The 55,777-nt window shown below is 61.0% G+C and carries 54 protein-coding genes, 1 tRNA gene and 2 pseudogenes (2 of these 57 running past the window's edge); 33 read left to right on the top strand and 24 right to left on the bottom strand.

The features are described 5' to 3' along the window. The 8 genes from rseP to gloA all read left to right on the top strand — a co-directional run. On the top strand, window positions 1-894 hold the 3' portion of the coding sequence (gene rseP, locus HKD27_RS01595) for an RIP metalloprotease RseP (RefSeq protein ID WP_194688154.1). Its footprint begins 207 nt before the window's first position; 894 of the gene's 1,101 nt are visible here — the last part of the coding sequence; its start codon lies beyond the left edge, outside the window; it ends in the stop codon at window positions 892-894. Window positions 895-1,026: 132 nt separating this feature from the next. Continuing rightward, complete coding sequence (gene bamA, locus HKD27_RS01600) at window positions 1,027-3,495, top strand: outer membrane protein assembly factor BamA (RefSeq protein WP_062495887.1); 2,469 nt, start codon at window positions 1,027-1,029, stop codon at window positions 3,493-3,495. A gap of 52 nt (window positions 3,496-3,547) precedes the next feature. Continuing rightward, window positions 3,548-4,462 (top strand): OmpH family outer membrane protein, encoded by a 915-nt coding sequence (locus HKD27_RS01605; protein WP_194688153.1) that lies wholly within the window; start codon window positions 3,548-3,550, stop codon window positions 4,460-4,462. A 20-nt stretch (window positions 4,463-4,482) separates the two neighbouring features. Next, entirely contained in the window at window positions 4,483-5,532 is a 1,050-nt protein-coding gene (gene lpxD / locus HKD27_RS01610) for a UDP-3-O-(3-hydroxymyristoyl)glucosamine N-acyltransferase (protein ID WP_194688366.1), read from the top strand. Window positions 5,533-5,644: 112 nt separating this feature from the next. Next, a complete protein-coding gene (gene fabZ / locus HKD27_RS01615; protein ID WP_011253341.1) occupies window positions 5,645-6,154 on the top strand; it encodes a 3-hydroxyacyl-ACP dehydratase FabZ in 510 nt (169 codons plus the stop codon). 5 nt (window positions 6,155-6,159) lie between these two features. Then, window positions 6,160-7,017: an acyl-ACP--UDP-N-acetylglucosamine O-acyltransferase gene (gene lpxA, locus HKD27_RS01620; RefSeq protein WP_011253342.1), complete on the top strand. Its 858-nt coding sequence runs from the start codon at window positions 6,160-6,162 to the stop codon at window positions 7,015-7,017. Between the two features lie 2 nt (window positions 7,018-7,019). Then, complete coding sequence (locus HKD27_RS01625; protein ID WP_194264140.1) at window positions 7,020-7,862, top strand: UDP-2,3-diacylglucosamine diphosphatase LpxI domain-containing protein; 843 nt, start codon at window positions 7,020-7,022, stop codon at window positions 7,860-7,862. Further along, window positions 7,862-8,251 carry a lactoylglutathione lyase gene (gloA, locus tag HKD27_RS01630; protein WP_011253344.1) on the top strand — a complete coding sequence of 130 codons (390 nt, stop codon included), beginning with the start codon at window positions 7,862-7,864 and terminating at the stop codon, window positions 8,249-8,251. Before HKD27_RS01625 ends, gloA begins: the two co-directional genes overlap by 1 nt. Here the strand turns inward: gloA and HKD27_RS01635 are convergent. Then, window positions 8,235-8,450, bottom strand: coding sequence for a hypothetical protein (locus tag HKD27_RS01635; RefSeq protein WP_228518246.1), 216 nt, complete (start codon window positions 8,448-8,450; stop codon window positions 8,235-8,237). The two genes, gloA and HKD27_RS01635, sit on opposite strands and share 17 nt — an antisense overlap. 146 nt (window positions 8,451-8,596) lie before the next feature. Here HKD27_RS01635 and rpmH point away from each other — a divergent pair, with 146 nt between their 5' ends. The 6 genes from rpmH (at window position 8,597) to argB (ending at window position 12,872) form a co-directional block, all read left to right on the top strand. After that, window positions 8,597-8,731: a 50S ribosomal protein L34 gene (rpmH, locus tag HKD27_RS01640; protein WP_011253345.1), complete on the top strand. Its 135-nt coding sequence runs from the start codon at window positions 8,597-8,599 to the stop codon at window positions 8,729-8,731. A gap of 49 nt (window positions 8,732-8,780) precedes the next feature. Then, window positions 8,781-9,155 (top strand): ribonuclease P protein component, encoded by a 375-nt coding sequence (gene rnpA / locus HKD27_RS01645; protein ID WP_041112084.1) that lies wholly within the window; start codon window positions 8,781-8,783, stop codon window positions 9,153-9,155. Next, window positions 9,152-9,403: a membrane protein insertion efficiency factor YidD gene (yidD, locus tag HKD27_RS01650; RefSeq protein ID WP_194688151.1), complete on the top strand. Its 252-nt coding sequence runs from the start codon at window positions 9,152-9,154 to the stop codon at window positions 9,401-9,403. Before rnpA ends, yidD begins: the two co-directional genes overlap by 4 nt. A gap of 90 nt (window positions 9,404-9,493) precedes the next feature. Next, complete coding sequence (gene yidC / locus HKD27_RS01655) at window positions 9,494-11,221, top strand: membrane protein insertase YidC (RefSeq protein WP_194688150.1); 1,728 nt, start codon at window positions 9,494-9,496, stop codon at window positions 11,219-11,221. Between the two features lie 11 nt (window positions 11,222-11,232). Further along, the gene (yihA, locus tag HKD27_RS01660) at window positions 11,233-11,916 is read left to right on the top strand and encodes a ribosome biogenesis GTP-binding protein YihA/YsxC (RefSeq protein WP_194688149.1); all 684 of its coding nucleotides are present in this window, start codon (window positions 11,233-11,235) and stop codon (window positions 11,914-11,916) included. Further along, window positions 11,913-12,872, top strand: a complete 960-nt coding sequence (argB, locus tag HKD27_RS01665) for an acetylglutamate kinase (RefSeq protein ID WP_228518245.1) — start codon at window positions 11,913-11,915, stop codon at window positions 12,870-12,872. The genes yihA and argB overlap by 4 nt, the downstream gene beginning before the upstream one ends. 27 nt (window positions 12,873-12,899) lie before the next feature. On the opposite strand, the gene HKD27_RS01670 is transcribed toward argB, so the two are convergent. Beyond that, window positions 12,900-14,315, bottom strand: coding sequence for a diguanylate cyclase domain-containing protein (locus HKD27_RS01670; RefSeq protein ID WP_194688148.1), 1,416 nt, complete (start codon window positions 14,313-14,315; stop codon window positions 12,900-12,902). Between the two features lie 192 nt (window positions 14,316-14,507). On the opposite strand from HKD27_RS01670, the gene dapD reads away from it, so the two are divergent. The 3 genes from dapD to HKD27_RS01685 are packed head-to-tail and all read left to right on the top strand — an operon-like array spanning window position 14,508 to window position 17,108. Continuing rightward, window positions 14,508-15,338 carry a 2,3,4,5-tetrahydropyridine-2,6-dicarboxylate N-succinyltransferase gene (gene dapD, locus HKD27_RS01675; protein WP_011253351.1) on the top strand — a complete coding sequence of 277 codons (831 nt, stop codon included), beginning with the start codon at window positions 14,508-14,510 and terminating at the stop codon, window positions 15,336-15,338. 4 nt (window positions 15,339-15,342) lie between these two features. Continuing rightward, on the top strand, window positions 15,343-16,488 hold the full coding sequence (gene dapE, locus HKD27_RS01680; RefSeq protein ID WP_194688147.1) for a succinyl-diaminopimelate desuccinylase: 1,146 nt from the start codon (window positions 15,343-15,345) through the stop codon (window positions 16,486-16,488). Further along, window positions 16,485-17,108: a hypothetical protein gene (locus HKD27_RS01685; protein WP_194688146.1), complete on the top strand. Its 624-nt coding sequence runs from the start codon at window positions 16,485-16,487 to the stop codon at window positions 17,106-17,108. The genes dapE and HKD27_RS01685 overlap by 4 nt, the downstream gene beginning before the upstream one ends. Here HKD27_RS01685 and truA read toward each other — a convergent pair. The 3 genes from truA to def are packed head-to-tail and all read right to left on the bottom strand — an operon-like array spanning window position 17,105 to window position 19,401. After that, entirely contained in the window at window positions 17,105-17,875 is a 771-nt protein-coding gene (truA, locus tag HKD27_RS01690; protein WP_370544215.1) for a tRNA pseudouridine(38-40) synthase TruA, read from the bottom strand. The genes HKD27_RS01685 and truA overlap by 4 nt on opposite strands. A 49-nt stretch (window positions 17,876-17,924) precedes the next feature. Continuing rightward, window positions 17,925-18,839, bottom strand: coding sequence for a methionyl-tRNA formyltransferase (gene fmt / locus HKD27_RS01695; protein WP_062495911.1), 915 nt, complete (start codon window positions 18,837-18,839; stop codon window positions 17,925-17,927). 7 nt (window positions 18,840-18,846) lie between these two features. Next, complete coding sequence (gene def, locus HKD27_RS01700; protein ID WP_062456437.1) at window positions 18,847-19,401, bottom strand: peptide deformylase; 555 nt, start codon at window positions 19,399-19,401, stop codon at window positions 18,847-18,849. A 191-nt stretch (window positions 19,402-19,592) separates the two neighbouring features. On the opposite strand from def, the gene HKD27_RS01705 reads away from it, so the two are divergent. The 3 genes from HKD27_RS01705 to HKD27_RS01715 all read left to right on the top strand — a co-directional run bounded on the left by HKD27_RS01705 (window position 19,593) and on the right by HKD27_RS01715 (window position 20,836). Continuing rightward, complete coding sequence (locus HKD27_RS01705; RefSeq protein WP_041112093.1) at window positions 19,593-20,105, top strand: Hsp20 family protein; 513 nt, start codon at window positions 19,593-19,595, stop codon at window positions 20,103-20,105. 92 nt (window positions 20,106-20,197) lie between these two features. Next, a complete protein-coding gene (locus tag HKD27_RS01710; protein WP_194688144.1) occupies window positions 20,198-20,449 on the top strand; it encodes a DUF1150 family protein in 252 nt (83 codons plus the stop codon). Window positions 20,450-20,473: 24 nt separating this feature from the next. Beyond that, window positions 20,474-20,836 carry a RidA family protein gene (locus HKD27_RS01715; RefSeq protein WP_194688143.1) on the top strand — a complete coding sequence of 121 codons (363 nt, stop codon included), beginning with the start codon at window positions 20,474-20,476 and terminating at the stop codon, window positions 20,834-20,836. A 134-nt stretch (window positions 20,837-20,970) separates the two neighbouring features. On the opposite strand, the gene HKD27_RS01720 is transcribed toward HKD27_RS01715, so the two are convergent. Genes HKD27_RS01720 through pdxA form a run of 3 tightly spaced genes read right to left on the bottom strand, consistent with a single transcriptional unit; the run spans window position 20,971 to window position 23,030 of the window. After that, on the bottom strand, window positions 20,971-21,333 hold the full coding sequence (locus HKD27_RS01720) for a cupin domain-containing protein (RefSeq protein ID WP_194688142.1): 363 nt from the start codon (window positions 21,331-21,333) through the stop codon (window positions 20,971-20,973). Between the two features lie 12 nt (window positions 21,334-21,345). Beyond that, the gene (locus HKD27_RS01725; protein WP_194688141.1) at window positions 21,346-22,026 is read right to left on the bottom strand and encodes a 4-hydroxythreonine-4-phosphate dehydrogenase; all 681 of its coding nucleotides are present in this window, start codon (window positions 22,024-22,026) and stop codon (window positions 21,346-21,348) included. Further along, window positions 22,023-23,030 carry a 4-hydroxythreonine-4-phosphate dehydrogenase PdxA gene (gene pdxA, locus HKD27_RS01730; RefSeq protein WP_228518244.1) on the bottom strand — a complete coding sequence of 336 codons (1,008 nt, stop codon included), beginning with the start codon at window positions 23,028-23,030 and terminating at the stop codon, window positions 22,023-22,025. Before pdxA ends, HKD27_RS01725 begins: the two co-directional genes overlap by 4 nt. Window positions 23,031-23,105: 75 nt before the next feature. Between pdxA and HKD27_RS01735 the strand changes: the two genes are divergently transcribed. The 3 genes and pseudogenes from HKD27_RS01735 (at window position 23,106) to HKD27_RS01745 (ending at window position 25,178) form a co-directional block, all read left to right on the top strand. Next, window positions 23,106-23,969, top strand: coding sequence for a LysR substrate-binding domain-containing protein (locus tag HKD27_RS01735; RefSeq protein ID WP_194688140.1), 864 nt, complete (start codon window positions 23,106-23,108; stop codon window positions 23,967-23,969). Window positions 23,970-24,097: 128 nt separating this feature from the next. Further along, a pseudogene (locus tag HKD27_RS01740) lies at window positions 24,098-24,798 on the top strand (glutathione S-transferase N-terminal domain-containing protein). Window positions 24,799-24,923: 125 nt separating this feature from the next. Continuing rightward, window positions 24,924-25,178, top strand: a complete 255-nt coding sequence (locus tag HKD27_RS01745) for a hypothetical protein (RefSeq protein ID WP_194688139.1) — start codon at window positions 24,924-24,926, stop codon at window positions 25,176-25,178. A 181-nt stretch (window positions 25,179-25,359) separates the two neighbouring features. Here the strand turns inward: HKD27_RS01745 and HKD27_RS01750 are convergent, their stop codons facing one another. Further along, window positions 25,360-26,475, bottom strand: coding sequence for a metallophosphoesterase (locus tag HKD27_RS01750; RefSeq protein ID WP_197436591.1), 1,116 nt, complete (start codon window positions 26,473-26,475; stop codon window positions 25,360-25,362). Between the two features lie 111 nt (window positions 26,476-26,586). Beyond that, a complete protein-coding gene (locus HKD27_RS01755; RefSeq protein ID WP_194688137.1) occupies window positions 26,587-27,567 on the bottom strand; it encodes an SDR family NAD(P)-dependent oxidoreductase in 981 nt (326 codons plus the stop codon). A 121-nt stretch (window positions 27,568-27,688) separates the two neighbouring features. On the opposite strand from HKD27_RS01755, the gene HKD27_RS01760 reads away from it, so the two are divergent. From HKD27_RS01760 to HKD27_RS01770, 3 genes are all read left to right on the top strand, one after another. Further along, window positions 27,689-28,270, top strand: coding sequence for a TetR/AcrR family transcriptional regulator (locus tag HKD27_RS01760; RefSeq protein ID WP_194688136.1), 582 nt, complete (start codon window positions 27,689-27,691; stop codon window positions 28,268-28,270). Between the two features lie 199 nt (window positions 28,271-28,469). Then, on the top strand, window positions 28,470-29,369 hold the full coding sequence (locus HKD27_RS01765) for a LysR family transcriptional regulator (protein WP_194688135.1): 900 nt from the start codon (window positions 28,470-28,472) through the stop codon (window positions 29,367-29,369). Between the two features lie 102 nt (window positions 29,370-29,471). Beyond that, window positions 29,472-30,233 (top strand): SDR family NAD(P)-dependent oxidoreductase, encoded by a 762-nt coding sequence (locus HKD27_RS01770; protein ID WP_194688134.1) that lies wholly within the window; start codon window positions 29,472-29,474, stop codon window positions 30,231-30,233. A gap of 104 nt (window positions 30,234-30,337) precedes the next feature. On the opposite strand, the gene HKD27_RS16325 is transcribed toward HKD27_RS01770, so the two are convergent. Further along, entirely contained in the window at window positions 30,338-30,511 is a 174-nt protein-coding gene (locus HKD27_RS16325) for a WYL domain-containing protein (protein WP_231748079.1), read from the bottom strand. Beyond that, window positions 30,505-30,999: a YafY family protein gene (locus tag HKD27_RS01775; protein ID WP_228518242.1), complete on the bottom strand. Its 495-nt coding sequence runs from the start codon at window positions 30,997-30,999 to the stop codon at window positions 30,505-30,507. Before HKD27_RS01775 ends, HKD27_RS16325 begins: the two co-directional genes overlap by 7 nt. A gap of 68 nt (window positions 31,000-31,067) precedes the next feature. Here HKD27_RS01775 and HKD27_RS01780 point away from each other — a divergent pair, with 68 nt between their 5' ends. After that, entirely contained in the window at window positions 31,068-31,466 is a 399-nt protein-coding gene (locus HKD27_RS01780) for a VOC family protein (RefSeq protein ID WP_194688133.1), read from the top strand. A 132-nt stretch (window positions 31,467-31,598) separates the two neighbouring features. Further along, window positions 31,599-32,267 (top strand): annotated as a pseudogene (locus HKD27_RS01785) (IS5 family transposase); the annotation flags it as partial. 170 nt (window positions 32,268-32,437) lie between these two features. On the opposite strand, the gene HKD27_RS01790 reads toward HKD27_RS01785, so the two are convergent. The 9 genes from HKD27_RS01790 to HKD27_RS01830 form a co-directional block, all read right to left on the bottom strand. Further along, the gene (locus HKD27_RS01790; protein WP_194264693.1) at window positions 32,438-32,596 is read right to left on the bottom strand and encodes a hypothetical protein; all 159 of its coding nucleotides are present in this window, start codon (window positions 32,594-32,596) and stop codon (window positions 32,438-32,440) included. 4 nt (window positions 32,597-32,600) lie between these two features. After that, on the bottom strand, window positions 32,601-32,843 hold the full coding sequence (locus tag HKD27_RS01795; RefSeq protein WP_011253361.1) for a hypothetical protein: 243 nt from the start codon (window positions 32,841-32,843) through the stop codon (window positions 32,601-32,603). Between the two features lie 144 nt (window positions 32,844-32,987). Continuing rightward, window positions 32,988-34,304: an RNA polymerase factor sigma-54 gene (gene rpoN / locus HKD27_RS01800; RefSeq protein ID WP_194688132.1), complete on the bottom strand. Its 1,317-nt coding sequence runs from the start codon at window positions 34,302-34,304 to the stop codon at window positions 32,988-32,990. 9 nt (window positions 34,305-34,313) lie between these two features. Beyond that, window positions 34,314-35,069: an LPS export ABC transporter ATP-binding protein gene (gene lptB, locus HKD27_RS01805; RefSeq protein WP_011253363.1), complete on the bottom strand. Its 756-nt coding sequence runs from the start codon at window positions 35,067-35,069 to the stop codon at window positions 34,314-34,316. Next, window positions 35,066-36,025, bottom strand: coding sequence for an LptA/OstA family protein (locus tag HKD27_RS01810; protein WP_194688131.1), 960 nt, complete (start codon window positions 36,023-36,025; stop codon window positions 35,066-35,068). The genes lptB and HKD27_RS01810 overlap by 4 nt, the downstream gene beginning before the upstream one ends. Further along, window positions 36,022-36,843, bottom strand: coding sequence for an LPS export ABC transporter periplasmic protein LptC (gene lptC, locus HKD27_RS01815; RefSeq protein WP_228518241.1), 822 nt, complete (start codon window positions 36,841-36,843; stop codon window positions 36,022-36,024). The genes HKD27_RS01810 and lptC overlap by 4 nt, the downstream gene beginning before the upstream one ends. Further along, on the bottom strand, window positions 36,840-37,838 hold the full coding sequence (locus HKD27_RS01820; RefSeq protein WP_194688363.1) for an SIS domain-containing protein: 999 nt from the start codon (window positions 37,836-37,838) through the stop codon (window positions 36,840-36,842). Before HKD27_RS01820 ends, lptC begins: the two co-directional genes overlap by 4 nt. Window positions 37,839-37,857: 19 nt before the next feature. Then, window positions 37,858-38,502, bottom strand: coding sequence for a ribonuclease D (locus tag HKD27_RS01825; protein ID WP_011253367.1), 645 nt, complete (start codon window positions 38,500-38,502; stop codon window positions 37,858-37,860). A gap of 63 nt (window positions 38,503-38,565) precedes the next feature. Then, a tRNA-Leu gene (locus tag HKD27_RS01830) sits at window positions 38,566-38,652 on the bottom strand. A 109-nt stretch (window positions 38,653-38,761) separates the two neighbouring features. Here HKD27_RS01830 and HKD27_RS01835 point away from each other — a divergent pair. The 3 genes from HKD27_RS01835 (at window position 38,762) to gltB (ending at window position 46,459) form a co-directional block, all read left to right on the top strand. After that, a complete protein-coding gene (locus HKD27_RS01835) occupies window positions 38,762-39,784 on the top strand; it encodes a complex I NDUFA9 subunit family protein (RefSeq protein WP_228518240.1) in 1,023 nt (340 codons plus the stop codon). 718 nt (window positions 39,785-40,502) lie between these two features. Further along, complete coding sequence (locus HKD27_RS01840) at window positions 40,503-41,942, top strand: NAD(P)-dependent oxidoreductase (protein ID WP_194688130.1); 1,440 nt, start codon at window positions 40,503-40,505, stop codon at window positions 41,940-41,942. After that, on the top strand, window positions 41,939-46,459 hold the full coding sequence (gene gltB, locus HKD27_RS01845) for a glutamate synthase large subunit (protein ID WP_194688129.1): 4,521 nt from the start codon (window positions 41,939-41,941) through the stop codon (window positions 46,457-46,459). The genes HKD27_RS01840 and gltB overlap by 4 nt, the downstream gene beginning before the upstream one ends. Before the next feature lie 463 nt (window positions 46,460-46,922). On the opposite strand, the gene HKD27_RS01850 is transcribed toward gltB, so the two are convergent. Then, window positions 46,923-48,062: an acyltransferase gene (locus tag HKD27_RS01850; protein ID WP_194688128.1), complete on the bottom strand. Its 1,140-nt coding sequence runs from the start codon at window positions 48,060-48,062 to the stop codon at window positions 46,923-46,925. Between the two features lie 111 nt (window positions 48,063-48,173). Here HKD27_RS01850 and HKD27_RS01855 point away from each other — a divergent pair, with 111 nt between their 5' ends. Then, a complete protein-coding gene (locus tag HKD27_RS01855) occupies window positions 48,174-49,982 on the top strand; it encodes a M3 family oligoendopeptidase (RefSeq protein WP_194688127.1) in 1,809 nt (602 codons plus the stop codon). An 8-nt stretch (window positions 49,983-49,990) separates the two neighbouring features. Next, window positions 49,991-51,352 (top strand): AarF/ABC1/UbiB kinase family protein, encoded by a 1,362-nt coding sequence (locus tag HKD27_RS01860; protein ID WP_194688126.1) that lies wholly within the window; start codon window positions 49,991-49,993, stop codon window positions 51,350-51,352. A 96-nt stretch (window positions 51,353-51,448) separates the two neighbouring features. Here the strand turns inward: HKD27_RS01860 and HKD27_RS01865 are convergent, their stop codons facing one another. Together HKD27_RS01865 and HKD27_RS01870 are read right to left on the bottom strand one after the other, a co-directional pair. Then, a complete protein-coding gene (locus HKD27_RS01865) occupies window positions 51,449-53,878 on the bottom strand; it encodes a TonB-dependent receptor (RefSeq protein ID WP_194688125.1) in 2,430 nt (809 codons plus the stop codon). Between the two features lie 344 nt (window positions 53,879-54,222). Further along, window positions 54,223-55,777, bottom strand: the 3' portion of a protein-coding gene (locus HKD27_RS01870; protein WP_194688124.1) for a glucose/quinate/shikimate family membrane-bound PQQ-dependent dehydrogenase. It continues 812 nt past the right edge of the window; 1,555 of the gene's 2,367 nt are visible here — the last part of the coding sequence; the start codon falls outside the window, past its right edge — the gene reads right to left on this strand; the stop codon is at window positions 54,223-54,225.

Genomic DNA, 55,777 nt, shown 5'->3' on the forward strand with positions numbered 1-55,777 from the left:
GTCAAGCCGCACGGCTTTGAAGGTCCGGAAGATGCAACCGACGAACAGAAAGCCGCCTGGATTCCGGGCCGGACTTTCCATGACAAGCCCGTAGGCTCCCGGGCCATCGTCATCCTCATGGGTCCGGTCTTCAATTTCATCTTCGCGATCCTGGCCTTCACGGTGCTGTTCGCGGTGGTGGGCAAGCCCGAGATCCACGGGGATATCTCGCAGGTCACGGCCGGAAGTCCTGCGGAGCGTGCGGGTGTAAAGCCCGGTGACGTGATTACCCGGATTGGCAATACGCATATCCTTGGTGCCGAGGATGTCATGGCGACCGTCGCGTCCCATCCCGGCCAGCAGACGGTTCTGGGTATCCATCGTGGCACGGAAGATCTCAGTCTGCCGGTCACGCTCGACACCCTGAAGAATGGTGGCCACGACATGGGCAGCCTCGGCGTGGCGTTTGCCATCTCGAGGGGACGTCCCGTTTCCCTGCCGTCGGCCTTCATCATGGGGATGCAGGAGACCTGGGACAAATCGGTCATGACGCTTCAGGGCGTCTGGCAGATCCTCAGCGGGCAACGGAGTGCGAAGGAGCTGGGGGGGACGATTCGCATCGCGCAGCTCTCCGGCCAGGTCGCCAGCTACGGTCTGGCCAGCATCATTTCCTTCATGGCGCTGCTTTCGATCAATCTTGGGCTGATCAATCTTTTCCCAATTCCCGTGCTCGATGGGGGGCGTCTCGTGTTCTATGTCTGCGAGGCGATCCGCGGCCGCCCGGTTTCACGCAGGGTGCAGGAAGTGAGCATGCAGGTCGGAATGGCTCTGATCGGCGCTCTTTTCCTCTTTTCAACGGTCAACGATCTGACCAACATCGGACTGTTCCACTGGCTCTTTCACGCAGTAAGCTAAATATTCTGAAAAGACTTGTGATACAGTTGAACACGTCAGGGCATCTTGCGCGGGACAGGGGTTATCGGATACCTCCGCCAATGGCGTAACGTGTCAGGCGCCTGCAAAAAATATGTTACAAGGAAAGCCGGTTTGTCAGGATCACGGTCAAGAGGTTCCCGGTCTTCGAACAAGCGTCTGGTGCTTCTCGCATCAGCCTGTCTGCTGCCCGTCGTCCTCGGAACGGCTCAAGCGCGTTCCGTTCGTCATCAGGCCCCGGCATCAGCCCCCGGTGGAAACATCATTCAGGCCATCTCGGTAAAGGGAAACACCCGTATCGAGACGAGCACGGTGCTGTCCTACATGGTCGCCCAGCCAGGTGACACGTTTAATCAGGATGACCTCGACCGCTCGCTGAAGACGCTTTACGCCACGGGTCTGTTCAAGGACGTGACGCTGCACCGTGATGGCAACACGCTTCTGGTTGACCTGGTCGAGAACCCGATCGTCAACCGTATCGTGTTCGAGGGTAACCATGCGCTGAAGGACGAGGATCTCCGCAAGGAAATCAGCCTGCGTCCCCGTGCCGTGTTCTCGTCGCAGACGACTGCCGCCGACCGCCAGAAGATCCTGAACCAGTATGCCGGCAAGGCCCGCTTCGGCGCGACCGTCACGCCCCAGATCGTCAAGCTGTCCCACAACCGTGTGGACGTGGTCTTCAACATCAATGAAGCCCAGCAGACGCTCATCAAGAAAATCGTTTTCGTCGGCAACCATGCCTTCAGCGAAGCACGCCTCTCCCAGGTCATCTCGTCCAAGGAGACGATCTGGTACCGTTTCTTCTCGTCCTCGGATGAATACAACCCCGAGCGCGTGAAGTACGATGCAGAGCTGCTGCGTCGCTTTTACCTGCATAACGGCTTCGTCGATTTCCATATGGTGGATGCCACGGGTGAGCTGGCTCCTGATCACAAGTCGTTCTACATCACCTTCACCGTGCATGAGGGCGACCGCTACCGTCTGGGCAAGATGGATGTGCGCTCCAGCGTGCGTCATGTGACGCCCGAGATGCTGCGCCCGCATGTCGAGCTGTTCCCGCATCAGATCTATGACGGCACGGCGATCCAGAACAACACGAAGAACATGCAGGAATGGTTGCAGGCCACCGGTCACCCGTTCGCCATGGTCCGTTCGGAAATCGCCCGAAATCCGGAAAAGCACGTTGTTGACCTGCTGTTCGATGTGACAGAGGGGCCGCATGTCTATGTTGAGCGTATCGACATCAACGGCAATACCATCACCCATGATGATGTGATCCGTCGGAACCTGCCGATGGCCGAAGGGGACCCGTACACACCGTTCGATCGCAAGTATTCCAAGCTTGGTCTTCAGGATCTCGGATATTTCAGTTCGGTCTCCGTCGATCAGACACAGGGATCTGCACCTGACCGTGTGAACGTGTCCGCGAACGTGGTCGAAAAGCCGACCGGCGAGTTCTCCCTGGGTGGCGGTTATTCGACGGACGTCGGTATTCTCGGTAACGCCGCGATCAAGCAGCATAACCTGCTCGGAACGGGTGTGGATGCCGGTATTTCCGGAACGGTCGCTTACTATGAAAAGCAGGCCGACATCTCCATTACCGATCCGTACTTCCTGAATCGTAACCTTGTGGCCGGTGCGGATTTCTACTTCATCCAGAACAACTACCAGACGTATCAGAGCTATAAGGAATCCCAGTACGGCATGAGCCTGCGTCTGGGTTATGCCTATAACCGATACCTGTCGCAGTCCTGGAACTATACGCTCGTTGACCGTCAGGTCGGCAACTTCTACGACGCTGCTGCCGTCGCCGAAGATCCGAGCCTGATCCAGTACGTTCCGTCGATTTACGTCCAGCAGTCGGCCGGCTGGTCGCTGCTCTCGCAGATCAGCACGTCTGTGACCTATGACCGTCGTGATCAGAGAACCAAGCCGCACTCGGGTTACATGTTCAAGGTCGGTGGTGATTTTGCTGGTCTTGGTGGTAACTCGAAATATGCCCGCGTAAAGGCGGACGGCGCCTATTATGTGCCGCTTGATGACCTGACCGGAAACCATGACTGGACGTTCCAGTTCAAAGGCGGCGTCGGTTACATGGGTGACTGGAGCTCGAGCGGAAACCGCAACATCATCGATAACTTCTATCTTGGTGGTGAAAACCTGCGAGGCTTCCTCCAGGGTGGTGTCGGTCCGCGTTCAGGCCATCTCAAGATCAACGGTGTCTATATCCCGGCCCAGGGCCAGGAAGATCTGCTCGGTGGCCGCTTCATGTACACGGCCTCCGCACAGCTCAACTTCCCGCTGCCCATGGGTGATGATCTCGGAATCTCGGGCCGTGGCTTCATTGATGCCGGCAGTCTCGCAGGCTTGCGCGTCAAGCATCTCTATACGAACCGCACGAATGACGGCGACAACTACACCCCCATCACCGGTGACAACCTGATCCCGCGTGTTTCCGGCGGTCTCGGCGTGTCCTGGAAGAGCCCGTTCGGCCTCGTCAACATCGATGGCGCCGTGCCGATCCGCAAGGAACATGGTGACCGTCTCTATCCGCTGCGTTTCGGTTTTGGCCAGCAGTTCTGAACTGTTCGAGACCTTGCCGTCCTGTTTTTCAACCCCTTGCCAAGAGGTGGTCATGACCCTCAATTCCCTGATGCGCACGGTTTCGGCCGGCGCGCTTCTGGCAGCGACGATTCTCGTCTCCGCTCCGGGCGCCCATGCCCAGGCTTCCGGCGGCAATGGTGGCTGGTTCGTTCCCAAGGCTGCTCATCCTGACGCCCCTCCGCCGCGCCCTGTCCAGCGCCGCGTTCCGGAAGCCGCGCCGGATGAGGAAGAAGACTCCGCACCGGCTGAACAGCAGCAGGCTCCGCCGATCCTGCCGCTGCCGCCGATCCCGGCTCCCCCGAGCATCGCAAGGGCCTCTCCGCCGCCGGCTGCCGTCATTGGCGTGATCAATGTCCAGGCCGTCATGCAGATTTCCAGCGCCTGGCAGGAAATCCAGCAGGTTCTGGGCGCTCGCCGTGACCGTCTGGCACAGGCTGTGCAGCGTGAGGAAGCCGCCTGGCGTGGCGAGCAGCAGAAGCTTCAGGCCCAGGCCCGCAGCCTGACGTCCGACCAGATCCAGCTGCGCGAACGTCACCTGCAGGAACGTCGTGCCAAGGATCAGCACGATTTCGGCAATCAGGCCCGCATCATCCAGGAAGCGGCACAGGTTGCCATGCATCAGATCGAGCGTGAGCTGGAAGAGCCGAACGGCATCATCGCCGCCGTCGCCGCTGCCCACAACATGAACCTGATCCTGCATGCGGAGCAGGTCGTGCTTCATGTCGGCGGTCAGGACATCACCGAGGAAGTCGGCACGCAGCTCAACAAGACTCTGCCTCATGTCTTCATTCCCGATGATGGCGTGGACCCCGAGCAGCTCGCCCGCTCCGGCAAGATGCCCACCACGGCTGACGAACAGCGGCAGGCCCAGGGACCGCAGGCTCCCGGACCCCAGCAGGCTCCGGCGTCCGCACCGAGCGAGTCCGTTCTGCGTCAGCATCACTGAGGCGCCGGGCCGTGTCTGACATGACAGAAAACGAAAGTCGCCCGGGCGACAGCCGTTTCTTCCAGCGTTCCGGACCTTTCGGTCTGGAACGGCTGGCAGAGGTCTCGGGAAGCGACATCATTCCGGCCGCATCAGGGAAGGGGCTGTCCGAGTTCCGTGGCGTTGCGCCCCTGCATGTTGCAGGACCGGATGAAATCAGCTTCCTCGATAATCGCCGCTACCTGCCGCTTCTGGCGGAAACGAAGGCCGGAGCGGTCATTCTCTCCCCGGCCTTCACTGACAAGCTGCCGCCCGATACGGCGGGGCTGGCCTGCAAGGCGCCTTATCTGGCCTGGGCACGTGTGGCCACGCTGTTCCATCCGGCACCTGCTTCCACGGGTGTCCGCCATCCGAGTGCCTGGATCGCGGAAGACGCCGAAATTGGCGAAAACGTCGAGATCGGTCCTTTCGCCGTCATTAGCAGCGGCGTTCGTATCGGTCGTGACAGCATTGTCGCAAGCCATGCCAGCATCGGCCAGAGCGTCGAGATTGGTGAGCGTTGCCGTATCGGGGCCCATGCCGCGATCTCCCATGCCCGGATCGGAGATCGCGTCACGCTCTATCCCGGTGTGCGTATCGGTCAGGATGGTTTCGGGTTCGCCGTCGGCCCCGAAGGTTTTGAAACGGTTCCCCAGCTCGGGCTCGTCGTGCTGGAAGATGGTGTGGAAGTGGGGGCGAACTCCACCATCGACCGTGGTTCCATGCGTGACACCCTGATCGGAGCCGGAACCCGGATCGATAATCTCGTGCAGATCGGCCACAATGCCCGTCTGGGGCGCTGCTGCATCGTCGTCTCGCAGGCCGGAATTTCCGGCTCTACGGAACTGGGTGATTTCGTCACCATTGCTGCACAGGCCGGCCTGATCGGACATATCAAGATCGGCGCGAAGGCCCGGATCGGCGCCCAGTGTGGCGTCATGTCGGATGTGGATGCCGGCGCCGACGTCATCGGCAGCCCTGCGATGCCGTTCCGCGAATTTTTTCGTAATGTTGCCACCTTGCGGAAACTTTCGCGTAAAAGCGGGGACTAGCAGTCCTGCGGCGCGGATGGTAACTCCCCCGCAGGTTTGCTAAGGGAAGCCATTCGTGCTGCCACAGGGCAGCGACTGACAGACAACACCGCTTGAAGGGCATGGTGAAACGATGGACCGAGTGGACGCTCCAGCCGAACAGATGACTCCCGCGACAGACGCCGCTGCTGACAGCCATCAGGTTCCGCAGAGCATCGACATCCTGAAGATCATGCAGTCGATCCCGCATCGCTATCCGTTTCTGCTGATCGACAAGATGGTCGAGATCCATGCCGGGCAGTCCGCCATCGGCATCAAGAACGTGACGGTCAACGAGCCGTTCTTCCAGGGACATTTCCCGTCTCACCCCGTCATGCCGGGCGTGCTGATCGTTGAGGCCATGGCCCAGACGGCAGCGACGCTGGTGGTCATGACGCTGGGCAAGGCGTTTGAAGGCAAGCTGGTCTATTTCATGACGATCGAAAATGCGAAATTCCGTCGCCCGGTCGGCCCTGGTGACCAGCTCCGGATCCATGTCGACAAGGAGCGCTCCCGCGCCAATGTCTGGAAATTCAAGGGTGTGGCCCGCGTGGACGATGTCGCCGTTGCCGAAGCGACCTTCAGTGCGATGATCATGGGTTGACCCTGATGCAGATGGCAGGCAAGCGCCCCGAAACCGCCGAAATCCATGCGACCGCCATCGTCGACCCGCGCGCGCGCATCGGGGAGAACGTGCGCATTGGCCCCTGGTGCCTGGTCGGTCCCAATGTCACGATCGGTGACGGGGTCTGTCTGCATGCGTCCGTTCTCGTGGATGGCTACACGACCCTGCGTGAAGGTGTGGAAGTCTATCCGTTCGTGACGATCGGTCTGGCGCCGCAGGACCTCAAATACGCTGGCGAGCCGACACTGTGCGAGGTCGGGGCCAATACCGTCATTCGTGAAAACGTGACGATTCATCGTGGCACCGCGCAGGGGCATGCCCTGACGCGGATCGGCGCGAACTGCCTGATCATGGCCAATTCACACGTCGCCCATGACTGCGTCCTCGGTGACCGTGTCATCATCGTCAACAATGTCGTCATGGGTGGCCATGTTGAGATCGACGATGACGCCAAGATCATGGGCTCGGCCGCGCTGCACCAGTTCGTCCGGATCGGCCGTGGTGCCGTTGTTGGCGGTGTCTGCGGTGTGGAAATGGACGTTATTCCTTACGGAAGCGTTCTGGGGAATCGCGCCCGTCTGGTCGGACTGAACTGGATCGGCCTGAAGCGTTCTGGCGTTGGGCCTGAGGAAATGCAGGCCATGCGCCGCGCCTTCCGGACGCTTTACCCGCGTCATGGTGCGACGGAGTCCGTTCTGGAAGCCCGGATTGCCGAAGTCCGTCAGGAATACGGGCATCTCCCCCGCATCGCCGAGATGCTGGACTTCATGGAAGCCCCCAGCCGTCGAGGCCTGACCCGCGTTGCGCGTCAGGAAGGACAGTCCGAAACCGAAGGCGCCTGATCGTGGGGGATCGTGGTTGCATCGGCATTCTGGCAGGCTCGGGACCGCTTCCCGCGCAGGTCGCCGCCGCAGCCATCGCCAAGGGACGCAAGGTTTTCGTCATTGGATTCCGGGATTTCGCCGATCGTGCGCTTCTCGAATCCTACCCGCATGAAATCATTCGTCTTGCCGCTGCCGGAGACATTCTCGGTGCTCTCAAACGGAACAACTGCCGCGAACTGGTCCTGATCGGGCCGGTGCGTCGTCCCGCATGGCGTGACCTGCGTCCCGATGCCGAAGGCGCGCGTATCCTCGCTAGGCTGGGCCGTGCCATCTTCTCGGGCGATGACGGATTGCTCGGAGCCGTCGTCCGTGTCCTCGGTGAGGAGGGCTTCCATGTCCGCGGCGCTCACGAGTTTCTCGAACATGCCACCGGTCGCTCCGGAACCCTCGGCCGTGTCCTTCCGGACGCCCAGGCCAAACAGGATATTGCCCGGGGTGTCGAAGTCCTGAAGGTCATGGCAACCCTGGATATTGGTCAGGGATGTGTTGTCCAGAACGGTCTCGTGCTGGCGGTCGAGGCTCTGGAAGGGACGGATGCCATGCTGGGGCGCTGTGGGCGGCTCATGCAGGCGGGAAGTGGCGGCGTTCTGGTGAAGATGCCCAAGACGGGGCAGGACCTTCGGGCGGACATGCCGACAATTGGGCCGGAGACGCTGGAGAATGCAGCCCGGAACGGATTGCGGGGCGTTGCGTTCCAGCCCGGAGTGACCCTCATGACGGACCCTGCTGGCTGTGTGAAGCTGGCGGATCGTTATGGGCTGTTTCTGTATGGGCTGACGCCGGAAGATCTGAAGGACAAGTGATGAGCACGTTTCTGCATACGATGGTGAGAATCCGGGATATCGACCGGAGTCTGGCGTTCTACAAGCTGCTCGGGATGAAGGAACTTCGCCGCAAGGAAGTGCGCGAGGGGCGTTATACGCTCGTTTTCATCGGATTCGATGACAATGAACACGGACAGGCCGAGATCGAGCTGACCTATAACTGGGATCAGGAAACCGACTATGAGGTCGGCACCGGTTTCGGGCATTTCGCAATTGGCGTGCCGGATGTGGCCGCTCTTGTGGAGACGGTCCGCAGCGGAGGCGGTAAGGTGACACGTGAGGCCGGTCCGCTGAAATTCGGAACGATCATCATTGCGTTCGTCGAGGATCCCGACGGCTACAAGATCGAGCTTATCGAGAAGAAGTAAAGTTTTTCAGCAGCTTCAGGGCATTTTCCAGCGCATCGACGATCGTCTTTGCGTTCTGCTGGACCGCCTTGTCCTTGTGCGTGCCGAGAATGTCGGCACAGAGCAGGGCAGAGGCGAGCGCGTTGCGCATGTCGTGGCGGAAGGTCGCGACGTCCTGGGGGGAGTTGCTGGCGGGGAGAGTATTGCTGGACTCGGGCATGGGCTGAAGTTCCTGTAGGTCTGGCATTGACATAAGGGGCCTGCGTGCTTACAAGCCCGGGTCTCAATCACCGGGCGTTTCGTGCGCCCGATCGACGCGGATGTCCAGCAGTTGAGGCGTCCGCCTGGTTTTTAAGGATCAACGTCATGAAGCGCACGTATCAACCCTCCAAGCTGGTTCGCAAGCGTCGTCACGGTTTCCGTACGCGTAGCGAAACCGTCGGCGGCCGCCGCGTACTGGCCAACCGTCGCTCCAAGGGTCGCAAGAAGCTCTCCGCCTGAGTTTGACCCGATCGGCACGATCCATACAACAGGCCACACTCCGCGCCGTTTGAAAAAACGGCCGCAGTTTCTGCGTGTGGCCGGGAAGGGGCGCAAGGTCGCCACTCCCGGTATGGTCGTGCAGATCCTGCCGGATGACACAGCGACCGAAACCCGCGTCGGTTTCACGGTCACGAAAAAAGTCGGTAATTCTGTCATCCGTAACCGCACCCGCCGTCGCCTCCGCGAGGCCCTGCGTCTCGTTGCGCGGGAAGACGGTCTGCCTTCCGGCGATTTCGTCCTCATCGGACGGGACAAGACCCGGGAGCGCGATTTTTCCCTTCTCAAGGATGATCTGCGTCAGGCCCTTCGCAAGGGGCTGGACGTCAATTTCCGGGAAAGCCCCCGCGGGCCGTCTGGCAAAGGCCGGGACCGGGCGAAATGATCGCGTCCGTGATCAGGAAAGCCGTTACGGCCCTGATGCTGTCGCTCATCGACGCCTACAAGCTTTTCATCAGCCCGTTCATTGGCAAGAACTGCCGGTTCGATCCGACATGCAGCACCTATGCGCTGACGGTCATTCGTGAGCATGGGCCTGTGCGTGGGGGATGGCTTGCACTGCGCAGGATCGGGCGCTGTCATCCCTGGTCAGAAGGGGGTGTGGACCTGCCTCCGAAGCCACACCGGCATTAAAAAAGCCCTCCGCCTATTGTTTTGAATGCGGTTTTCGGCCACTTGAGGCGCAAGCCCTATTCAGTGAGACGAAAGACCGGCATCCGCCCGATGGACACCAAACGCATTATTGCGGCCACACTTCTCTCGGCCCTTATCCTGATCGGTTTCGACTATTTCATGCCGAAGCCCCATCAGGACGATCCCCATCCCGTCACACATGCGCCTGCAGCACAGGTTCAGAACAGCGCGCCGATCACGGCTGCGCCATCTGCCGAGGCTGCTGCCGAAACGCAGGCGACTGCGCGGCGCATTCCGGTGACGGGGCCGGACGTGCAGGGCTCCCTCAACCTGAAGGGCGCGGTGCTGGATGATCTGATCCTCACGAAATATCGCGAGACCCTGGCCAAGGACAGCCCGCTGGTGCGGCTGCTGGACAAGGCGGGGAGTGCGCATCCCACGTTCGTCGTGATCGGCTGGACGAATGCGCCGGGCTCCAATGCCCGCGTGCCGGATCTGAATACGGTCTGGGAGAGCGCCGACGAGACGCTGACGCCCGATCATCCGGTGACGCTGCACTGGGATAACGGGCAGGGGCTGGTGTTCTCCATCCAGATCGCACTGGACGAGCACTACATGTTTGCGGTGAGCCAGACGGTCGAGAACCATTCGGGTCAGCCGGTGGCTCTGGTGCCGTTCGAGCGAGTGCAGCGTGACTATGATGCGCCGGAAGGGGCTTTCACTGCGCATGAGGGGCCAATCGCCGTCATCGGTGGCCGGATGCAGGACGAGAGCTACAAGAACCTGCGCAAAGGGGCTGACCATCCGGATCACGTGTCCTGGTCGTCCACGGGTACGAATGGCTGGGACGGTATCAGCGACAAGTTCTGGCTGACGGCCGTGGTCCCTGCGGATGGCACGCCGGTTGCGGCGAGCTTTGCTTACGTGCCGGGGACGCCGGGGTCGTATCAGGTGGGGATATCCACCCAGAACGCCCAGCAGATCATGCCGAACGGTTCCATCACCGAGAAGAGCCATATCTTTGCAGGTGCGAAGGTTGTCAGCCTGCTTCAGGGCTACAGCAAGCAGCTTGGCATTCCGGATCTGGACAAGGCGATCGACTTTGGCTGGTTCAGCTTCCTGACCCGTCCGCTACTGACGCTGCTGCACTGGCTGTATCTGCATTTGGGCAATTTCGGCCTCGCGCTGATGGCGCTGACGCTGATCGTCAAGATCGTTCTCTTCCCGCTGGCTTCCAAGGCTGCCCAGTCCTCGGCGCGGATGCGTCTGCTGGCGCCGAAGGTCAAGGAGATCCGGGAGAAGAACAAGGACGATCCGATGGCCATGAACCAGAAGGTCATGGCGCTGTATCGTGAAGAGAAGGTGAGCCCGGCGAGCGGCTGTCTGCCGATGCTGATCCAGGCGCCGATCTTCTTCTGCCTGTACAAGATCCTGAACATCAGCATCGATGCACGTCATGCACCGTTCTTCGGCTGGATCCATGATCTGTCGATGCCGGACCCGACAAACGTGTTCAACCTGTTCGGCCTTTTGCCGTTCGATCCGACGCACTACTCGTCGTTCCTGCATGTCAGCATCTGGGGTGCCGCACTGGGCCTGACGTTCTGGCTGCTGCAGCGCCAGACCAGTTCGACGGCAAGCCTCGATCCGGCGCAGGCGCGCGTCATGCAGTTCATGCCGCTGGCCTATGTGTTCTTCATGTCCGGCTTCCCGGCCAGTCTTCTGGTCTATTACACTTGGAACAACCTGCTGACGGTGGCGCAGCAGATGTTCATCCAGCGCCGGACCGGTCTGCCCGTTCCGGTATCACGGACCTGACGGCCAGAGACATGATCAAAGAAATCCCGGGGCCTCCGAGCGAGGCCCAGATCGAGGATGGGCGGCTTCTGTTCGCGGGAGAATGTGAGTTCTTCTTCGGCTCGCAGAAAATCGACCAGCTCCCACCCGTCGGCCGCCCCGAAGTGGCATTTGCCGGACGCTCCAATGTCGGCAAATCGAGCATCATCAATGCGCTGACGGGGCGTCGTGCGCTGGCACGGGCCTCGTCCGAGCCGGGGCGGACGAAGCAGCTCAACTTCTTCAATCTGGCCGACCGCCTGTCTCTGGTGGACATGCCGGGCTACGGATTTGCGAAGGCGGCAAAGTCGGTCAAGGAAGATTGGCAGGACATGATGTTCGCCTATCTTCGCGGTCGGACGACGCTTGAGCGGGTCATCCTGCTTCTGGATGCGCGGATCGAGCTCAAGGCGTCGGACAGGGATGTTATGGAGCTGCTGGACCGGGCGGCCGTGGTGTTCCAGATCGTGCTGACCAAGTGCGATCAGGTAAAGCCGAAGGCGCTGGCGGCGAAGATTGCGGAAGTCGAGGCGCTGGCGCTCAAACATGCCGCAGCCTATCCGCGCATCATTGCCACCAGCAGCGAGACCGGTTTCGGGATCGAGGATCTGCGGGCAGAAATTGCCCGTTTTGCCGTGCCACTCCAGACGTCAGGGGAAGGACAGTCCGGATCATGACCAGTAAGACCCCCATTGAAAGCAACAGCCGGACCCACAGCGACAAACTGCCGGACGTGGCGCCTGTCGTGAATGCGGAAGAAGCGCAGCAGCAGGCTGCCATTCTGTCCAGCGCGCTGCCGTTCCTTCGGCGCTATGCCGGGGACACGATTGTCGTCAAATATGGTGGTCATGCCATGGGCGAGGGCAAACTGGCGCATGCCTTTGGCTATGACATTTCCCTGCTCAAGCTGGTCGGGATCAATCCGATCGTGGTGCATGGCGGTGGGCCGCAGATCAGCGCCATGCTGGACCGGCTGAAGATCCGCTCCGAGTTCATTGACGGGCTGCGTGTGACGGACAAGTCCATGGTCGATGTGATCGAGATGGTCCTGTCCGGCAGCGTCAACAAGCAGGTAGCGCAGTTGATCAACCGCGCGGGAGCCTTGGCCGTCGGTATTTCCGGCAAGGATGGCGGCCTGATCCAGGCACGCCGTCTGACGCGCACCAAGCGTGATCCGGACAGTGAGATCGAGAAGGTCATCGATCTGGGATTTGTCGGACAGCCGGAAAAGATCGATCCGCGGGTTCTGTATGCGCTGCTTGGTGCGGGGCTGATTCCCGTGATCGCCCCCGTGGGTGTCGGCGAGGACGGCGAGACCTACAACATCAACGCTGACACTGCGGCCGGCGCGATTGCCGGTGCGGTGCATGCCTCGCGTCTGTTGATGCTGACGGATGTTCCGGGGGTTCTGGATGAGAACGGCAAGCTCATCGAAGAGCTGAGCGCGGAAGAGGCCACGCGGCGGATTGCCGACGGGTCGATTTCGGGCGGCATGATTCCCAAGGTCGAGACCTGCCTCGAGGCAGTCCGCAAGGGGGCGAAAGCCGCCGTCATTCTGGACGGACGCGTGCCGCACAGCTGCCTGCTGGAGCTGTTCACACGGGCCGGACCGGGAACGCTTATCAAGGCGTAACCAACTGGCAGCAGGACTGGACCGGGATTATGGCGCTTCGTGTGAGAAGCGCCATTTTCTGTTTTCAGCCACCCCTTCCTGAAGGGCCTGCATGCCACGTTCGAGCAGGCTTTCGGGGGTTTCCTCGGCATTGGCTTCGCGGGAGACAAGCCCCAGCTGAAGCGGCAGGTGGACCGGCGGATCGATCAGGATGGGAATGCCATGGGCTGTCATGCGCTCGGCCCGTTCGGCTGCGGCGAAGCGGTCCCCGCCATCCATCCAGAGCCCGAACGTATTGTTGCTGATCCGGCCGATGGCATCTGTGGGACGAATGGCTTTTCGCAGAAGAGCCACACACTGACGCAGCGCCTCTTCGCCAGCCTCGAAGCCCCGGGTCTTTGAAAGCTCTGTCAGGCCGGGCACGCGGGTGATGATCAGGGTTGCGGCCATCGCCTCCTGATCCAGCCGGCGGCTGCGGCGCTCGATTTCCGATTTCAGGCCGTTCCAGTTCAGAAGGTTCGACGCGATGTCATAGTCGGAATCCGTCAGGATCCGGCGGTGGATGCTGTCCAGTTCCCAGAATCCGGCCAGCAGGGAGCACACCGTCTCGCAGAGCTGCCGGTCCTGGGCAGACCAGGGCTCGGAGCGCCAGAGGACGAGGCAGAGCTGTCTGAGGCTGCGGATATTTTCGCGGCAGATCATGACATGGCTGCTGCCGGTCCTGAACAGCTCCGTGCCCGCCTGAGGGGCGGGTGTCGACAGGACGGACTGGATGTCGGCAGGCAGGGCGGACGATATGAAAAGAAAGCTCTTCGGAGCCGAGGTGTCCAGCAATGCGCCTTCCGCGGCGAGGGGGGCGAGCAGGGCGTCCATTGCAGCAGCAGAGGCCAGTCTGGGAACGATGGCCTTGCGGAGCGCGGTGGTGATGGCGGCGAGGATCGTGATCCCGGCAGCGTCGGAATGGCCATCCGTGACATGAGCGGTGTCGGGCTGGGGAGCAGAATCGCTTTCGGCCGGGGCCGCAATGACGGCGATGCTTCCGGGCAGCGTCTGTGAGACCGCCTTGAGGGTGCCGCGTGTTCCGGTGATCCGGCCTTCGCTGTCCTGGAATGGGCATGAGGAGAGGATGACGGTCAGGGGCTCGCCCTGCGGGTTCGTGATCTGGACAGGCGTACCGGTATGGGTCTGAAGGACGTTCACGGTGTCGCACAGTGCGCTGAACGGGCGGCCGATCAGGGGCGTCGTGGGCTGTTCAAGCCATGTTTCGGGGGAAATCAGGATGATCCGGCCCCGGCTGTCGGTCTCGAAGACCAGATCCACCGCCTGATAGAGCAGGGAGCGCCAGCGTTCGCGGCTTTCGAGAGTTGACGCCAGCATGTTCCGCAGGTCCTGCGGGGTCCTGTCCGGGGACGGATTGTTCATGAACTGGGAGAACAAGGAACGCAGATCAGGCAAGGGTGACATATCCCGCAGAGAGCTCTCGGTCGGGCCAGTCAGTCAAAGCCCCCGGTTTTCATAAGCGCGATTGGTTAAGAAGTCATTAACAATGCTGAAGCACGGGCAGAGGGGCCGACAGGAGTAAAGATCCGTTGACATGAAACCCCTGGAACCGCATGGTCCGGCGGATTTCTGCTTCTTTTTTACCGGACCGACCTGATGCCGAATGCACCCCTTCGTACCGCCATTGAAGCTCTGTGGGAGCGTCGTGCGACGCTCAGCGCCCGTACGGAAGGCGAAGACCGCGATGTCGTGGAAAAAGTCCTGTCCGCGCTGGATGCCGGGACGCTGCGTGTCGCCGAGCCGTTCGCAGATGGCTGGACTGTTCATGAATGGCTGAAGAAGGCGGTTCTGCTGTCGTTCCGTCTGAATGACAGCCGGGTCATGGAGCGCGGTTGCGGTGGTGAGCCGGCATTCGACAAGGTTCCGCTGAAGTTCGATGGCTGGGACCAGTTCCGTTTCGCCGAGGCCGGTTTCCGTGCGGTTCCGGGTGCGATCGTGCGTCGCTCCGCGTTTATCGCGCCGAATGTGGTGCTGATGCCGAGCTTCGTGAATGTCGGCGCGCGCGTCGACAGCGGCACGATGATCGATACCTGGGCGACGGTCGGGTCCTGCGCCCAGATTGGTAAGAACTGCCATATCAGCGGTGGTGCAGGCATTGGTGGCGTTCTGGAGCCGCTGCAGGCTGCTCCGGTCATCATTGAAGACGACTGCTTTATCGGTGCACGTTCGGAAGTGGCAGAGGGCGTGATCGTCGAGAAGGGCTCCGTTCTGTCGATGGGCGTGTTCCTGGGCGCCTCCACCAAGATCGTGGACCGTGCGACGGGCGAGATCTTCATGGGCCGTGTTCCGGCCTACTCCGTCGTCGTGCCGGGCACGCTGCCGCCGAAGGAGCCGGGTATGCCGTCGCTGGCCTGTGCGGTGATCGTCAAGCGTGTGGACGAGCGGACGCGCTCCAAGACCTCCATCAACGATCTTCTGCGCGACTGATCCTGTGACGGGGTCAACCTTTCCGACGGATCCCGTGGCGCTGGCCCGGGATCTGCTGCGCTGCCAGTCGGTCACGCCGGCCGATGGAGGGGCTCAGGCGCTTCTGGCAGGTGTGCTGGAAGGGATGGGGTTCGAGACGTTCCATCTCCCTTTCGGGCCTGCTGACGCGCCAACGCCCAATCTTTATGCCCGGCTGGGGAAAGGACATCCCGCCCTCTGCTTTGCGGGGCATACGGATGTCGTGCCGCCGGGCGAGGGCTGGGCGCATGATCCGTTTGAGGCGGTCATCGAGGGTGACCGGCTTTATGGACGCGGGATTGCGGACATGAAGGGCGGGGTGGCCTGTTTCGTGGCAGCCGTTGCGCGGCGTCTGGAACAGGGGCCGCTCAAGGGTTCCGTCTCGCTGCTGATTACGGGAGACGAGGAAGGTCCGGCGCATTTCGGGACGAAGCCCGTCATTGAATGGCTGGCGGAACGGGGTGAACTGCCGGATTTCTGCGTTCTGGGCGAGCCTACGAACCCTCAGGCACTGGGGGATGTCATCAAGATCGGCCGTCGGGGCAGCATGAATGCTGTCGTGATCGTACACGGGACGCAGGGACATGTGGCCTATCCGCATCTGGCGGATAATCCGGTCCATCGTCTTCTGGCAGCATTTTCCGAACTGACGGCACGGGAACTGGATGCGGGGAGTGAGTGGTTCGATCCATCGTCCCTTCAGGTCACGAGCATCGATGTTGGAAACGGGGCGACCAATATCATTCCGGGAAGTGCTGTCGGCCGGCTGAATATCCGGTTCAATGATCTGCATACCGGGGCCGCTCTGACGGCGTGGATCGAGGACGTGGTGCGGCGTCACGCGCCTCAGGCGGACGTGCAGGTGTCCATCAGCGGCGAGGCGTTTCTGACGCAGCCGGGGGATGCGGTAACGTGCCTGTCCAAGGCTGTACGCAGTGTCACGGGACGGACGCCCCGGCTCGATACTGGCGGCGGAACGTCGGATGCGCGGTTTATTTCGCAATACTGCGAGGTGGCGGAGTTCGGCCTTGTTGGCGCGACCATGCACAAGCGGGACGAGAACGTGGAGCTTGGGACGCTGGAAGACCTAACGCGGATCTATCTCGCGTTCATGGAAGGATACGGGCTGTGACTCCCCGACGGCCGGGTCCGTTCCCACCCACCGGGAATATGGCCATTCCTCTGGGCGTGTGGCTTCTGGGGCGGGGGCGGTCCGAAGGGATTAACTGTTTCGCACCCGGAGCGGGAGCCCTGTTCGCGGCTCTGGCGCCCACGGTTGCGCTGGCAGTCATTGGTGTATGGATGGCGTTCATGCTGCCACCTGCCGAACGGATCATGGGGCTGGTGCGGGCTGTGGTGCCGCTGGTCTGCACGCTGTTGCAGCTTGTGGTGTCGGAGCTTTATGCAGGCGCCTTGAGCCGCAAGGGTCTGTGGACGCGTTATGCCACCGCATCGCTCTGGTGCGGGTGGCTGCCACTGGCCATGTTGATCATGGCGCAGGGCGTGCTGCATCTCGTGCTGCCGGGGGCTGCGGCGTCCAGCCAGGCGCTGGGAGGACTCGCTTTCGGGGCGCAGCTCTATACGCTGTGGCTGACCTGGTATGTGACGAAGGTCGGGCTTGTGACGACGGCCTGGCAGGCTTTTGTCATGACCGTCCTGCAGACCCTGCCGGTGGGGGGGCTGCTCTGGGTCCTTTGGCTGCTGCCGCCGCATTACAATGCGGTTGTTGATCTGCTCGGGCTGTCGTCCTAGGAGCGGTTGAAGGGATCGTCGGGATAGCCGACATCCATCAGGCAGAGCCCCTCGGGAGGGGCTGTCTGCCCGGCCGCGCAGCGGTCTTTTGCTTCCAGAATTTCAATGATTTTTTCGACCGGCCACTGACGTGAGCCGATCATCATCAGGGTGCCGGCCATGTTGCGGACCTGATGGTGCAGGAAGGAGCGCGCCTTCGTGTCGATCATGACCAGTTCGCCATCGCGGTGGATGTTCAGGACGTCCAGCGTGCGGATAGGGCTTCTGGCCTGACAGGCGACGGCGCGGAAGGATGTGAAGTCGTGCGACCCGAGGAGATGGTTCGCGGCCTGCTGCATGAGGTCCACGTCCAGCGGGCGTTTGATGTGCCAGACGCGGTTTTCCATCAGCCCCGGACGGGCAGGGCGGTTGAGAATGGTGTAGCGGTAGCTGCGCCATGTCGCGGAGAAACGCGCGTTCCATTCCGGGCCGACTTTCGCCGTTTCCAGCACGACGACGCGGTGGGGTTTGAGATGATAGCCCATGCCATCACGGATCTGCCGGGCGTCGATCGGGGCGTCATCCGGGAAATCAAGGTGGATGACCATACCTGCCGCGTGCACGCCGGCATCCGTGCGTCCGGCGGTGATGCTGGGGACGGGGCGGTTGCGGACCAGTTTTGAGGCGGCGGCTTCGATCAGGCCTTGAATGGAGGTGCCGTCGTTCTGCTTCTGCCAGCCGAGATAGCCGGTGCCGTCATATTCGATGCGCAAGGCCCAGCGGTTCAGACCCGTGGGCTCGGCGCCGGGTTCAGCGAGAGGCTCCGCAGCCTGGGTGTCAGACAAGGCGGGTGCCTTTCGGCACGGGCTGACCGCGCAGGAAGTCGGAAGCGGACATCATGCTGCGGCCTGGTTTCTGCAAGCGGTCGATGCGCAGGGCACCCGTGCCGCAGGCGATGGTGAGGCTGTCATCGAGCGTGGTGCCGGGGGCCGCGCTATGACTCTTTGCAGGCAGCGGGATGGCTGCACCGATCTTGAGGACCACATCGTCGAGCGTGGTGAACGCGCCGGGCCAGGGCGTCAGGCCACGGATCTGACGGTCGATCTCAGCGGCGCTGCGCGTCCAGTCGATACGTCCGTGATCGCGGGTCAGGCGTTCGGCGTAGGTGACGCCGTCTTCGGGCTGCGGCACAGGTTTCGGCTGTTCGGCCAGCGCACGGACGACCAGACGGCCACCGATTTCGGCGAGACGGTCATGCAGCGTGCTAGCGGTGTCGGTCGCGCTGATGGGGGTGGCTTCCTCCAGCAGAACCGCGCCGGTGTCGAGGCCTTCGTCCATCTGCATGATGGAGACGCCGCTCCGGGTATCGCCTGCGACGATGGCGGACTGGATAGGCGATGCGCCACGCCAGCGGGGCAGGAGGCTTGCATGGATGTTCAGACAGCCCAGACGAGGGGCGTCCAGCATCGCTTTCGGCAGGATGAGACCATAGGCGGCGACCACGGCAGCATCGGCGTTCAGGGCGGCGAAGGCAGCGTGCTCTGCCGTGTCGCGGCGGACGCGCGCAGGGGTGCGGACCTCGATCCCGGCGGCTTCGGCGGCTTCATGGACCGGCGAGCGGCGAAGCGCCTTGCCGCGTCCTGCCGGGCGGGGCGGTTGCGTGTAGACCGCGACCACCTCGTGACCGGCGTCGAGCAAAGCGTGCAGCGCCGGGACCGAAAAGTCCGGCGTTCCCATGAAGATCAGCCGCATCGGAAAATCAGTGCCTTCTGAGTTTCTGCTCTTTGGCCAGGCGGCGCATGATCATGTTGCGCTTGAGCGTCGAGAGGTGATCGACGAACAGGATGCCGTCGAGATGGTCCATCTCGTGCTGGATGCAGGTGGCGAGCAGGCCGGACGCATCGCGCTCGATCGTCTCGCCCGCAAGGTTGCGGTAGCGCACGCGGATCGATTCGGGGCGGACGACTTCGGCATACTGGTTCGGCAGGGAAAGGCAGCCTTCCTCACGCGCGGCAAGCTGATCGGAATCAGAAATGATTTCCGGGTTGATCAGCAGCATGGGCTCACGCGGGGCGTCTTCCTCGGCCACGTCCACCAGGGCGAAGCGCATGCCCAGACCGACCTGCGGGGCGGCAAGGCCGATGCCCGGGGCCTTGTACATGGCGGAAAACATGCCCGGAAGCTGTTCGCGGATGAAGGCAATGTCCTCGGGGCGCACGTCGCGGGTGACCTCCCGCAGCACAGGCTGGGGGGCGATCAGGATCGGGGTGGGCGGCACCGCGTCGATGCCGGACAGGAAATCGAATTCGCTCATGTCCTGCGATGTAGCGAGCGTGGGCGCCAAATGCCAGTGCAAGATCGGGTTTGAGTGCAGGTTTTGCGTTGTGTCCTGTAAGGGTAGAGCTTGCATCCGTGAGGGTGGACACCATATCGTGGGGTCAGCCGGTTGCCGCATGATGGGACCGGCCCTGTTTATGTCTCGCTCATGGAGGAGGCTTTAGCCCTATGTCCGGTCGCCTGTTCACGTCCCCGATGTTCCTCGGTTTCGATCACCTCGAGCAGATGCTCGAACGTGCCGCCAAATCGACGTCCGATGGGTATCCCCCCTATAATATCGAGCAGCTCAGCGCCACGGCCCTGCGGATTACGCTGGCTGTCGCAGGCTTTGTGATGGACGATCTGCAGATCACGCAGGAAGACAACCAGCTCGTGATCCGCGGCCGTCAGGCGGATGACAGCCAAGGGCGCATTTTCCTCCATCGCGGCATTGCGGCGCGGCAGTTCCACAAGGCGTTTGTGCTGGCCGAAGGTATCGAAATCGGCGGCGCCTGGCTTGATAATGGCCTGCTGCATATCGATCTCCTGCGTCCGGAGCCGGAAGTGCGCGTCAAGCGGATTGCCATTTCGCAGGGGCGGCGCAGCCCGGCACCTGGGCCGACGGTCCATCATGAAGTGGTGCCCCCTGTCGTGAAGACGCGGCGTACGACGCGGCCGGCCCGCGATATCGATGACGAATAGGTCCGGCACGCGCCTCTGCCGGCCAGATTTTCTACAGACTGAACCCCAGGGCCAGGCGGCATGAACTGCCATGGCTTCAGAAGGAACCTGACTTGAACAATCCCTTCGAAAACGGTGATCGTTCGGACGACAAACTCCCTGCGGATCTGCGGCGCATCACGGGGCCGCAGCTCCTGACGCTGGGCATGTCCCATCTCGCCTATGTCAAATCCGTCATGCATGACGGGGAACTGGTCGTGGCCATCCATGCCGCCGACGGCACGCCCATGGCGGTCGCGGACGATGAGGAGAGCGCCCTTGATGCGATCCTCGAGCATGAGATGATCCCGACCCTGCTTCAGTAATTCCAGCCAGTAAGGTCCACGCCCGTGAGCAAGAACGCCGATATTTCCCGTCACCTTGAAGAAGAGCGCCTTGCGGGCGTGGTGGTCCATAACGGACTGGCCTATCTGGCCGGACAGGTCGCTGATGATGCCAGCCTCGATACGGAAGGGCAGACGGTCGACATCCTGCGCCAGATCGACGCGCTTCTGGCCTCTCTGGGGACGGACAAGAGCCGGATCCTGTCGGTCCAGATTTTCCTGACGGATATCGGGGAGATCGGGGCAATGAACCGGGCCTGGGATGCCTGGTTGGACCCGGCAAGCAAACCAGCACGCGCTACTGTTGAGGCGAAGCTGGCAGTGCCGGAGTGGCGGATTGAGATGACGGCGATCGCTGCGTTGAAATAGTTTTTTGAATTTTTCGGAAGTTGAGAAGCCGTCTTTCCGGTATGGGAAGGCGAGCCATATGTTTGGCTCACTTCCGCACAGATAATCTTCAATTTTCTGAGGCACTCCTGAGCGCTCAGTAGTAGAATTTCAGGTTATATCCGCGACAGCGTATGCACGGTCCGGTCAGTGGTCACATTGCCTGTATTAAGCGTCGTATTCGGCTCCAGCAGAACAACATGGCACTCGTCAGCTAAAGCCTCAGGACAATGCTCGACACCATGCGGAACAATGATGAATTCACCGGCCTCGATGTCGACGTCGCGTTCCCGGAAATGCATGCGCAATGTTCCGGAAACAACCAGAAACAGTTCGTCCTCATGCTCGTGATGATGCCAGTCGAATATTCCCTTGAATTTTGCCAGCTTGATCTGGGACGTGTTGACGTCACCCGCCACACGGGGACCCCAGTAATCGGAAAATGTCGTGAACGCCTGAGTCAGGTTTATTTTTTCCATTGATTTCCTCCGTCAGAGTTGTCGAACGATAGTCTGGACGTAGCCGATCTGTTGCGCCAGATCGGGTAATGCGGGAAAAGCGCCGTCGAGCAAGGCTGTGCCGATCGTAAAACCCGCAGCACCTGCCGAGGCAGTGGCGCGGATACGCTCCGTCCGATCGAGCGAACCGGCCACGATGACAGGCTTATTCGACACAGCAGCGCAGACCTGCCGGATCAGCTTCGGCACGTTTCCCACGAACCGATAGGCCAACAAATCCAACCCATGGACACCAGGCCGGCCCACGAGGTCGACTGCACTGCGCACGATTTCGGTTTCGGTCCCTTCAAGAAGGCTGGGATGCCCGCTGATCCGGCCGGGAAAGGGATAATAGCGGATCGACGTACCTTCCAGCAGCTTCAGCGCCTCATCGACATGCGTGCCACCCAGCAGATAATCGACGCCCAGGGCGATCCCGGCCTGTATTGAGCGGAGTTCACTGTCGCGATCGAGGGAGACGACTTCCAGATAGGTTTTTGCCCCAGCCCCACGGATGGTGCTGGTCAGCGTCTGGAGTTCCGCAAACGGCAAACCAATATCCTTGAACCCGATATGGCGGACACCTGCCACACGAGCGGTTTCGACCAGGTCGGCTGCGTTTTCCACCGTCCGGTCATGGCGGGTCAGCATGAAAATGAATTCGGGGCGGCTCATACTGAGGCTCCATTGGTGAGGCGAAGGGCATAATCGAACGCCGCTTCCAGGCTGGATGAATCAGCAATGCCCCGTCCTGCGATATCGAAGGCTGTGCCGTGATCGGGGCTCGTACGCGTGAAGGGCAGACCAAGGGTAATGTTCACACCCTGCGCCAGACCCATGTATTTGACCGGAATCAGTCCCTGGTCATGATATTGCGCGACCACAACGTCGAACCGACCTTCGCGCGCTTGCATAAATACCGTATCACCGGACCAGGGGCCTGAGGCGTCAATGCCTTCACGGCGAGCCTGCGTGATGGCGGGACCGATGATACGGGTCTCTTCGTCGCCAAACAGGCCGCCCTCGCCTGCATGAGGATTGAGGGCCGCTACGGCGATGCGCGGGCGTTCGATGCCCAGTGCGCGTGCCCCCGTATGAGCCAACCGGATTGCTGCCATCTGGGCGGGGCAGTCAGCGCGCTGGATCGCATCCCTGAGAGAACAGTGGATCGTCACCAGCACGACGCGGATGTCCTCGTTCGCCAGCATCATGGCAACCTCCCCGCCGCCAGCCTGCTCGGCAAGAATTTCGGTATGGCCGGGATAGTGCAGTCCGGCAGCGGCAAGTGCCTCCTTGTGGAGCGGCGCGGTAACAATGCCTCGGATTGCTCCCGCCTTTGCCAAATGAATTGCGGTCACGACTGCCGCGTAGGCGGCGCGGCCACCCTCGGCACTGATCTGTCCTATGGGCGGCAGTTCTGCGCATTCTGACGAGACCAGTACATTCAGCACTCCATCCTCGAACCGGGCTTCGGCTGGCCTCGCGATCCGGTGCAGTCGTGCCAACGGGGCGAGTGCTGTCAGCGCCTGGTGCATCACCAACGGATCACCGACGACAATCCAGTGCCGTTGTGATGGTCGCCGCAGGAACATCCTTGCCACGACCTCCGGGCCGATCCCGGCGGGATCTCCCATCGTGACAGCCAGTGGCAAAACTTCGTGAAAGGCTTCTTCAGTCATTCTGGTGATATTAACGGAACAATTCCCACGGAATATCGATATGAACTGACCTATTCTGGTGATAAAAACTGACCAATGAAGCGGTCTGATATGCCCTCACTGGATGATCTGCGTGCCTTCGCAGCGGTTGTGCGCCTGGGTTCAGTGCGGGCGGCAGCTACGGAACTGGCTCTGACTCACGGAGCCGTCAGCCGTCGGGTGTCCAAGCTGGCTGACGATCTGAAACTCCAGCTTCTGGAACCGGATGGGCGCGGGGTGCGGCCGACCCGGGATGGCTCGCGTCTGGCGGAAGCAGCAACCGATGCACTGAAAGGGATCGCGGCAGCGCTGACCGAAATCCGGTCGTCATCCGATGCTCAGCCGATTGTGCTGTCCTGCGAGCGGTCGCTGGCGATGCGCTGGCTGATCCCGCGCCTGTCCGACTTCCAGGACCGTCATCCGGGGATCGATGTGCATCTTTCGACCGGCGGCGGCGCGCTGGATTTCGCACGTGACCGCATCACGCTGGCAATCCGGCGCCTTGATTTCCCACTTGCTCCCGACTGGGCTGTCACCACGCTTGCGCAGGAAGCGGTCGGGCCGGTCATGCGCCCTGACCTGGCACAGCGGTTCGCCGACGGGGGCTATCTGGCCCTCGGGTCGCTCACCCGGCCCGAGGCATGGAAGAACTGGTTGGTGTCCCGGCCCGACATGCCCACACCGCGCGATGTCCGTCTGTACGACCATCATTTCATGATGCTGGAAGCCGCCGCCAATGGTTTGGGTGTTGCTCTGTCGCCCCGTATCATCGCTATGGATGATATCGCGACCGGCCGGCTTCTGGCGCCGGCCGGGTTCGACACGGATGGAACATCATACGGACTGATCCGGCCAGGCGGCTTGGAAATGACGGACAATGTCAGGGCCTTGGAAAAATGGGTCGTCAAACAGGTTCCATAACCCGTGATGGATATGGCTTTGTCGCAGCGGTGTCGTGCAATGTCGCAGTTGTGAGTAGCGGTTACTATGGGCATGCGCGTTACTCTGGCGTGTTGCAGCGAACGATTGTCTGAGAAAGGAGACATCCCATGATTGATCTTTTCTACTGGCCGACCCCGAACGGGCATAAAATCACGCTTTTCCTGGAAGAAGCGGGGATGGATTACACTATTCATCCTGTTGATATCAGCGCGGGTGATCAGTTCCGGCCGGAGTTTCTGGCCATTTCTCCCAATAACCGCATGCCCGCGATTATCGACCGGAACCCGGAAGATGGCGGCGAACCCATCAGCATTTTTGAATCCGGCGCCATCCTGCTCTATCTCGCGGAAAAGGCGGAGCAGTTCCTGCCGACGGACATCAGGGGGCGCATGGCAGCCATCGAATGGTTGTTCTGGCAGGTGGGCGGTCTAGGGCCAATGGCGGGGCAAAACCATCATTTCGTACAGTATGCACCGGAGAAAATTCCCTACGCCATGACCCGCTATATCAACGAGACCAACCGTCTGTATGGCGTGATGGACCGGCGTCTGGCGCAGGTGCCATTTCTCGGCGGCACTGACTACAGCATTGCCGATATGGCCTGCTATCCCTGGGTTGTGCCGTGGAAGCGCCAGCAGCAGAACCTCGAAGAGTTTCCGCACCTGAAGCGCTGGTTTGAAGGCATTGCCGAGCGCCCCGCAACGATCCGGGCCTATGAAAAAGGCAAGGCCCTGTCGGCGCGCCCGGTGTGACGGAAAAGGGAAAGAAAATTCTGTTCGGTCGGACGGCACGGTCTGCAAAAGAGTAATCCATCTCAGACAGAGACTGAAATAACAGCAAGTGTGCCTTCACCTGAAGCTTTACACTTATCCATCCTTCTCTAATTCGGAGCAGAGAACGGTTTTTCCCCGTATTTAGGACGCTCAATCCATCATGCACGGTTCCTGCCTGGAATTTGATGATGGCATGGTTCTCAGCGAAGTACCGCTGGTCTGTCGTTACCTGGAGAGCTTGCATCCTGCACCACCGCTGCTGGGCAGCAACTCGGAGGAATGCGCGGTTATAGGAATATGGGATCGCCGGATGGAAATCGACGGCTATCTTGTCGCGATGGAAGCTTACCGCAACTCCGCGCCTGGTTTGCAGGGACGGGATGCATATTCTGAAATTCCGATCATACGAATGTAGCCCACACCGCCTTTCTGCTTGAGGTCGCTTAACAGACACGCAGCCTGGTGGAGCAAGCAGGATATCCACTCTGGAAGAGCCTATAGGACGTTTCGTAACGTTTATTTAACTGCACAGAGGGAGACTTGCTGGGGCAGAGATTGCCCAGCACCCGAAAGAGATTGTCAGGCAGCCTTGAACCTTATCCGGCACGCAGATGAAACCGCGTGATCTCGGGCGGCACGCCCAGTCGGAGCGCGAAGCCGGGCCATAGACCGGTCCCGTTGCTGACATAGAGCGTCATGCCGCCCACCTGGTAGCGTCCGGAGACGAAGCCGTTATTGCCCCGTGCCACGAGCCGGTCTAGGCCGCGGATCATCCCGCCATGCGTATGGCCCGAGAGCTGAAGCGCCACACCCTGAGCTGCCGCGGCCCGGGCGTCGCCCGGCTGATGATCGAGCAGCACAACCGGTGCATGCGTCGGCGCTCCCGCCAGCGCGGCGTCAAGATCCGGGCCCACCTGACCGTGCCCGCGTGCCGAACGATCCGTCACGCCTGCGATCACCAGATGGGCCGTGCCGCGCGTAATCACCCTGTGCCGGTTTTCCAGCATATCGAAACCCAGTGCCGACAGATGGCGCATCCAGGCCGCATAATCGAAGAAATATTCATGGTTGCCCGGAGCGGCCAGTACGCCATCGGGCGCGCGCAGCTCCGCGAGCGGTGCGATGTCGGCACGGCGCATGTCCACCGACCCGTCGATGAAATCCCCCGTCACGACGATCAGATCAGCATCGGCCGCGTTGGCGCGCGCTACGACACGGGCAGCCCATCCCGCAGAGAAGAGCCGCGTGATGTGCAGATCACTCAGCTGGAGCAGTCGGTATCCATCAAACAGCGGGGATAATCCACGTATGACGACAGTCACGTCCCTGACAGGGGGCACCCGCAGAGCATTGGCAACGCCGATGCCCGCAAGCAGCCCGGCCAGCCCACCTACCGCGACGCGGGCTTCGGTGCCGATATGGACCGGCTGCCACATAACCAGCGCAACCATCAGCGCACAGAAATCGAGTGCGAGCTGAAACAGCGTGAGAAACAGGATCGTTCCGACCGCCCAGTTGAACAGGATGATAATCGGTTTCGGGAACTCCGGTGCGAATATCGAGCCGGAAGAGAGCCTGCTCCAGAACTGGAATTGCGACGCCACGATGACGAAGACGGCCCCCAGAAGTTTCACGGCAACCGGAAGAGGAAGTGGCCATAACCAGTTCAGGATCACGATCGACAGGAGCAGGCCGAATACGATAATGCGCACGAGTATGGACATCCTCATGGATAGGCGGAGCCGACGGCTTACGGTGGTCGTCGGCGTCCCGGGCACAGCCGTGAACCTGTGCTGACCCGAAGTGTTGTTCGCGTGAACGCGTCAGGCGAAGCGTTCCCCGACCATTTCCTCGCTCTTTATCCACAGGGCCTCGGCGTGTGCCGGATCGAGAGCGTAGGCGCGGACCCCTGGATTGACCAGACTGATCGGCTGGTCGTCGGGGATCACATCGCTGACGTGACAATCCTCGCAGTAATGCGCTCCCACTGCATCGGCATCAGCCACGACGCCAGCCCACACCGAAGTTGCAGCACCTTGCGGGATGGTCTTGAACTGGAACGGCTCATGGCCCTCGGCGACGGCCTGTTCATTGATCTGGCTTACCATGGCGTCGATCTCGCCAGGCGCCATGTGCCGCACCAGTTCCGTCATGATTCCACCAGGGTGAACAGCTGTTGCCCGCACGCCCCGTGAGCGATGCCGCGCATCAAAGGCGACGGCAAAGAGAATATTGGCGGTCTTGGAGCGTCCATAGGCCACGAACGGCACGTAAGGCGTATGCTCGAAATTCGGGTCGTCCAGATCGACGTCGGCGAAGCGATGTCCGGCCGAGGATACATTGACCACCCGTGCACCATCGCGCAGCAGGCCGGCGATCCGGTTGATCAGAACGAAATGTCCCAGATGGTTGGTGCCGAACTGCGTCTCGAACCCGTCTTTCGTATGTCCGAACGGCGTCGCCATGACGCCCGCATTGGCGATAACCAGATCGAACGGAGTGCCTTGCGCGTTTAGACGGTCGGCGCAGGCGCGTACGCTCGCCAGATCCGCAAGGTCCAGCGCGGTAAGCTCGAACGCACCGTCTCCCTGCGCCGCAGCCTCGCGGACCTGATCGGTTGCACGCTCCGCTTTTGCAAGATCGCGCACCGCGCCCACGACATGCGCGCCATGAGCCGCCAGCGTCCGGGCTGTTTCCACACCCAATCCGGCGGAAACGCCGGTCACGAGAACGCGCTTGCCCTTCAGGGACACGCCGGAGAGAACATCATCAGTCGTTGAGGTTGCGCCAAAAACCTGAGTCATGGGTGGAACTCCCTGAAATGGTGCATCCATTCCTTGCCGAAGCGGCATGGAATGTCTTATGTGGAGCATCGCTCCGCTTTACATATACGGAGCATTACTCCGTTTAACAAGGGGAGGACAGGTGACCGACGTGAAAAAACCCCGTCGCCGACCGCGTAGCGATGGACAGCGCAACCGGGAACAACTCCTGGACGTGGCCAAAACCGCGTTTACGATGGGGGAAGTGGACATTCCTCTGGATGAAGTCGCACGGCGCGCGGGTGTGGGTATTGGCACGCTCTACCGGCACTTTCCGAACCGCGACGCTCTTATCGAGGCGGTGTATCGCGCTGAACTGGATCGCCTTGCTGAAGCGGCTCCCGTGCTGGCCGCGCAGCATCCACCGGTGGAGGCGCTGCGCGCATGGATGCGACTGTTCGTGGATTACATCGCCGCCAAGCAGGTCATCGCCCCAGCACTCAACGGGTTGGTTGGGGGAACAGGGGCGCTCTATGCGCATTCCGGGGACGTTCTCAAAGCCGCCGTCAACAGTCTTGTTTCCGCTGCCATCGCCGCCGGTGAATTCCGCGCCGACATCGATCCTCTGGATCTGCTCCGCGCTCTGGCGGGGGTTTCGAATTTTTCGGCCGGTCCAGGCTGGGAAAGCAGTGCGAAACGCCTAGTCGATATTCTCATCACGGGCTCACGGTCTTCGGTATCGTAAAGACGCACGCTCCACAATTATGCTTCCTATTCGACGTCGTGCGCGTGTTTCGCGACGTCGGATAAAAAGGCGTATCCTATCTGTCGGCTACGTTTCCGTCTGAGAGATCGTCCGGGTTGGAACGGCGGACCGTCTGTATCGCGCACAAACTGGCTGCAAGACCGAACCGGAAAAACCTGGTTTTGTGCTAGAGAAGGATATGTCTGACCGCTATTATTCTGACCTCCGCGCCCTGTGCTGTATTATCGATCGAGGCAGTTTCGTTGCCGCTGCCAGAGAGCTTGGCGTGTCGCGTTCGGCGTTGAGTGCGACAATCCGCCGACTGGAAGACTATGTTGGCGTTCAGCTTCTGAACCGAACAACACGCAGTGTCAGCCCCACGCCCGCAGGGGAGCGTCTGGCGGCGCGGTTCGGAGTGGCGTTCGAAGAAATCGGAGCCGCTTTAAGCGAGGCCGGTGCGATGGGCGGCGAAATTGCTGGTCCGGTGAGGGTTCACGCCCAACGCCTTGGTTACGAGCTTTTTCTAAAGCAGCTCCTGCCTGACTTTGTCCGACGTTTCCCCCGGATCAGCGTCGAGGTGCAGATCGATGATGCTGGAGTGGACATCGTACAGGAAAGGTTCGACGTCGGCATACGGCTTGGAGAGATGCTGGATCAGGATGCGATTGCGTTCCCGCTTCAGCCCGGTTTGCGGCAGACCGCCGCTGCCGCCCCGTCTTACCTCGATCAGCACGGAGCACCACGCCATCCGCGGGAGCTCCGCGATCATCTCTGTATCGGTTTCCGCTGGCCGGGGCATGCTGCCCTGTACAACTGGGAATTCTGCGAAAACGGCGTCTGGTTCTCCGTGGCCGTCTCCGGTCCACTGACCTTCAATGATCAGCGGGCAGCACTTGATGCCGCCGTTGCTGGTGCGGGTATCGCATTATGGGTTGAGAGCGAAGTCCAGCCACTCATCGAGGCCGGTTATCTTGTTCCCCTGCTGACAGAGTATTCCGCCGCTTTTCCAGGCTTTGCGCTTTACTATCCCCCGCATCGTCATCGCTCGACTGCGGTGAAGACCTTCATTGCCGCCGTGCGCAGTGCGAAGACGTCGTGACAGATTGTACCTGCCCAGCCGTATAACCCATCCCGAATATCCGGTATTAAACTTATGATCCGATCACTCCAGATGATGTCCTCGACATCACAGGAGGTTTGTATGGGTCTGGAAAACACAGCAGGCAATTTTGCAGGCAAGGCCGCGATTGTCACCGGCGCTGCAAGCGGGATCGGTCGTGCGACTGTGGAGCTGCTTCATGCGCGTGGTGCCTCGGTGATCGCGGAGGACTGTGATCCCGGTGTCAACGCCCTTGCCCGACCTGGCATCGTCCCGCTCGTCGGGGACGTGACAGAAGAAGGCGCTGCCCGGCTTGCCGTGGCAACGGCGGTCGAGCAGTTCGGTCAGCTGGATATTCTCGTGAACAATGCCGGCATCATCATCAACAAGCTGGTCGTGGACATGACTGCTGAGGACTGGGACCGCATCTTCGCCGTCAATATCCGGGGCGTGTTCCTGCACTCGCGTGAGGCGATGCGTGCGATGATCCCGAACGGTAGCGGAGCTATCGTCAATGTCGGGTCCTATGCCTGCTTCCAGACCTTTCCCTCGATCGCAGCCTATGCCGCGTCAAAGGGTGCCCTTGCCCAGTTCACCCGGGCACTGGCCGTGGAAGCAATCGGTCATGGGATCCGGGTGAATGCAGTGGGCTCGGGAGATACCGTGACCAATATTCTCAACCATATTCATGCGGATGGCCCATCAGCCCTTGCGGAGTCTGGCAAACATGCTCCCATCGGACGTGCGGCTCAGCCAGAGGAGATCGCCAAAGTCATCGCATTTCTCGCATCCGACGAGGCCAGCTTCATGGTCGGGTCGATCGCCATGGCCGATGGTGGGAAAAGCGTAGTACTTCCCTCCTGAGCAGATCATTTCCACTGCCGGCTCTCTTTCTGCTCGTCATGGCCAGGTCTGTTTTGTGGAACGGGCCATGACCGAACGGATGGCTGGAATGAGGCAGAAAACGATCAACCTGCTGAACTCATAAGCCTTGCAAGTTCGGATGTGCGTCGCGCGCTCCAGCGCCGGAGCAATCGGGAACGAGGCTCGTCTATCTGCTCAGCCAGCATTTCTACCGCGTATATCCGGTCCGTACGGAAATGGCGGAAGTCCTGACGTAGCTCGCACCAGGCGATCAACATGCATGTGATGTCCGAATAACCGAGAACGACCGGCCATACTGTACGCTCGGTTGGTTCACCCTGTCAGCCATGTCTTGTGATGCATCGAGAGGCAGTTTCGCGGCTGTGCTTGGAGTGCTGATAAGCGGCTGTAAGGGCGCGGGTACAACCGCAGCAACCTTGGCGAGAACGTCCAATGCGGCGCGTGACAGCGTCTTGTCGCCGTGGGCCGCTACCCACTGCGCTCCCAGAACGATTGCTTCAAGTTCAGCCGGGAGCAATGCGAGTGGCGGCATGTCATATCCGGTCCCCAGAACGTAGCCAACGCCAGCTTCACCTGAAATGGGGACGCGCTGCCCCGTCAGATGCGCGACGTCGCGGTAAATCGTGCGGATCGAGACTTCCAGTTCTTCGGACAGCATTCTCGCCGTAACGGGGCGGGACGACCGACGCAGAATCTGGATGATCTGAAAAAGGCGATCGGTGCTGCGCAAAGGCTCTGCAATCATGCTGACAGAATGCTGTCAGCATGATTGTGCCAAAAGGCGGGGAACACAACCTCCGCAGGAACCGACCGATGACCTTTGCCTCCATACGTCTGATTGCCGCCGACATCACCACGATGGTGGCCTTTTACGAACTGGTGACCGGGCAGTCTGCCGAATGGCTTGCGCCCCAGTTTGCCGAAATCGTAACCCCTGGCGCGACACTTGCGATCGGGAGTGCCGAGACGGTAGCGCTGTTTCTGGAAGGGAGTGCCGAACCGGGTGCCAATCGCACGGCCATCCTGGAATTCAGGGTTGATGACGTGGATGCCGAGTTCACGCGTCTGAAAGACAAAGTGGACGTTGTGATTGCGCCGAAACTGCTGCCTTGGGGTAACCGTACGGCCCAGTTCCGTGATCCCGAGGGCACGATCATCAGCCTGTTCACGCCGGTGACGGAGGCTGCCCGCGCCCGTTTCGGGAGCCGGTGACAAAGCACGGCCCAAGTATGCGTAACTCCGGGTAGCACTAAACCACCAGACACTTGCTGATGCCGGACTACGTATGGACCGTGCTGGAGCCTGTTTGAAAAATCGTTCTGATGTGTTTCAGGCTCTGGATGTGGCCGCCTATGGGAGGTCGAATTCCGTAAAGTGATCAATGCGGTGCGCTATCTTGTTCGGTCAGGCTGCGGTTGGCGCATGCTGTCGATCTACTTCGGACACTGGCGCACGGTCTATGGCTGGTTCCGCGAACTGGTGCGACAGTTCCTGTTCCAGACCATTCATGACGTTGAACGGATGCTCGACAGAGAGCATGTAGGCCGTGAGGCCAGTCCAACAGCGGCGGTGATCGACAGCCAAAGTATCAAGGCGCCTCATGCAAAGGCAAGGGAGTATGATGCCGGCAAGGAGGTCGTTGGAGGCAAGTGCCATATTGCTGTCGATACGGACGGGCGCCTCCTGATGGTCAATCTGATGCCGGCCGATATCCCCGACAGTGCCAGAGCTCAGATGAGTCTGGATGCAATCCGCAAGCGTTGGCCATGGGTGGAAGCATCTGTTCGCCGATGACGCCTATGATCGCCTGACGTTGATGGACAAGGCGACTTATCTGGATTGCATCGTTGAGATCATCCGCCCCCGCGACGCTGGATGGTCGAAAGGATTTGCGGCTGGATGACCTGCAGGCGGCGGCTCGGACGTGATGACGAGCGCCGCGTCGACGTGTCACAGGCCATGATCTTCGTCGCCATGAGCGCCAATTCCATGCGCAGGAATGCTCACTCCTGATTTTCCAAACAGGCTCTTATATAGGTAACTGACGTCTGTTTACCGGAACCCTCGGGATGAGGAAACATGTCTGTAAAGTGGCGAGAGCAGACCTGCGGTTTAAAGACGGAAAGGGACATTTCTACAAAAAGAAAAGACAGTTTTTGACGTGTCTCTTACCGCGCAAAGTATCAATCCTGAAGTTCAGACTGGATTTTCTTGATTTCAGCCTTCAGAGCATGGATGCGCTCCGGATCTGATTTCTCAGCACGAGCGAGGTCGCGTTCGACTTCCTTCAGGCGCTGCTCGAGTTTCTGCTGGGGCGGGAGTGCGTGGGAATGGCCGGTCATGGTCTTACTTCCGTGTCAGGATCTGAGTGGCGAGAGCCGTGATGTCGGCGCTTTCGATGCCTTCGGGATTGCGAAGGGCGCGTTTGGCGATTTCCTTCTGCTCCTCGGTCGCGCCTTCAGCGCCCTTGAGAACGAAATGAGCCAGTTCCTCGACTTCGCTTTTCGTCAGCAGCTTGGGCTGACGGTGCGCCTTTTCGGCAAGATGATGAAGGCTTGAGGATTCGTGGGGAACGGGATCGTTGGACATTAGAAATATTCCTGTCAATTCAGCACCCATAACGGCTGCCGTCTGTCTGTTAAACATGGTTTGACATGAATGATTTTCAATAGAGATATCGAAAAATGCTCTGTCGCCAACCGTATTGGTCGGAAGCAGAACTGGCCCATTTTCTCAGGACGTGCGGCGTAGTCTCTTCCGTTGACTGGATTTCGCGATTCCGAGACCTTCGCGATATTTGGCGACGGTACGGCGCTGGATGGAAAATCCTTCCTTTTGCAGCAGGGCTGTCAGAGCGTCGTCGGACAGGACGTTGTCACCCTCGGCGGCTACCAATGCCTGGAGGCGATGCTGGATGGCATGGGCACTCTGGGTGGTGCCGTCTTCGGATGTCAGGGCGGTTGAGAAGAACAGTTTGAGCGGAACAGTCCCGCGGGGCGTATCGATATATTTGCTGCTGACGATGCGGCTGATGGTGCTTTCGTGCAGTTCCGTGCGTTCGGCAATTTCACGCATGGTCAGGGGGCGGAGCGCGGTGGGGCCATCGCGCAGGAAGGCAGCCTGATGCTGGACGATGGCGCGGCCGACGGTCAGGAGCGACTGTTTGCGACTGTGCAACGCGCGGATGAGGGCTGTTGCTTCGCCTGCGTAGGCCAGCAGTATCCTGCCCGCTTCCGTATGGCCATCGATCTGCGCGCGCAGTGTGTCGTCGAGCCGGATTGCTGGCAGCAGGCGCGTGTTGAGGGTCAGGCGGAATCCGGCGCCATTGGGGCGCACGATCAGGTCGGGTTCAATAGGCGGTGCGGGGGGTGGCAGGCTGAGGCCAGGGCGCGGATCGAGGGCCTGGATCTCGGCCAGCATGTCCAGCAGGTCATCCTGATCGAGAGCGCATTTTTCACGCAGTCTGCGCCAGTCCCGTCGGGCGAGCAGATCCAGATTGTCGAGCAGGGTCTGCATCGCGGGATCGAGGCGATTACGGACCCGAAGCTGGGCGGCCAGACACTCTTCGGGTGAACGGGCGAAGAGACCTGCGGGTTCGAGATGCATGAGAGTTTGGCGGATCGCTTCGAGTTTCGGTGCGTCCACGCCCAGTTCGGCGGCAAGGTCCGTAACGGAGACGGGGAGGCGGCCGGTTTCGTCGAGACTGTCCAGCAGATGAAAGGCGGCGTGCTGCTCCTTCGGGGGGATGGAGTGGCGGATCTGGAGGATCAGCTCGTCGCGGTCGGACGGAAGCGGGGCGGCGGCTTCCGGGCGGTCGGAGGCGGTGGTGAAGCGGTCCGGGTCGTCGTCGTGAAAGTCTTCCGACGTGGGTGCGGCTTCAGGAGCTGTATCGCCGGGCTCCAGGATGAGGAGCGGGTTGGTTTCGCAGACCTGCCGGAGATGCTGGGCAAGATCGGCCTGCGTATATTGCAGCAACGCAATCGCCTGACGCAGTTGGGGCGTCATGACGAGAGACTGCGACTGACGCTGGATCAGGCCCGGGACAAGCATCCCGGCATGTTACAGCGAGAAATTCTCTCCGAGATAGACCCGACGGACGTCTTCGTTCGCGACGATGGCTTCGGGGGTGCCTTCCATCAGCACCTGACCGCCATGCATGATATAGGCGCGGTCAATGACCTCGAGCGTTTCGCGGACGTTATGGTCCGTAATCAGCACGCCGATGCCACGATCCTTCAGATGCGAGACAAGATCACGGATTTCTCCGACGGCGATCGGATCGATGCCGGCGAGAGGTTCATCGAGCAGGATGTAGTTCGGCTGGCTGGCGAGCGCCCGGGCGATCTCCAGACGACGACGCTCACCACCGGATAGTGCCAAGGAGGGCGAGCGGCGCAGATGGGTGATGCCGAATTCGGCCAGCAGACCGTTGAGCATCAGGTCGCGCTTTTCCGGATCGGGCTCGACGACTTCGAGGGCCGCCATGATGTTCTGTTCGACGTTCAGGCCGCGGAAAATGCTGGCTTCCTGCGGCAGGTAGCCAACGCCGAGGCGCGCGCGGCGATACATCGGAAGCTGTGTGATGTCGGCGCCGTCCAGCGTAATGGTGCCGGTGTCGGGCTGCACGAGGCCAACGATCATATAGAAGCTGGTCGTCTTGCCGGCGCCGTTCGGGCCGAGCAGGCCGACGGCTTCGCCGCGCTGTACCTGAAGCGACACGTTCTTGACGACGGCGCGCTTCTTGTACGACTTGCCGATGCCGCTTGCGACGAGACCCGTTGGAGGCGGCGAAGAGGGAATGTAGCTGTCTGTCACTTGGGTGCCTGGCTGCTGTTGGCCTCGTTCGGCACGACGAGCCCCTGGATGGGCGAGTCCGTGCCCGGCAGCATGGTTGCAATGCCGGTCTTCATGTTCACGATTGCCTGCGAGCCGTTGTTCTGGTTCTGGCCCTGCGTGACATGAACATGTCCGATCAGGCGCGCGATCTGGGTATCGAAAACATAGACGCCGCGGTCACCGGTACCGGTCTGGGTCTGGGTGCGCAGGACGACGTGGCCCCAGCCATAGGCGCGGTCGAGCTTCGAGGCGCCGCCGCCCATTGGATTGGAGGAATCGGCGGCCTGTGTCGGCTTGGCCGACTGCGGCGTGCCGGGGGCCGGGGCATCGCTGGGTTTGCTGAAGGAAACCAGTACGTCCGCCTTGACCTGCTTGCCGTCATTGGTGGTGACAGTGGCGTCACCCCGGCCAACCGACATGCGTGTTTTCGAGTGATATTCCATCACGTCACGTGCCGTCAGGACGTCCTGCGGGGTCGTCAGCTTCAGATGCTTGCCCGTCATGACCATGACCGCCTGGTCCATGTCGTACAGGGCATGATCGCCCCAGCCCTGATCGGTCTGGTTGTAGATATGAACGTTGCCGCGAGCCTCGATCCGGTACAGCTCAAGGGAGCCTCCCATCGGGTCGCCGCTGTTATCCTTGGCGTTGGCCGGGGGTGGTGGAGGAGCAGGCTGCCCCGGAGGCGGTGTTTTCTTGCGCAGATATCCGATCAGCGTATCCGCATCGACCGTCACATCTCCCCGCACGGCCCGCGCGCCGCCCGTAAGCGTCACGGTCTGGGCGTTGCGGTCGTAGATCTCTTCTTTTTTCCAGAAGAGCTGGACGGCTTCGCCGTGGGACATGTCCAGTCCGTCCGCATGCGCCGGGGCGGGGGGAAGTGCGAGCGGCAGGGCGATGAGGAGGGGGAGGAGGGCTGCGGGGCGGGGGGTCATTTTTCGGTCTTCAGTCCTTGCAGGTGCAGGCGGGCCGCCGCACTCGGAGGGCCGTTGTCATCGTTGCGGACCGTCAGTCCCGGTCCTGTAAACTGCATGATACCTGCATGCTGGTCCAGAAAATAGCCTTGGGCGTCCTGCCGGCCGAAGGGGCCTTCCGCGTGGACCCAGTCGCGGGATGCGATCACGTCGGCCTTAAGGTCCAGATCGGCGGAGGGGCCGTTCATGAGGAGGCCGTCGTCACGGTAGAGCACGACGTTGTCGTCGAGATCGAGCGTCTGTTCGTGCTGCATGTAGACGCCGCGGTCGGAGCGGATATGGGCCCAGGAATTGCCGGAGAGCTGGATGTCGGCGACGGGATCGACCAGGTCCACGCGATCGGGGCCCTGCTGGTGGGTGGTGCGGGCGGTGATCATGTAGGGGTGGTTATGGGCGTCGAGGCCGCGATAGGTGGCCTGTTCCATGTTGCCGCTTTCCACGCGCAGGCGGGCCATTTCCTTCAGGGCGGCGCGGTTCTGGTTCATGAGATGGGAAATCTCGGGCCAGGCGGCGATGGAACTGAGCAGGACGAGGGCCAGGCCCGGCAGCGCCCATTTGGCGAATCCCAGAAGGGAGCGGCGGCGGGCGAGCTGTTCGGCGTCGGGAGCCTGGCGGATGCGCTGGAAGGCTGCGCGGCGCAGGCTGTCGAGGCGGGCGAGGCTCTCGGCGCGGTCGGGATCGAAATCCTCGCGGCGGATGCGGGGCTCGCCGTTTTCGGAACCCGGAGCGTTGGGACCGGGAGCGTTGGGGCCGGGAGCGTCCGGGTTGGGGCCGTTCATGACAGGCCGCTTCGCAGGAGGTCGTGGACGTGGACGATGCCCGTGGGACGGCGGTCTTCATCGACGATGAAGAGGCTCGTGATGGGGCGCTCGCGCTGGTTCATGAGCTGCAGCACGTCCTGCGCCAGCGTGGTGGGGGTGGCGGTGACGGGGGCGGCGTTCATGACGTCCTTCGCCGTGGTCGTGTCGAGGTCACCGGAGAGGGCGCGGCGCAGGTCGGCGTCCGTGATGAGGCCCTGAAGTACACCATTGTCATCAGTCACACCCATGCACCCGAATGACTTGTGTGTCATCTCGAGAATGACGGAGCGCAGCGGGAGGCTGCCCTGTCCGAGAGGCAGGGCGTCTCCCGTGTGCATCAGGTCGCTGATGGGGCGCAGGCGGGCGCCGAGGAGGCCGCCGGGGTGGAAGGCGCCGAAATCGCGGGCCGTGAAGCCGCGTTTTTGAAGCAGCGCGAGGGCGAGCGCGTCGCCGAGGGCGAGTTGCAGCAGGGTGCTGGTTGTGGGCGCCAGGCCCATCGGGCAGGCCTCGGTGCTGGTGGGGAGGACCAGCGGGATCTCGGCGGCGCGGGCCAGGGCGGAGGTGCCGACCGAGGTGATGGCGATCACGCAGTGGTTCTGCCGGGCGGCATAGGCCAGAATCGCGGCGAGTTCGGTGGTTTCGCCGGAATTGGAGAAGGCCAGGATCAGGTCGCCGGGGGCGACCATGCCCAGATCGCCGTGGGCGGCTTCCGCCGGGTGCAGGAAAAGGGACGGTGTGCCGGTGGAGGCGAGGGTGGCCTGGACCTTGCGGGCGATATGGCCGGATTTGCCGATCCCGGTGACGATCAGGCGGCCTTCGCTTTCGGCGATGCGGTTCACGGCCTCGCAGAAGGCTTCTCCGAGCGGGCCGGCGAGGGCATGTTCGAGGGCCTGAAGACCTTCGCGCTCGATGGAGACGGTCTGGAGCGCCGAATCGAGCGCAGTACGGAAGGGGCGGGGCGACGGACGGTGCATGTTCAGGCCAGGCCGGAAATCAGGCGCGGTGCGAGAAAATGTCGGGCTCTTCGTAGCCCATGAGGTCCAGTCGGCAGCGGGCCGGAAGGAAATCGTAGCAGGCCTGCGCGAGGTCACGGCGGTTTTCACGGATCAGCATGGCTTCGAGCTTATCCCACAATGCGTGAAGATACAGCACGTCCGATGCGGCATAGCGGAGCTGGTCGGGGGTGAGGGTCTGTGCGCCCCAGTCCGAACTCTGCTGGTGTTTGGAGATTTCGACACCCAGAAGGTCGCGGCACAGATAGGCCAGGCCGTGGCGGTCGGTGAAGGTGTAGACCAGCCTGGCGGCGATCTTGGTGCAGATGACCGACGGGATCGTGATGTTGAAGGCGTTCTGCAGGACTGCGACGTCAAAGCGTGCGAAATGCATCAGCTTGGTGACGGAATCGTCTGTCAGGAGGGCCTTGAGATTCGGGCAGTCATAGCCGCGGCCGCCCATGGAGACCGGCTTGATCTGGACGAGATGGGCTTCACCGTCGCCCGCTGAGAGCTGGACGAGGCAGAGGCGGTCACGATGGGGGTTGAGACCCATGGTCTCGGTATCGATGGCGACAAGGGGGCCGAGATCGAAGTCGTCTGGCAGATCGCCGTCATAAAGATGGATGGCGTTCTGCTGGCTCATTCTATTGTCACCAAGTTTTTTTGATCACCAGAGGATCGAGGCGATATGTCGCCTGATCGTCTGTGGTGCCCAGAAGAAGACTCGAACTTCCACGTCCTTTCGGACACAGGTACCTGAAACCTGCGCGTCTACCAATTCCGCCATCTGGGCTCAGAAAGCACCGGGTTTTTTCAGTTTCCTGAGGCATCCCGGCTCGGTGAAGAGGCGTTTACCCCTGCACGTGTGGGGCGTCAACAGCCAAACTGAAAGAAAAGCAAAAATGCGTACAAATTTTTCCGTAGAGGGGACCGGTGGCGGCATGGATGACGGGATTTATGAGGGGAGCGGGCCGGACAGGGGCGCGCAGTCCGTGGGGCGCGTTGTGGCGGTTCTGGGCGGCGGGGGCTTTGTTGGCCGCGAACTGGTGGGCCGGCTGATGGCGTCGGGGCATGTGGTGCGTGTCGGCAGTCGCAATCCCGAGGGCGATCAGGCGCTGGCCCGCTTTCCGGGTGACGGGAGTGTGGAATTCATCAAAGCGTCCGTGAATGACGCGGACTCGCTGGAGCGTCTGTTCAGCGGGGCTGATGCGGGAGTCAATCTCGTGTCGATCATGTCGCCGGATGTGAAGGCGATGCATCGGGTCAATGTGGAAGGGGCGCGGCTGGCGGCGCTGGTGGCTCGGCGCGAGGGGGTGGAGCAGTATCTGCACATGTCCGCCATCGGGGCTTCGATACAGTCGCCGGGAAATTACGGGCGCAGCAAGGGGCTGGCCGAGCGTGTGGTGCGGGAGGTGTTTGCGGAAGCGGCGCTGTTGCGGCCTTCGGTGATTTTCGGGCCCGAGGACAGTTTCTTCAACATGTTCGCGCTGATTGCCAAGCTCTCGCCGGTGTTGCCGGTGTTTGCGGCGGGGACGCGGTTCCAGCCGGTTTATGTGGGGGATGTGGCGCGGGCGGCGATGGCGCTGGTGACGCCGGAGCGTGCGGGCATGACGGTCGAGGCGGGTGGGCCGGATGTGCTGACCATGAAAGAGCTGATGGCGTTCGTGCTTGAGGCTTCGGGGCGGCGTCGCTTCCTGTTGCCGGTGCCGGACTGTGTGGCGAAGCTCGAGGCGGAAATCCTGGAGCCGTTGCCGGGGCATCTGCTGACGCGGGATCAGGTTGTGATGATGGGGCTGGATAATGTGGTGCAGCCGGGCGCGGATGATCTCCAGTCGCTCGGGATTACGCCGACGGCGATGCGGAGTGTGGTGCCGGATTATCTGAAGGGCAGTATTTGTGAGAGCTGGCGGCGGTTCCGTAAATAACGGGCTGTTGCCCTGCGAGGGATGGGGCGAAGATTTTCCACTTTGATTGGGGGTGTCCGCCGGGAAAACTTGCGGCGGACTGAACGGCAACGTAACGTCTTGTTGCGACCTGTTTCAGGCAGGAGTTCAGCCCTGGACTTGGTGGAGCAAAGCTGGTGCGGAAAATTTCTTTAGCCATTCTGTGTTGTTTACTACTGACTTCAGGATGTGCGCAGAAGCCAGTCCCGGTTATGATTGGCAATAAATATTACCTTGCTGGCGATAATCTCTGTGTGAAGTACAAGGTTTTGCCAGACGATTCGATCTCGTGTCTGAGTAAATGGGATAAGGTCACTGGCTCTAGATATGCCATATGCATATGTCGGATTTGGAGTTGCAGATCTACAATCAGCAGCCGTGGCCTCAGGGGCAATAGAGAATGTATTGCCGGGATGTTCGGTTAGGATGTCCCCATGCGTGAACGGGTGAGGTGTAGCGGTTGCAGGAGGGGGCCAATGTGCCCTTGATTGACGCGGGCATTGAGGGTGTATGGTCCGGATCGGACCTAATAAATTGGATGAAAAATCCCGTTCCTGAGGCTGAGATGGGATAATCTTCCTGAAAGGTCAGTGTCACTGACTGTTATTGGATAAAGTGACGGAATAGCTGCTTTCGGACAGGTCTGATGTGCGTCCGGGGTTTGTGGTCGGGCGGGCATGTTTTGCAGGAGACACGACGCATGGCCGAACGCATGTTGCAGTTCGTCACCCACCCCCAGGTGCTTCCCGAGAAGCGCGATGCGCACGAACGCCGTCAGGATTTCGGGGAGATTTACCGTGGGTTCGCGCGCAGCCGTGCGGAAGAGCAGGCGTCGCGTTGCTCGCAGTGCGGGATTCCGTTCTGCTCCGTGCATTGTCCGCTGGGGAACAACATTCCCGACTGGCTGAAGCTGACGGCTGAGGACCGGCTTGAGGAAGCGTATGAGATGTCGTCCGCGACGAATACGTTTCCGGAGATCTGCGGGCGCATCTGTCCGCAGGACCGGCTGTGCGAAGGCAACTGCGTTATTAACAAGGGTTTCGAGAGCGTCACGATCGGGGCTGTCGAGCGGTTCATTACCGAAAATGCGTTCGAGCAGGGCTGGGTGAAGCCTGCGCTTCCGGATCGGGATCTGGGGCGGAGTGTCGGGATCGTGGGGTCCGGGCCGGCGGGTCTGGCTTGTGCGGAGCGGCTGCGGGCGCAGGGTTATGAGGTTCATGTCTATGAGCGTCAGGACCGTGTGGGCGGGCTGCTGACTTACGGGATTCCGAGCTTCAAGCTGGAAAAGCATGTGGTGGCGCGGCGTCATGCGCTGCTGGAGGAGCAGGGGATCGTGTTCCATCTCTCCACGCCTGTTGGTTCGGGCGAGGGCGAGACGGCGCTTGAGGATCTGCGGGCGCGGCATGATGCGGTGTTTCTGGCGACGGGTGTGTATCGCTCGCGCGATGTGAAGGTGCCGGGGGCCGGGCTTGAGGGTGTTGTCGATGCGATCGACTTCCTGACGACATCGAACCGTCGCGGCTATGACGAAGATCCGGGCGAGGACGCAGCCCTTCATGCGAATGGGCGTCGGGTCGTGGTGATTGGCGGTGGTGACACGGCCATGGACTGCGTGCGCACGTCGATCCGTCAGGGTGCCGAGCGGGTGACCTGTGTTTACCGTCGGGACCGGGCGAACATGCCGGGATCGCGGCAGGAAGTTTACAATGCCGAGGAAGAAGGCGCGCATTTCGAATGGCTGGGCTCGCCGGAGGCATTCCTTGGTGACGGCAGCGTGTCGGGTGTGCGGGTGCTGAGGATGCGTCTGGGGGCTCCGGATGCGTCGGGGCGCCGGTCCATCGAGGGCACGGGGCAGCATGACGTGATCGAGGGCGATCTGGTCATCAAGGCTCTGGGTTTTGATCCCGAAGATCTGCCGGGGCAGTTCAATGCGCCTGAGCTGGCCGTGACGCGCTGGGGTACGCTGACGGTGCCGCCGGGGGGCTTTGCAACGAGCCTGCCGGGTGTGTTTGCCGGCGGCGATATCGTGCGCGGGGCGAGCCTGGTTGTCTGGGCGATCAAGGATGGCCGGGATGCGGCCGATGCGATCCATCATCATCTGACTGAAACAATGACCGGTGCTCTGGAGGCCGCGGAATGACACAGAATAACGATTTCATCCGCGAGTATGCCGAGAACGTCGAGCGTCTGAAGGGGCTGTATGACCCGTCGCAGGAGCGCGATTCCTGTGGTGTGGGTCTGGTCGCGGCGCTGGACGGCAAGCCGTCGCGCAGTGTGGTTCAGGCGGGTATCGAGGCGCTGGGCAATATCTGGCATCGCGGTGCGGTGGATGCGGATGGCAAGACTGGCGATGGCGCGGGTATTCATGTGGAAATCCCGCAGGATTTCTTTGCCGAGGCGATCCATAACGGCTCCAGCGACGATACGATTGACGGCCGCATTGCGGTGGGCATGGTGTTCCTGCCCAAGACCGATCTGGGGTCGCAGGAGCGGGGCCGTCAGATCATCGAGACGGAGATCCTGAACTTCGGGTACGGGATTTATGGCTGGCGTCAGGTGCCGATCGATACGGCGTGCATTGGCGAGAAGGCCAACCAGACGCGGCCGGAGATCGAGCAGATCATGATCCGCAACCGGCTTGGCCGGTCCGAGGACGAGTTCGAGCGCGACCTTTATGTTCTGCGTCGGCGGATTGAGAAGCAGGCGACGGCGCAGCAGGTTGATCTGTATGTGTGTTCGATGTCCTGCCGCTCGGTGATCTACAAGGGCATGTTCCTTGCCGAAAACCTGACGGATTTTTATCCGGATCTGCTGGATGAGCGGTTTGTGTCGCGGTTTGCGATCTACCATCAGCGGTATTCGACCAATACGTTCCCGACCTGGAAGCTGGCCCAGCCGTTCCGCAAGGTGGCGCATAACGGCGAGATCAACACGATTTCGGGCAATACGAACTGGATGCGCTCGCATGAGACGCGGCTCGCGCATCCGGATCTGGACCCGTACATGGCGGATCTCAAGCCTGTGGTGCAGGCTGCGGGTTCAGATACGGCGGTGCTGGACAATGTGTTCGAGCTGCTGACCTTCGCCGGGCGGGATGCGCCGATGGCGAAGACGATGCTGGTGCCGGCGTCTGGTGGTGCGAACTCGGCGATGTCGGATGCGGCGCGGGCGCTGTTTCGGTACTGCAATGCGGTAATCGAGCCCTGGGATGGTCCGGCGGCGTTGTGTGCGACGGATGGGCGATGGGTCGTGGCGGGGCTGGATCGGGCCGGGCTGCGTCCGCTGCGTTACAGCATTACGCAGGACGGGCTGCTCATCGTGGGCTCCGAGACCGGGATGGTCCGGGTGCCGGATGCGCGCGTCAAAAGCCGCGGGCGGCTTGGTCCGGGGCAGACGCTGGCGCTGGATCTGAAGGAAGGGCGGCTTTACCAGTCCGAGGAGCTGCTGGAGATGCTGGCGTCGCGTCAGGATTTCCGGGGCTGGGTGAAGCGCATCCGCGATATCGAGCCGATTGTGCGGGATGTGGTTGAGCCTGAGGCGCTCGATCCGGATCTGCTGCGGCGGCATCAGGTGGCGGTCAGTCTGACGCATGAGGAGCTGGAGACCATTCTGCACCCGATGGTGGAGAATGCGGCCGAGGCTCTGGGGTCGATGGGTGATGATACGCCGCTTCAGGTGTTGTCCACGATCTATCGCGGGCTGGCGCATTATTTCCGTCAGGGATTCAGCCAGGTTACGAATCCGCCGATTGATTCGCTGCGTGAGACGCGGGTGATGAGTCTGGTCACGCGGCTGGGCAATCTGGGGAATATTCTCGATCAGGCGCCGGAACAGTGCGATCTGTTGCAGCTGCCGAGCCCTGTGCTCACGATCGGTGAGTTCGACGAGCTGCTGAAGGTCTGTGGTGAGAATGCGGGGGTGATCGACTGCACCTTCCCGGCTGCAGAGGGCGAGGAAGGTCTGCGGGCGGCGATTGCGTCCATCCGGGCGCAGGCGGAGGATCATGTCCGTGGCGGGTGCACACATCTGTTCCTGACGGATGACAATACGGATGCGACGCGCGTTGCGATTCCGATGATCCTCGCCACTGCGGCCGTGCATATCCACCTGGTGCGCAATTCGCTGCGGACGTTCACGTCGCTGAATGTGCGGACGTCGGGGGCGATCGATGTTCATGCGATTGCTGTCACGATTGGTGTTGGCGCGACGACGGTCAATCCGGCTCTGGCGCAGTATTGCGTGGCGGACCGGCTGCGGCGTGGGCTGTTTGGCAAGATGTCGCTGCGGGAGGCGATGGAGCGGTATCGCAAGGCCGTGGACAAGGGTCTGCTGAAGATCATGTCCAAGTCGGGCATTTCGATCATTTCGGCCTATCGTGGCGGGTATAATTTCGAGGCGATCGGGCTGTCCCGTGCGCTGGTGGCCGAGTTCTTCCCGGGCATGCCGTCGCGGATTTCGGGGATTGGTCTGCCGGGGATTGCGCGCAACATTCTTGGTGCGCATGCGGCGGCGTGGAACCGGAAGGTCGAGGCGCTGCCTGTCGGTGGGCGCTACAAGCTGCGCCGTCAGGGTGAGACGCATGCGTTCTCTGGGCAGCTTGTGCACATGCTTCAGAGTGCGGTGACGGCGAACAGCTTTACGCTGTACCGGCGTTATGCGGATGCAGTGCGCCAGATGCCGCCTGTGGCGCTGCGTGATCTGCTGGATTTCAAGCCGACCCATGCGCCGGTTCCGGTGGACGAGGTGGAGAGCATCACACAGATCCGGCGTCGTCTGGTGGCGCCGGGGATTTCGCTGGGCGCTCTGAGCCCGGAGGCGCATGAGACGCTGGCGATTGCCATGAACCGGATCGGGGCGAAGTCCGATTCCGGTGAGGGTGGCGAGGATGCCGAGCGTTCGAAGCCGCGTCCGAACGGGGATAATGCGTCTTCGGCGATCAAGCAGGTGGCGTCCGGGCGTTTTGGCGTGACGGCGCAGTATCTGAATGACTGCCGCGAGATCGAGATCAAGATGGCGCAGGGTGCGAAGCCTGGTGAGGGCGGGCAGCTGCCGGGCTTCAAGGTGACGGAGTTGATCGGGCGTCTGCGTCATGCGACGCCGGGGGTCACGCTGATTTCGCCGCCGCCGCATCATGACATCTATTCGATCGAGGATCTGGCGCAGCTCATTTACGATCTCAAGCAGATCAATCCGACGGCGACCGTCACGGTCAAGCTGGTGGCACGGACGGGTATTGGCACGATTGCGGCCGGTGTGGCGAAGGCCAAGGCGGATGCGATCCTGATTTCCGGCCATTCGGGCGGGACGGGGGCGAGCCCGCAGTCTTCGATCCACTATGCGGGTCTGCCCTGGGAGATGGGGCTGTCGGAGGCGCATCAGGTGCTGATGCTGAACCGGCTGCGGCATCGTCTGGTGCTGCGGACCGATGGTGGCATCAAGACGGGTCGTGACGTTGTCATGGCGGCGATGCTTGGTGCGGAAGAGTTCGGTATCGGTACGGCAGCACTCGTGGCGATGGGCTGCATCATGGTGCGTCAGTGCCACTCCAACACCTGCCCGGTGGGCGTGTGTGTGCAGGATGAGAAGCTGCGGGAGAAGTTCGGGGGATCGCCTGAGAAGGTCATCAACCTGTTCACGCTGATTGCGGAAGATATCCGGCATATTCTGGCGGATCTGGGTGTGCGGTCGCTGGAAGAGGTGATCGGGCGGACGGATATGCTGCGGCAGGTGTCGCGTGGTGCGGATTATCTGGATGATCTGGATCTGAATTCGCTTCTGGTTCAGGCCGATCCGGGTGGTCATGCGCGGTTCTGCACCCGTGAGGGGCGCAACGAGGTTCCCGAGACGCTGGACGGGCAGATCATCCCGGATGCGACGGCACTGTTCGAGCGTCGGGAGAAGCTGCATCTGCATTACACGGTGCAGAACACGCATCGTGCGATCGGGACGCGGGTTTCGGGGCTGATTACGCGCAAGTTCGGCATGAAGGAGCTTCCGGAAGGGCAGCTTACGCTGTCGCTGCGGGGATCTGCCGGGCAGTCGCTGGGCGCGTTTGGTGTGCAGGGGCTCAAGATCGAGGTCGAGGGCGATGCCAATGACTATGTCGGCAAGGGGCTTTCGGGGGCGACGATCGTCGTCCGCAAGTCACCGGCAGCGCAGTGGGCGTCCGAGCAGAGCGCGATCATTGGTAATACTGTTCTGTACGGGGCGACGGCGGGGACGCTGTTTGCGGCCGGGCAGGCGGGGGAGCGCTTTGCGGTCCGGAACTCGGGTGCGACGGCGGTGGTCGAGGGTTGTGGCTCGAATGGCTGCGAATACATGACCGGCGGGACGGTCGTGATCCTTGGGGAGACGGGCGACAATTTCGGCGCCGGTTTCACGGGGGGCATGGCTTATGTGCTGGACGTGAAGGGGCTGTTCGAGGCGCAGATCAACCCGGATACGGTGATCTGGAACCGCGTTCAGGCCGGCAGCCGCTGGGATCAGGAGCTTCGGGCACTTGTGGAGCGGCATGTAGCGGAGACGGGCAGCACCTATGCCGCGGATCTGCTGCATTGCTGGGAGCGGACGCTGGAGCGGTTCTGGCATGTTGTGCCGCGCGATTATGCGCGGATCATCGGCTACGTTCAGGAAGACCTGTCCCAGCTTTCGGCCTGACGGGCGTAAGGAAGATGGTCGATACTGTCGGTGATCTGACGTTGACTTATGATGAGATGGCTTCGCTGAGGAGCTATCTCATCGCAACAGTTCTTGAATTTTTTGATAGCATTGAAATGGCAGCATTGGGAATATTTTAGTCTAATGAAATATTATCAATGGCAAAGAAGGTATCTTCCTTTATAAGGTGGGATAAAAAAGAGTATACAAATATATTTTCTGACTATGATTATCAAATTATACATAATTGCATTCTTCATGGAGAAATGGCTCTTGGCATTTATTCTACCTACAAAAAGCACATCGACTATGAAACATGTAATTTCGGAATTACAAAAGATAAGATTTATAATTATATTCAGGAATACAGTAAAAATGCAGGATGGTAATCCTGTTGTTGGTCTTGGTTCAATGAAAGTCTGAACTCAGGATTTTTTTCGATAGGGCTATTGCTCTGCGCTGGTTATGGAAGAGGCTGACCGGGACGGAATTTCAGGCAGGGGCGTTCCACGAGGCGCCATGACAGGATCGCGCCTCCGATTGTGGTGAGGATCGTGAAGATCACGGCATGTCTGCGGCCGAGGCCGTAGCGGGCCTGAAGGTCTCCTGCGGCCAAAGCCAGCGGGAGATGGCACAGATAGAGTGCATAGCTGTGGGTGCTGATGCTGCGGACTGCCGGGCCGATCAGGGGCGGCAGGGTGCGCAGGCGCATCATGGCGGGCATGCAGAGCGCATAGCCCAGCCCCGTGACATCAAATGAAGCCATGGCGCCGAAGCGCGGGGGCCAGAGGGCACCATCTCCGGTGTTGCGCCACCAGACGGTGAGCACGATTGCGGTGCCTGCGGTGGCGAGCAGTGTGCTGTAGCGGGTGAGGGCGGGTTTGCATCGGTAGAGCCAGGCGGCGGCAATGCCCCATGCAATCGAGTCGAAGCGGCAGGGGACGATTTTGCTGGTGACTTCGTCCCAGTTGACGGCTGTGGGGAGCGACAGGCGCCAGCAGAGCGGGACGATGAAGAAGGCCGCGAGTATGGTTCCGAAGGCTGTGGCGGGTTTGATCCGGCAGGCCAGGAGCGTGAGCAGCAGGGCGGGGAAGGCGATGTAGAACCATTCCTCCACGCAGAGCGACCATGTGACGCCGTACCAGTTCGAGACCATGGGCCAGCCGAGATTCTGCGTCAGGGTCAGGAACCAGGGTAGGGCGTGCCGGGCTTCGTCCCATGGCACGCCGTAAGGGCCAAAATAAGCGAGCGGGATGAGCAGCGCGAACAGCCAGAAATAATAGGCCGGAAGGGTGCGCAGCCAGCGGCGGAGCAGGAAGATGCCCCAGCCTTTCAGGGAGGTTCCGCGTTCCAGCAGGTCCAGCATGATCGTGCCGATCAGGAAGCCGCTGAGGACGAAGAACAGCATCACGCCGTAGAAGCCGAGCACCGCCAGATGGAAGGGGAGGCTGTGGTGCCACCAGGACGAGAACAGGATTCCGTCATGGCAGATCAGGACATCGAGGATGGCGACCGTGCGCACCAGATCGGGGCCTGCGATTCGCGCCTTCAGGTTTTCAAACGATGTCAGTGTCTCTGATGCCTGGGGGGGGTATTTCTGCATGAAGCGCGGAAGATCCGGGGTTGCGGGCGGAAGGGAGGTTTTACACTACGGATTTGTCATCAACATCCCGTTTGACGGCGGGGATTGTGGCTCTAAGGTCGGGATATGACCATGCTCTTTTCTGCCGCTGACGGCACGCCGAATTCGTCCTCCGGGGAGCAGATGCCTCCCCGCTGGGATCTCTCTGACCTCTATGCCTCGCCGGAAGATCCGGTTCTGGCGTCGGATTTTGACCGCTGGGCCGGGGCGGCGCGGAGTTTCTGCGAAACGTACAAGGGGCGTCTGGAGACGCTGACGGGCGCGGAGCTTGCGAAGGCGTTTGCGGAGTATGAGGCGATCGAGGAGGGCCTGGGGAAGATCGGGTCTTTCTCCAGTCTTGGCTTTGCGGCGCATACGACCGATCCGGTCTGGGGGCGGTTTGCGCAGGGTGTGCAGGAGCGGATGACGGAGGTGGCCTCCCATCTGATGTTCTTCACGCTGGAGTTGAACCGGATTCCGGACGAAGTGCTGGCGCGGATCTGCGAGGCGCAGGAGATGCGCAAATGGGATCCGTATCTGCGGGACCTGCGGATGTACCGGCCGTATCAGCTCTCCGACGAGGTCGAGCAGGTGCTGATGGACAAGTCGGTGACGGGGCGGAATGCCTGGAACCGGCTGTTTGACGAGACGATGGCGACGCTGAGTGTCACGATCGACGGTGAGGAAAAGCCGCTGGGTGATGCGTTCAATCTGCTGACGAACACGGACCGTGCGAAGCGCGAGGCTGCGGCGCAGCAGATCAGTGCGGTGCTGGGTGAGAACTCGCGGCTGCTGACGATGATTACCAACACGCTCGCCAAGGACAAGGCGATCGGGGACAAGCTGCGGGGTTATCCGCGCCCCACCAGTGCGCGCAATCTGGCGAACATGGTTGAGGACGAGGTTGTCGATGCGCTGGTGGGCGCTGTGGACGAGGCCTATCCTCGGCTGGCACACCGGTATTATGCGCTCAAGGCGAAGTGGCTCGGGCTGGAAAAGCTGGAGCACTGGGACCGCAATGCGCCGCTTCCGGGTGTGGAGGCGCGGAAGATCGACTGGGAGCAGGGCAAGGAGATCGTGCGGACGGCCTATGCCGGGTTTGATCCTGCGCTGGGCGAGATCGTCCAGAAATTCCTGACGCATCCCTGGATTGATGCGGCTCCTGTCGCGGGGAAGTCTTCGGGGGCGTTTTCGCATTCCTGTGTGCCGTCGGTGCATCCATACATTCTGATGAATTATCGCGGCCAGCCGCGGGATGTGATGACGCTGGCGCATGAGCTGGGGCATGGCGTGCATCAGACGCTGGCCGGGCAGAAGCAGGGTTATCTGAATGCCGATACGCCGCTGACGCTGGCGGAGACGGCGTCGGTGTTTGGCGAGATGCTGACGTTCCAGTCCCTGCTGGATGCGGAAAGCGATCCGAAGCGCCGTCGTCACATGCTGGCGGCGAAAGTCGAGGACATGCTGAACACGGTTGTCCGGCAGATCGCGTTCTATCAGTTTGAAGTGAAGGTCCATGACGAGCGGGCGAAGGGTGAGCTTTCGCCGGAGCGTCTGGGGGAAATCTGGCGTGAGGTTCAGGTCCGGAGTCTGGGGCCTGCCTTCCATTTCACACCGGATTATGACCTCTACTGGTCTTATATCCCGCATTTCGTGCATTCCCCGTTCTATGTTTATGCGTATGCTTTCGGGGATTGTCTGGTGAATGCGCTTTATGGCGTTTATCAGGAAAAACCAGAGGGTTTTGCTGCGAAATACCGGACCATGCTCGAAGCGGGCGGGACGCTGCGTCACAAGGAGCTGCTCGCGCCGTTCGGACTTGATGCGACAGATCCGGGTTTCTGGCGTAAAGGACTGGATGTGATCTCGGGGCTGATCGATCAGCTCGAGCAGGAGGACTGAGGAGCATCATGGCGAGGGATCTCGACAACACCGGCCTCATGGGGGAGCTGCGTCGCATGGCGCGGACCTCCGGCGCGGTCGGCGGCATTGCGGCGCGGATGGCGGGCAGCCGTCTGGGCTTCAAGACGGACAAGGGCGTTCATGCAGAGGGCCTGAAGTCGGCGTTGGGAAACCTCAAGGGGCCGCTGATGAAGGCGGCCCAGCTCCTTTCGACCATTCCCGGCGCTCTGCCTGACGAATATGCGGAAGAGCTTGCGCATCTTCAGTCCAATGCGCCGCCGATGGGCTGGAGCTTCGTGCGCCGTCGCATGCAGGCGGAGCTTGGCGCTGGATGGGAAAAGCATTTCCGCTCCTTCAGTCATGAAGCCGTGGCGGCAGCGTCGCTCGGGCAGGTGCATCGGGCGCGTCTGGTGGACGGGCGTGAAGTGGCATGCAAGCTGCAGTATCCGGATATGCAGGCGGCCGTGGATTCGGATCTGCGGCAGTTCCGGGCGGCGCTAGGCATTTACCGGCAGTTCGAGACCGCGATCCGTCAGGACGAGGTCTATACCGAGCTGGCGGACCGTCTGCGCGAAGAGCTGGATTACCGGCGTGAGGCGAGTCATTTGCGGCTGTATCGGGACATGCTCGCGAATACGCCCGAAGTGACGGTGCCAGCTCCGGTTGAGGCTCTGTCCACGGGGCGGCTGCTGACGATGGACTGGGTGAGCGGACGCAGCATGCGGACCGTCCTGGGCGAGAACCTGCCGCAGGAAGACCGGAATGCGATGGCGACGGCGCTGTTCAAGGCCTGGTACACGCCGGTTTATCGCTATGGTGTCATTCACGGTGACCCACATATGGGCAATTTCACCGTGCGGGACGATTATGGCCTGAACCTGCTGGATTTCGGCGCTGTTCGGATTTTCTCGCCGCGCTTTGTGGAAGGGGTCATCGACCTGTTCACGGCGCTGCGGGAGAACAACGAGGAGCTGGCGTTCCATGCGTATAGCAAGTGGGGCTTCCAGGGGATTTCGCGCGAGACGGCGAACATTCTGAATGAGTGGGCGCGGTTCTTCTACCGGCCGCTGATGACGGACCGGGTGTGCTCCATGCAGGAGAGCAATGATCCGGCTGAGGCGCGGCAGGTTCTGGAGAAGGTCTATGACGGGCTGAAGCGGACGGGCGGTGTGAAGCTGCCGCGTGAGTTCGTGCTGATGGACCGTTCGGCGATCGGGCTGGGGAGTGCGTTCCTGCGTTTGGAAGCGCGGCTGAACTGGCACCGGATGTTCGAGGAGCTGATCGAGGGCTTCGACGTGAACGTGCTGGCCCAGCGTCAGCAGGAGGCTCTGGCCAAGGCGAAGGTGCCACCGGCGCTGTCTTCGCTCTGAGGGTTTGAAGTCGTGAAAAAGGGGCGCTTCCTTTGCGGGAAGCGCCCCTTTTTTTGGGTCATGGCTTGGGGTGGCGCTTGATCTGCCACGAAGCCTTCAGAAATCCACGCTTGCGCTGCCGCCGACGAAGAAAGGTGAAGCGACGTAATAAGTCGTGCTTCCTGCGGCGATTGCGGAGCCGAAGACGCCGGTTGTTGCTTTGCCGTTTGAGGCGGTTCCGTTCACGAAGCCAAGATAGTGATTGTTCGTGATGTTCTGGATGTTGAGCTTGAGAACAGGGTTCTTCAGGACGCCATAGTTCCGGAAGCGGTAGCCTGCATGGACATCCATCGTGACGTAGCCCGGGATGGAGGTGTCGTTATTGAAGGTGGCGTACTGCTTGCCGACATATTTCAGTCCGAAACCACTGAAGAATGCGCCGTCGTCATAATCCAGGTTGAAAGCCACCTGAACCTTTGCGGTCTGGGGGGCGAACTTTCCTTTACTGTGGACATAATCGTTGGTGCTGCCGCCAGCAGCGACGTTGCTGTCGGTTCGGGCGTCAATATATTCCGCGGAAATATAGGGGCGGAGGTGGTACAGGATGGGGCGCGTTCCGATTTCGAAATCGACGCCATCGGCGTGGGAGCTGCCACCGTTGACGCTTGTAGAATAGTAGGCCCCGTTAGACTGTACGACGGTCTCGGAATAGAGGCGGTTGGTGAAATTGTAGTGGAAATAGCTCAATGTTCCATTGAAGAGGGCGCCCTGATAGCGGATGCCGGCTTCTTCGGAAATCGAGATTTCCGGTTTCATGTTGGTATTGGCCTTGGTGCTGTAGCCTGAGCCGGACGTGTATGTACCAGCGTCGTAGAGCGCCGTGTTCATCGGGATACGGAAATTGGTTGTTCCCGATGCGAAGAGCTGGATTTCGTTGTTCAGCTTGTAGCGGATGGATGCGGCGGGGAGAGGCTCGTTCCAGCTTCCGTTGATATAGGGGCCGGTGGAGGTGTCTGGCAGGAAGTTGTGACCCTGTCTGGCGACCATCGCGTATTTCAGTCCGGCCTCGAGCGTCAGGTGATTATTCAGCAGCGAGAGGCTGTCATCGATGAACAGGGTGTGGATACGGGTCTGGGTGAGGGTGTCACGATATTCAGCCGTGACGCCGTTGGAGAGGACCATGTTCGTCCCGCCGCCATAGACGTCCAGCGGGGTGCCTGTTGCCATGTTGACGAGGCTGTAAGGGCTGGTCTGAAGCTGCTTGGAGTACTCGAACCAGTAGCCGATCATCAGGCGGTTTGCGCCCGTATGCAGGGCCAGTTTGGTGACGGCGCCGGGGCGATAGGTCTGTGTGTTGGAGGGATTGTAGACCAGAAGGCTCTTCGTATTGGATGAATTATACTGTCCGATGGAAGCAGAGAGCGTTTGGGCCCCGTACTGCTGGCTGGACAGGCTTTCGCTGTAGGCGCCGCCGCCGTTACCGTTGCCGTACCAGAAATAGGGTGTTTCCGTGAGGGTCAGGTGGTCGGTCAGTGTGAATGTCGAAGGGGCGCTGGCATAGATGTTGGTAAAGGGATTCTGGTGCAGCTTGTAGTAATTGGTGCTGGGGCTGCTGGGGTTCCACTTGCCGGTATAGGTATAGTTGACGCCGTATTTCTTCCAGTTTGCCAGCGACATGGATGGGAAGAGGGTGCTGTTGCTCTGGTTGCCGACGATTGCGAGGGAAATCCGGTTGCCCTGACCCCATTCATTGACCCATTTCGTTTCGCCGTGCAGCTTTCTCTGGGAGCCGGGGCCACGCCATGAATCTTCATGGGCTGCGGAGAAGGATACGTAACCCTTGAGGTTGGTGTTGCCGATCTTGCCGGTGTCCATGCGTCCGAAGATGCGACGGGAATTGTAACTGCCGTATGTTCCATCCAGATGGCCGCCGAAGTGGTCCTTCGGATCGAGCAGATACATGTTCACGGCACCGCCGGATGCGCTGATATGCGGACTGTCCAGATCGGCGGAGCCCTGCTCGACATTGATGGAGCGGAGGTTCTCGGAGTCTACGATTTCCTGCGGATAGACGGCGTAGTTTCCGATGTCGTTGATCGGGAAACCTTCCAGCGTGAAGCCGATCTGGCTGGCATTCAGGCCGCGCATGGTCATGTTGCCGCCATTGAGGCCGAGCGGATCGACGGAGGTGGTGTTCACACCTGGCAGCATTGCAATGAGCTGCATCGGGTTGACGCCTGGCGTCTGTTTGGAAATGAAGTCCTGTGTCACGGTCGAGCGGGATTTTGCCGCATCTTCGTGAACCATCAGACCTGCGCCGGGCGATGACCGGCGGCTGCCCTGGACACGGACGGTTTCAGATCGGGCTTCATCTGTTGGCGAGGTGGAGCCCATCATGGACGGGCCATCTTCTTTTGGTGCAGCGGATTTATGGGTTTGTGTGTGACGGTGGCTCTTGGACTGTGGCGCGACGGCAGACTGGGCGAAAGCGGCGGAAACGCTTAAGGCCAGAGCGGTCGTGGCGCAGAGATAGTAACGAGATCTCATCGTCGTGATAACTCCTTGGAAGATGGCTGGTTATGATGGCCCTGTATGAGCACTTCCCGGAAATGCAGTTATCACGGACGATTTATTTTTGTTATTACAGTTTGATGATGAAATAAAATATACTTACATGTTTCCTTTTGGATTCGTTTTGCATTATTTTGATACGTGTTTCCTTTCTTAAGTAACCGATTGTCTCTTGAGAATTATATTTTGAGTTTTGGGAGCATGGGTGTCGAAGCGCTCAGGATGTTCGCAGAGGTGCCTGCCGGGTTCGATGGGGTTTGAGGCCATGAAAAAGGGGCGCTTCCTTTGTGGGAAGCGCCCCTTTTCTTGTTGCTGTGCTCTTATTCTTCGGAGGGGAGGGCGTAGGCGATGACGTAATCGCCGCGGTTCTTGTCGACGCCGGAGCGGGTCAGGCCGCCTGCGGTGACGACGATGTACTGTTTGCCGGTCTTGTCGGACATGTAGCTCATCGGAGCGGCCTGTGACGCGACGGGGAGACGGGCTTTCCAGACGACTTCGCCGGTGTCGGTGTTGAGCGCGCGGACGTAGTTGTCGAGTGTGCCGGAGAAGAACACCAGACCGGTATGGGTGGCCAGCGGGCCGCTCATGGTCGGCATGCCGAGCGGGATGGCGAGGCCTGGGACCATGCCGTGGACCGGCATGTCCTGGATCGTGCCAAGCGGCATGCTCCATTTGACCTTGCCGCTGCGCAGGTCGATGGCGTTCATCGTGCCATAGGGCGGTTTTACGCAGGGGAGACCGGCGGGGGAGAAGAACATTGAGCGGACGACGCCCCAGGGGGTGCCTTTCTGTTCGGAATATTCGCCTTCCGAGCTGGGTTTGAAGCCGCTGCGACGGGCTTCTTCCTGCTTCATGAACTTGCCCCACTGGGCCATGCGGATGTCGTTGACCAGCAGCGTTCCGGTGCTTTCATCCACGGCGCCGCCGCCCCAGTTGATGCCGCCGTAATAGCCCGGATAGATGATGGTGGCCTGCTTCTCGTTGACGGGGGTGAACTCGCCTTCATAGCGGTAGGAGGCGAACTGGATGCGGCACAGGAGCTGGTCGAAGATCGTGCCGCCCCACATGTCGCTGGGTTTCAGGCGTTCCGTTCCGATGGAGAGGGCGGAATAGGGCTGCTCGGGGGCGAGGTACTGGTGTTCCGGTGCGCCGTCCTGCGGGACTTTGCGCATTTCCACGGGAACAATCGGGGTGCCGTCGCGGCGGTCGAGCACGAAGATCTGGCCGCGCTTGGTCATGGCGATGATCGCCGGGCGGGTGCCGCCATGGCCGTCCGGGATGTCATAGAGGATGGGCTGGGCGGTCGCGTCGTAGTCCACGAGGTCGTGGTTTGCGGTGCGGAAGTGCCAGCGTTCGTCGCCGGTTCTGGCGTCTACGGCGACGAAGGCGTCGTTGTATTCATCCGAAGCTTTGCTGCGGTCGCCGCCCCAGAAATCGGGAGTCTGGTTGCCGAGCGGGAAGAACACGAGGTTGAGTTTGGGATCGTAGCTCGCGGTGCCCCACATGTTGGGGGTTTCGGCGGGGTAGATCTCGCCGTCAGCCAGCGGTGTGGTGCCGCGATGCGGGTTGGTGGCGTCCCAGGCCCAGACCTGTGCGCCCGTGCGGACATCATAGCCGCGCACAACGCCGGAGGGTTCGCCAGTGCGCTCGTTATCGGCGATGCGTCCGCCGACGACCACGATGTCACCGGCCACGAGGGGGGCGGCGGTCGGGTAGTAGGAGCCGGGAGCTGTCGGGCCGAGGCCGGTCAGGAGATTGACGTTGCCGTTCGTTCCGAAGTCCGTGCAGGCCTGGCCGGTGCGGGCGTCGATGGTGATGAGGCGGGCGTCGATCGTGGAGAGGACGATGCGCGAGGCGCAGGGCGCGTTGGCGTCC

This window comes from Gluconobacter sp. R75690, from assembly GCF_015244525.1.
Classification (GTDB): domain Bacteria; phylum Pseudomonadota; class Alphaproteobacteria; order Acetobacterales; family Acetobacteraceae; genus Gluconobacter; species Gluconobacter potus.

What these genes read in the sequence shown, in the direction of transcription:
- HKD27_RS01745 (WP_194688139.1), top strand. Translation starts at nt 24,924, where the DNA reads ATGCACGGTTCCTGCCTGGAATTTGATGATGGCATGGTTCTCAGCGAA.
- rpmH (WP_011253345.1), top strand. Translation starts at nt 8,597, where the DNA reads ATGAAGCGCACGTATCAACCCTCCAAGCTGGTTCGCAAGCGTCGTCAC.
- yihA (WP_194688149.1), top strand. Translation starts at nt 11,233, where the DNA reads ATGATCAAAGAAATCCCGGGGCCTCCGAGCGAGGCCCAGATCGAGGAT.
- argB (WP_228518245.1), top strand. Translation starts at nt 11,913, where the DNA reads ATGACCAGTAAGACCCCCATTGAAAGCAACAGCCGGACCCACAGCGAC.
- lpxD (WP_194688366.1), top strand. Translation starts at nt 4,483, where the DNA reads ATGACAGAAAACGAAAGTCGCCCGGGCGACAGCCGTTTCTTCCAGCGT.
- pdxA (WP_228518244.1), bottom strand. Translation starts at nt 23,030, where the DNA reads ATGACTGAAGAAGCCTTTCACGAAGTTTTGCCACTGGCTGTCACGATG.
- gloA (WP_011253344.1), top strand. Translation starts at nt 7,862, where the DNA reads ATGAGCACGTTTCTGCATACGATGGTGAGAATCCGGGATATCGACCGG.
- fabZ (WP_011253341.1), top strand. Translation starts at nt 5,645, where the DNA reads ATGGACCGAGTGGACGCTCCAGCCGAACAGATGACTCCCGCGACAGAC.
- HKD27_RS01635 (WP_228518246.1), bottom strand. Translation starts at nt 8,450, where the DNA reads ATGCCCGAGTCCAGCAATACTCTCCCCGCCAGCAACTCCCCCCAGGAC.
- HKD27_RS01780 (WP_194688133.1), top strand. Translation starts at nt 31,068, where the DNA reads ATGACCTTTGCCTCCATACGTCTGATTGCCGCCGACATCACCACGATG.
- HKD27_RS01860 (WP_194688126.1), top strand. Translation starts at nt 49,991, where the DNA reads ATGGCGAGGGATCTCGACAACACCGGCCTCATGGGGGAGCTGCGTCGC.
- HKD27_RS01705 (WP_041112093.1), top strand. Translation starts at nt 19,593, where the DNA reads ATGTCCGGTCGCCTGTTCACGTCCCCGATGTTCCTCGGTTTCGATCAC.
- HKD27_RS01840 (WP_194688130.1), top strand. Translation starts at nt 40,503, where the DNA reads ATGGCCGAACGCATGTTGCAGTTCGTCACCCACCCCCAGGTGCTTCCC.
- yidC (WP_194688150.1), top strand. Translation starts at nt 9,494, where the DNA reads ATGGACACCAAACGCATTATTGCGGCCACACTTCTCTCGGCCCTTATC.
- HKD27_RS01765 (WP_194688135.1), top strand. Translation starts at nt 28,470, where the DNA reads ATGTCTGACCGCTATTATTCTGACCTCCGCGCCCTGTGCTGTATTATC.
- HKD27_RS01865 (WP_194688125.1), bottom strand. Translation starts at nt 53,878, where the DNA reads ATGAGATCTCGTTACTATCTCTGCGCCACGACCGCTCTGGCCTTAAGC.
- HKD27_RS01755 (WP_194688137.1), bottom strand. Translation starts at nt 27,567, where the DNA reads ATGACTCAGGTTTTTGGCGCAACCTCAACGACTGATGATGTTCTCTCC.
- def (WP_062456437.1), bottom strand. Translation starts at nt 19,401, where the DNA reads ATGAGCGAATTCGATTTCCTGTCCGGCATCGACGCGGTGCCGCCCACC.
- HKD27_RS01820 (WP_194688363.1), bottom strand. Translation starts at nt 37,838, where the DNA reads ATGCACCGTCCGTCGCCCCGCCCCTTCCGTACTGCGCTCGATTCGGCG.
- HKD27_RS01770 (WP_194688134.1), top strand. Translation starts at nt 29,472, where the DNA reads ATGGGTCTGGAAAACACAGCAGGCAATTTTGCAGGCAAGGCCGCGATT.
- HKD27_RS01725 (WP_194688141.1), bottom strand. Translation starts at nt 22,026, where the DNA reads ATGAGCCGCCCCGAATTCATTTTCATGCTGACCCGCCATGACCGGACG.
- HKD27_RS01605 (WP_194688153.1), top strand. Translation starts at nt 3,548, where the DNA reads ATGACCCTCAATTCCCTGATGCGCACGGTTTCGGCCGGCGCGCTTCTG.
- HKD27_RS01670 (WP_194688148.1), bottom strand. Translation starts at nt 14,315, where the DNA reads ATGTCACCCTTGCCTGATCTGCGTTCCTTGTTCTCCCAGTTCATGAAC.
- HKD27_RS01775 (WP_228518242.1), bottom strand. Translation starts at nt 30,999, where the DNA reads ATGATTGCAGAGCCTTTGCGCAGCACCGATCGCCTTTTTCAGATCATC.
- HKD27_RS01850 (WP_194688128.1), bottom strand. Translation starts at nt 48,062, where the DNA reads ATGCAGAAATACCCCCCCCAGGCATCAGAGACACTGACATCGTTTGAA.
- HKD27_RS01720 (WP_194688142.1), bottom strand. Translation starts at nt 21,333, where the DNA reads ATGGAAAAAATAAACCTGACTCAGGCGTTCACGACATTTTCCGATTAC.
- lptC (WP_228518241.1), bottom strand. Translation starts at nt 36,843, where the DNA reads ATGAACGGCCCCAACCCGGACGCTCCCGGCCCCAACGCTCCCGGTCCC.
- HKD27_RS01810 (WP_194688131.1), bottom strand. Translation starts at nt 36,025, where the DNA reads ATGACCCCCCGCCCCGCAGCCCTCCTCCCCCTCCTCATCGCCCTGCCG.
- dapD (WP_011253351.1), top strand. Translation starts at nt 14,508, where the DNA reads ATGCCGAATGCACCCCTTCGTACCGCCATTGAAGCTCTGTGGGAGCGT.
- HKD27_RS01855 (WP_194688127.1), top strand. Translation starts at nt 48,174, where the DNA reads ATGCTCTTTTCTGCCGCTGACGGCACGCCGAATTCGTCCTCCGGGGAG.
- HKD27_RS16325 (WP_231748079.1), bottom strand. Translation starts at nt 30,511, where the DNA reads ATGTTGATCGCCTGGTGCGAGCTACGTCAGGACTTCCGCCATTTCCGT.
- yidD (WP_194688151.1), top strand. Translation starts at nt 9,152, where the DNA reads ATGATCGCGTCCGTGATCAGGAAAGCCGTTACGGCCCTGATGCTGTCG.
- HKD27_RS01795 (WP_011253361.1), bottom strand. Translation starts at nt 32,843, where the DNA reads ATGTCCAACGATCCCGTTCCCCACGAATCCTCAAGCCTTCATCATCTT.
- fmt (WP_062495911.1), bottom strand. Translation starts at nt 18,839, where the DNA reads ATGCGGCTGATCTTCATGGGAACGCCGGACTTTTCGGTCCCGGCGCTG.
- HKD27_RS01835 (WP_228518240.1), top strand. Translation starts at nt 38,762, where the DNA reads ATGCGTACAAATTTTTCCGTAGAGGGGACCGGTGGCGGCATGGATGAC.
- HKD27_RS01790 (WP_194264693.1), bottom strand. Translation starts at nt 32,596, where the DNA reads ATGACCGGCCATTCCCACGCACTCCCGCCCCAGCAGAAACTCGAGCAG.
- HKD27_RS01735 (WP_194688140.1), top strand. Translation starts at nt 23,106, where the DNA reads ATGAAGCGGTCTGATATGCCCTCACTGGATGATCTGCGTGCCTTCGCA.
- HKD27_RS01825 (WP_011253367.1), bottom strand. Translation starts at nt 38,502, where the DNA reads ATGAGCCAGCAGAACGCCATCCATCTTTATGACGGCGATCTGCCAGAC.
- lpxA (WP_011253342.1), top strand. Translation starts at nt 6,160, where the DNA reads ATGCAGATGGCAGGCAAGCGCCCCGAAACCGCCGAAATCCATGCGACC.
- gltB (WP_194688129.1), top strand. Translation starts at nt 41,939, where the DNA reads ATGACACAGAATAACGATTTCATCCGCGAGTATGCCGAGAACGTCGAG.
- rpoN (WP_194688132.1), bottom strand. Translation starts at nt 34,304, where the DNA reads ATGCTTGTCCCGGGCCTGATCCAGCGTCAGTCGCAGTCTCTCGTCATG.